Source organism: Haladaptatus sp. SPP-AMP-3 (assembly GCF_049568665.1).
GTDB lineage: Archaea > Halobacteriota > Halobacteria > Halobacteriales > Haladaptataceae > Haladaptatus > Haladaptatus paucihalophilus.
Genome location: NZ_CP145898.1, coordinates 224,427 through 279,242 on the forward strand (window position 1 = coordinate 224,427; position 54,816 = coordinate 279,242).

Here is a 54,816-nt window from a genome sequence, read left to right on the forward strand (position 1 = left end):
GGAATACGATATGGCAACCGAAGAAACCGAACAGAAAACGACGTCCGAACAACCGAGAGAGGACAGCAGACCGCTGTTCGTCGAATTCGCCGAGGAGTACGCCGAAGAGGAGTTGGCGATCATCCTGATCGCCGCCGGTGTCGTCATGTTGGTCGTTCCGCCGTTCCAACCCGTCGGAATCGCGGCGATCGTCCTCGGACTCGCCGTGTGGTTCTCCGATTGGCTGTGGGGCTAAGCGAGACGAATCGACACCGGTGAAGCGCCGGACGAACGGTCATCGAATCGATTTTTGTGCCGTCCCGCGTTCACAGCGGCGGCGTTCGCATGTCACGGCGGTATTCGCTCGTGCGTCACAGCGGCGGCGCTCGGTCGGACGTCACGACGGTTCTCGCTCGAAGGTCACGGCAGTAGTCGCTCGTCTGTGACGGCAGTCATCACTCGTAGGTCAGCGTCATGCCGCCGTCGAACAGCAGGTCGCCACCGTTCAGGTGGTTCGCGTGTTTGGAGAAGCCGAAGACGAACAGGTTCGCCACGTCCTGCGGCGTCATCATGTCCTTCGTGCGCGCTTGACCCAGCATCACGTCCTCGACCACCTCGTCCACGCTGATACCGCGCTGTTCCGCGGTGTCCGGTATCTGGTCAGTGACGAGCGGCGTCTTCACGTACCCCGTGCTGACCGAGAAGGCGCGAACGTCGCCGTCGCCCTCGGCGGCGAGGGACTGCGTGAGGCCGCGGAGGCCGAACTTCGAGACGTTGTAAGCCACCTTATCGGAGGTAGTGTAGTGGCCGTGAACCGACGCCATGTTGCCGATACAGCCCGTTCCGTCGCCGCTCTCGCGCATATGGGGAAGACAGGCCTTCGCCAGCAGGAACGGCGCGCGGACCATCACGTCGTGAAGCAGGTCGAACCGCTCGGCCGGGAACTCGTCGATGGGGTCGATGTGCTGGAGTCCGGCGACGTTGACCAGATATTTCACCGCGCCCGCGTCCGCCGCGTGGGAGACGATGCGGTCTATCTCGTCCTCGTCGGTGAGGTCGGCAACTACCGTTTCGACGTTTCCTCCGAGTTCCAACTCCTCGGCGCGGTCGGTCGTCTCGGCCAGGCCGTCCTCGTCCACGTCCGTCCCGACCACCGTGAGGTCGTTCGCGGCGAGCGCGAGCGTCGTCGCACGACCGATTCCGGAGGCCGCGCCCGTCACGATAGCCACGTTCTCGGGCGTGAAGTGGTCGTCTTCGACGTGCAGTACCTCGTCGGGGTCGAACGTCGGCGGCGTTACCGCGTCGTCTGCCATATTTCAAACTCCGAGCGATAGCGAGGAAAAATCCACGGTTGATATGTGAACCGCCCTGATTCCGTTCTGTTCACATGTTAACCCTGCAGTATTTGCCGCTCGTAACTCCCGGTATAGGTGGTATGACGAACCGGAGACTGACACGGCGCAACGTCCTCACGTCCGCGGGTGCGGTCGGGATTGCCGGATTGGCAGGGTGCACTGGAAACGATGACACAAACGATACGAAGAATGGCGATAAATCGGGGAACGACAATGGAACGGGTGGCATGACGACGACCAAGAACGTATCTGGAACGGTGAAAATCGGCGTTCTCCAACCGATTTCGGGGAGTCTCAAATACTACGGACAACAGAGCCTGTGGGGCTTCCTCTCGGGACTGGCCTACAAAGCTGACGCCGAACCGAAGACCGGCGTCAAGAGCGGGAAGACGGTGGTTTCGGTCGGAGACACCGACTTCGAACTGTACGTCCGCGACACCGGATTCTCCCAGAGCAAGGCCAAGAAACTGGCGACGAACCTCGTGACGGACCAGAAGGTCGATATGCTCTTCGGCTGTGCGTCGTCGTCCTCGGCGACGACGGTCATCAAGACGGTCGCCAAGACGAGCGGCGTGCCGTACGTGGCCGGACCGGCCGCGTCTGCATCCATCACCTCGGACGGCGAGACGTGCAACAATCTCGTCTTCCGCGCGAGCGAGAACACCGCGATGGACGCCCGGAGCGGCGGCAAGTACGTCGCCAATGAAACCGACGTGAAGAAGGTGTACCTGTTCGGGGCCGACTACAGCTTCGGCAAGGCCGTCGTGAACAACTACGAGCAGGTACTCGAGGACGAAGGCGTCGAAATCGTCGGCAAGAAGTTCGTCCCACAGGAGCACTCGGAGTGGAAGGGACTGCTCGACAAGGCACAGGGAGCGGGCGCACAGGGAATCGTCGGCGGGTTCACCGTCGCCACCCTCCCGAACTTGTTCACCGAATACCTCTCCGGAAGCTACGACTACCGCGTGTTCGGCGGCTTTGCGACCCAAATCACGAACAAGGTGGTCGGCCAGACGATGCAGAAAGTCATCGGGAAACCGCTGACGAAGGAGAAGATAGAGAAGACGAAACTCGGGCCGTTCACGACCCGCTACCACTGGAATCAGTACGACAACGATATCAACTCCTCGTTCGTCGATTCGTACACCAAGGCCTACGGCGTCGTTCCGGACCTGTTCACCTCGGGCACCTTCACCGCCGCGTCGGCCATCGTGCAGGGCGTCCACCAGAGCGGTTCCACCAAAGGGACCGACATCGCGGAGGCCATGCGCGGCATGACCGTGAAAGACACGCCGAAGGGCGAGGGCGGCTACGTCTTCCAGAAGTACAACAATCAGGCCCGCTCTTCGATGACCGTCGCCAATCCCGTCCCGACCACGGACGAGTGGGCCGACAGCTGGGACGCCGCCGTCATGCCCGGCGAGCCGCTCGCCACCATCGAGGGCAAGCAGGCGACCATCCCGAAGGACGCGGCCGGAATGTCCTGCTCGCTCTAACATGCTCCGAACCACGGGGCTGACGCGGCGATTCGGCGGCTTGGTCGCCGTCGATGACGTGGACTTTTCGCTCGACGAGGGGGAACTGTGTTCGCTCATCGGGCCGAACGGCGCGGGCAAGACGACGTTTTTCAACCTGTTGACCGGCGTGCTCGCGCCGAGCGAGGGCAGCATCGAATTCCGAACGAACGGGTCGTGGACGGACATCACGGGGACGGAACCGCACGAGACGGCGCGGTTGGGACTTCACCGGTCCTACCAGATAACCAACGTCTTCCCGACGAGCACCGTCCTCGAAAACGTCCGCGTCGCGGTGCAGGCACACGGGGACGGGTCGGCCAACCCGATTCGAAACGCGGGCGCGTTCCCGGAACACGCCGAGCAGGCACACGCGATTCTGGAGCGCGTCGAACTCGACGACTTCGCCGAGACGGCGGCGGGGAACCTGAGCCACGGCCAGACGCGCCAGTTGGAGGTCGCCATCGCGCTCGCGGGCGACCCGGACGTACTCCTGCTCGACGAACCGAACGCGGGCGTCTCTTCCGAGAGCGTGGGGACGATAATCGACCTCATCGAGGACGTGGCCGAGGACCACGCGGTCCTGCTGGTCGAACACAACATGGATATCGTGATGCGCGTCAGCGACCGCATCGTCGTGTTGAATCAGGGGTCGGTCATCGCCGACGACACTCCGGAGTCGGTGCGAGACGACCCGAACGTGCAAAAGGCGTACCTCGGCGGCTACGAGGCCGAGGAGGGTATCGCGTGAGCCTGTTGACCGTCGAGGACGCCCACGCGTACTACGGCGAGAGTCACGTCTTGGAGGGCGTCTCGATGGAAGTCGAAGCGGGCGAAGTCGTCGCCCTCGTCGGCAGAAACGGCGTCGGGAAAACGACGACGCTCCGGACCATCCTCCAACTGACCCCGCCGCGGCGGGGGAGCGTCCGGTTCCGCGGCACGGAACTGGTCGGCAAGAGCACCCACGAGGTCGCGGAGATGGGTATCGGCTGGATTCCCGAGGAGCGGCGGGTCTTCACGCAACTCTCCGTCGAGGAGAACATTCGGGTCGCGGTGCCGAAAGGAGAGGACGTGCGCGAGGCGCTCTCGCTCGCCTACGAGACGTTCCCCGACCTCGAAGACCACCGCGACCGCGAGGCCGGAAACCTCAGCGGCGGCCAACAGCAGATGTTGGCCCTCGTCCGCGGTCTCGTCGGGGAGAACGAACTCCTGCTGGTGGACGAACCGAGCGAGGGGTTGGCCCCGCTCATCGTCGAGGCCGTCGCCGAGGCGCTCGCCGAGGCGGCGACCGACACCACGCTGTTGCTGGTCGAGCAGAACCTCCCGCTGGCGCTCGACCTCGCCGACCGCTTCTACGTGCTCGACAACGGGCGCGTCGTCGAACAGGGCGACGCGAACGAGGTGTCGATGGACGACGAGCGACTCCGGAGGTATCTCTCGGCATGATGGAACTCGTTCCGCTCGCGGGGGTCGGCGGCGCGCTGGGGGATTTCCTCCGGCCATCGACGCTCGCGTCGGTGTTCGTTCAGGGACTGGCGAAGGCCGCGCTGTACGTGATGATAGCCAGCGGCCTGACGCTCATCTTCGGTCTGATGGGCGTGTTGAATTTCGCCCACGGGTCGCTGACCATGTTGGGCGCGTACCTCGGCGGGTTGGTGATGGTTGCGTTCGTCGCCGCCGGAGGCAGTTCTATCACGCGGATGGCCCTGTTTTTCGTGGCCGTCGTGGTCGTCTTCGCCCTGCTCGCGGGACTCGGGACCGCGGTCGAAGTCGGCCTCATCCGCAAACTGTACGACCGACCGCCGGTGTACCAGATTCTGCTCACCTTCGGCTTGACGCTCGTGCTGAACGAACTAGTCCGAATCGCAGTGCTGTTCTACGGCATGCAACCCCAGACCGACTGGCAGGACGCCTTCGGGACGAAACCCGGCTTCCTGACCACCCAAGTCGGCCTCGCCGGAATTTCCGTGAACGGACTCGCGCTGTTCGAAATCGCGTTCGGCGTCCTCACCGTTGCGGGAATCTGGGCCTTCCTGACCCGGACTCGCTACGGACTCGTCATCCGCGCGGGAAGCGAGGACGCGGAGATGACCGAAGCCCTCGGCATCGACGTTCGCCGCGTATTCACCGTCGTCTTCGCGCTCGGAACGGGATTGGCCGGAATCGCGGGCGTCCTGCTGATGTGGGACCCGAAGTGGGGTGCCAGCGTCCCGGTCGCATCGGACGCGCTCCTCCCGGCGTTCGTCGTCGTCATCGTCGGCGGCCTCGGGACGTTCCGAGGGACCGTGGTTGCGGCACTCATCGTCGGCATGGTCGATGCGACGATGTCGTGGTGGTTCGTCAACGCCATCGACTTCGCGGGACTGCCCGAGATGACCATCTTCCTCATCCTCGTGGTCGTCCTCATCCTCCGGCCGCAGGGGCTGTTCGGCGTCGAGGAGGTGGGGGGCCATTAGCACCGAAACCGGGACTGACGCGGGGCGGGCGATGTCGGAGACGGACGCGTCGTGGGTCGAAGAGTACGCCCGCGACCACATCGTCCACCTCGCGGTTATCACCTTCCTCGCGGCCTATCCCGGCCTGTATCACCTGCTGGTGAACTCGCCGTTCGGGACGGAGGCGGCGACGCTCCTCCCGCGCGTGGAGACGATGATACCCGTCCTCTACTTCGGCCTGTTCGCCATGTCGTTCGACTTCATCAGCGGCTACACCGGCTATCTCTCGTTCGGCCACGCCGCGTTCTACGGAACCGGCGCGTACTTCGTCATCCTCACGGCGAACGACAAGGTTCCGCTCCTCCCGGCGGGAACGCCGTTCATGGTGTCGCTCGTCGTCGGGGGACTGGTCGCCGTCGCGCTCGCGCTGGCGATTGGAGCCGTATCGTTCCGCCTGACGGGGGTCTACTTCGCCATGATAACCCTCGGCTTCGCGCAGGTGTTGTACGTCTTCGTCCGCGGCTGGGATTACGTCGGGTCGAATCCGCGCGACGGCATCTTCCTGAACGGGGCCAACGGCCTCAACATCGGCGTCCCCGGCGTCGATGCGCTGAATCTCTCCATCGGGGCGCTGACGGGCGACGAGGTATCGTTCGGATTCGTCCATCTCAGCCAGACGGAGGTGTCCTACTACATGATCGGTGTCGTGGTGCTCGTCTGCTACTTCGCCATGCAGCGAATCATCCACTCGCCGTTCGGCAAAGTGATGGTCGCAATCCGCGAGAACGAGGAACGCGCCGTCGCGGTGGGGTACGACACCTTCCGCTACAAACTCGGCGCGTTCGCCATCAGCGCCTTCTTCGCCGCCGTGGCGGGCGGCCTGCTGGCGGGCTACGAACGAACCGTTTCCCCGGACGAATCGTTCAACTTCCTCGTCGCGGGTGACGCACTGTTGGCCTCCATCATCGGCGGGTTCGGCACCCTCGCCGGACCGCTGTACGGCCAATTGTTCAACGAGACGTTCCGCGAGTTCCTATCGAAGGCGGGCGAGGGCGGTGGACTCCTGCCGTACCTCAGAACACACCTCGGGTCGGGCGTCATGGGAACGACGATTTACAACGGCCTGACGGTACAGGGAGCCATCGAGACGTTCCTGAACGGCCACGCGAGCCTCTACGTCGGCGCGCTGTTCGTGCTGTTCGTGTTGTTCGTCCCGAACGGGTTGCTCGGAACGCTCCGCGACCGCCTCGGCGGCCCCGTTGCAAAAGAGATTCCCGCGCGGCTCCGGAGGTTCAGATGATGGTCGGACTCACGGGTTACGGATTCTACGTTCCCGAAGCGACGGTGACGGGCGAGGAAATCGCTCGCCGGAGCGGAATTCCCGAGGAAGTCGTCGTCGAGAAGATGGGCGTCCGCGAAAAGCACGTCTGTCCGCCGGACGGCGACCACGCGGCGGACATGTGCGTGAAAGCGGCCGAACGGGCGCTTTCCCACGCCGGAATCGAGGCCACTGACCTCGACGCGGTGCTGTATCACGGCAGCGAGTTCAAGGATTTCGTCGTCTGGAGCGCCGCCGCAAACGTCGCCGAGCGCATCGGCGCGGAAACCGCGTTCGCCAGCGAGAGTTACGCGCTCTGTGCCGGTGCCCCTATCGCGCTCCGGCAGGCGAAAGCCACCCTCGTCGCGGACGCCCCGGAGCGAATCCTGCTCGTCTCGGCGAGTCGGGAGGAGGACCTCGTGAACTACGAGAACGAGCGCTCCTCCTTCATGTTCAACTTCGGCAGCGGCGCGTGCGCGATGGTGCTCGAAGAAGCGCCGGACGACCCCATCGCCACGGTCCGAGAGAGCGCCGCGATAACGGACGGAAGCTTCTCGGAGGACGTGGTGATGCCCGCTGGCGGGTCGCGCAACCCACCCAGCGAGGCGACCGTCGCGGCAGGCCTCCACACCTTGGACGTGCCCGACCCGGACGACATGAAGGAACGACTGGGCGAGGTCAGCCTCGACAACTTCCTCGACGTGGCCGATACCGCGCTCTCGCGGTCGAACTACGACCGGGACGACCTCGGATTCGTCGCGCTGACGCACATGAAGCGGTCGTTCCACGACTACCTCTGTTCGACGCTCGACACGGCGAACTACTATCTGGACGAGTTCGGGCACGTCCAGAGCGTGGATCAGATACTCGCGCTGGACGCGGGAATCGAGAACGGACTGGTCGAATCGGGCGACGTGGTTTGCTTCCTCGCCGCCGGGACGGGCTACACGTGGGCGGCGACCGTGTTAGACTGGCACGGCGGGTAGCGGGGCCGACTCGTCACTCCTTTGGGTAGCGAACGTAGGGACCCGGAAGGAGGGCGCGAATCGAATACGACCGGCGGGCGGCGTCCTCGTCGTCCGACTGCCCGGTTTCCGCGTCCGGTCGGCCCGTTTCTCGGTCGGACGTCTTCCGCCAGTTGATTCCGAAGGTGCTCACACCACCGAGAAAACACTTCATGCGTCTTTATTATACGCCCGATAACCGCGTGACAGGGCGGGAGTGAATTGAAATACGGAGATGACTAATCGTATAGTATGACCGTGTGGCCCTCCCGTCCGCGCCGACGCGCCGTCGGGGTTTTTCTCGCACTTTTCGTCTCCGTCGTCGCGGTCGGTCGCCGCGTCCGTTCGGCATTCCGCCGAACACGGGACGTTCCGTTGAGTCCGCTCGTCGCCAGCACCCGGGTAGGTTCGGACTATCTTCAACGGAACGACGTTACGACCGGCGTGCAACTGTCGGGCGAGATGGACGACATGGCGGCGTTCGCCCGTCCCGACTTCGACCCCGACGACGTGCACCCGGAAGTCAGGCGGTTCTACGAGCGCACCGCGGACTACGACATGGCGTATCGGGTGCGCTGGCACCGCGGCTTCCGAGTCGGCGCGGCGCTCGCCGCCCGGCTCACGAGTCGCATCGAACAGCTCAACCTCCCCGGCCCGTGGCAGTCGTCCGGCGGCCCCCTCACCAGCGAACTCGTCGCAATCGACCCGGACGAGGACCCCCGAGACGGGGCGCGGGCGTGGATTCGAACGGACGGAACGGGAACCGCCGTCTTCGTCGCCATCTACGCCAGCCACGTTCGGGACGGAATCCGCTACGTCAACATCGCCGTCCCGCTTCCGTGGTCGAATCTGAGCACCGTCCTGCACGTTCGAACGCACGACGGTCCCGCCGAAGACGACGAGAGGTCCGGCATCGAACTGACGACCCGAAGCGAGACGGGCGACGAGGGGTTGTATCTCCGCACGTCGTTCGGTTCGGTCGCGCTCCCGATGGAACAGCGGTTCCGCGTGGCTCCCGACGGCGACGGCATCCACGCCGAACACGCGATGTGGGTGTTCGGTCGACGATTCCTCACCATCGAACACGACGCGAACCGGTAAGCGACGTTCACTCAGTTACTATTCGTACTATCGCTACCATCGAAACCATCACGGTAGTCAGCACTCTCGGTACGATTCGTTCCATCGATACGGTCGGTATCCTCGAAACGATCCCGACGCTCGCAACTACCGCGATACTTCCCACCTTCACGACTACCGCGACAGTGCCACCATCTCTACCATCTCAACCATCACCACTACCACGACGGAATCACCATTTCCACCGTCTCTACCATCACCACTACCGCAACAAAACCACTATCACCACCATCCCGACCATCACAACTACCAACCAGACATCACCGCACAATCAACTTCACCATCACACATATCTAATTCGAGTGAGAGGTTTCCCGTATGAAGTTCAGCGACGCGAGCGCGTCGGTTCGAACGGTCCTCCTTAGCCGCCCGGCCTCGGTCCTCCCGCTGTTCCTCGCGGGGGCGAGCATCAACCTGATGGCACAGACGTTCCCGATAGTGGGACTCGTGCTGGCATTTTTGCTCCTCGCGGGAACCGGGCGACTCGACGCCGTATTCGCCGCGTTTCGACGGAGCGATTTGAACGGTATCGAGACGAATCCCGCCGCCGTGGAGCGACTTCGAGACGCGATTATGGGCGCGTTTACGCCCGAAGTCATCGTCATCCTCGTCGCGTCCGTTCTGTGCAGTCTCGTCGTCGTGTTCGTCGCCCGCGCCCTCGTCGGGGCGGGGCAAGTACACGCCGTGATGAGGTCCCTGCGGAACGAACGCGCGAGTACGACCGAGGGCGACGTGGCCACCGTTCCCCTCCCGACGGGACTTCGAACCGAACGAGCGATTGCAGCCGGTGTCGCCGGTGCGAACAGGGACGGAACGGCGTTTATCCTGCTGTCGCTCGCCCGTCTGTTCACGTACCTCCTCGTCTTCGTCGCGTTCGGCGTCGTGGAGGTCGCGGTGACGAGTGGCGGAACCGTCACGGCGGTCCTCGGGTCGCTCGTGCTGGCCTTCGTGCTCTTCGTCGTCCTCCTCGCGGTTTACCTGCTCTTCCTGTTCGTCCCGCAGGCCATCGTCATCGACGACGTCGGCGTTCGCGGTGGACTGCGACGGAGTGGGAGTTTCGTCCGTCACCACAAGGCCCGCGTCGCGGGCTACATCGTCGTCGTGGTCGCGTCGTTCGGCGTGTTCGGTGTCGTTGCCGCCGGATTGAGTTTTCTCGGAATCAATCGAGTGGCCGCACTCCTCCTCTTCTTCGGGGTGCTTCCGGCGCTCGGCGTGCTGAAGACGGCGCTGTACCTCGATTCGGAATCTGCGCTGTCCAACGGTCGAGGGTCGGTCCGCGGCGCATTCGGTCGTGGGGTTCACGAACTGCGAACGTTCCTCGGCCGGAAACCGCTTCTCGTTCTCGGCGCGCTCTCGCTCTTCGCGGTCGGCGGCGTCGGCGGCTGGTTCGCGGTCCAACCGTTCACGCTCGAAAGCGTTCGCCCGGACGTGACGAGCAACGTCTTCGGGTCGTTCCCGATAGACGTATTCGTCAAACTGGCCGCGAACAACTGGTTCGTCTCCATCACGGCGGCGTTCGCGGGGCTCGGGTTCAGCGTCCCGACGCTCGTCGCGCTGCTGTTCAACGGTGCGGTGGTCGGTGCCGTCATCGGCCTCCTTCCCGACCCCACGTTCGCCCTCGCGCTCATCCTTCCGCACGGAATCATCGAAATCCCCGGCCTATCCGTCGCGGGTGCACTCGGCTTGCATCTCGGCGGAGTCGCGTGGTCCTACGTTCGCAATCGGTCGTCGGCCGACGCCGTTGCGAGCGAACTCGTCCGCGCCTACTACGTCCTGCTCGGCCTGCTCCCGGTCTTCGTCGTCGCGGCGTTCATCGAGGCGTTCGTGACGTGGTGGGTCGCCTCGGCGGTCGTGTGAGCGGAAGACTCACTGCGCGATTTCGGCGAACTCGTTCGTGTCCTCGTCCGTTCCGGCGATGATGAGTTGGTCGCCGCCACGAACCACGAAATTCGGCCCGAGGTCGGTGATGACCTCGCCGTTCCGCTCGACGGCGATGACGGTACAGCCCGTCCGGGTTCTGACCGCCGCATCCCGCAACGTCTGGCCGGTGAGTCGCGGCGCGGTCGTCCTGAGGATTTCTATCTGCTTGTCGGGCGAGATTATCTCCTCGCCTTCGAGGATGGTCGAGGCGAGCATCCGGCCGCTCACGGTTTCGAGGGCGAGGACGTAATCCGCGCCCGCGCTGTACAGCTTTCCGATGTTGTCCGTCTCGTTCGCCCGAGCGACGATTTCGACGCCCGGCGCGAGTTCGCGCGCGATGAGCGTGGCGAAAATCGTCGTCGTGTCGTCCGCGAGTGCGAGAATGAGCGCGTTGGCGTACTCGATGCCCGCCTCCCGCAACACGTCCTCGTCGGTTACGTCGCCGAACACGTCCACGCCGGATTTTTCCTCCCTGTCCACGACCGTGGTTCGAACCGATTTCGACTGCATCGCCTCCTCCACCGTCGAGCCGACTTCTCCGTATCCGGCGACGAGTATCGAACTCCGAACGGGTCCGTGGCCGTCCGAGATGGTCATCTCCTTCAGCCGTTCGAGCTGCGTCTCCCGTCCGGCCGCGAGCAATATCGTGTCGCCGTCCAACTCGGTCGTCGGGGAGGGCGAACTCTGGAACTCCCCGCGCCGCCACAGGCCGATGATGTTCGCACCGGTGCACTCCCGGACGCCGCTCTCGTCGAGCCTCGTCCCGTCGATGTCCGACCCGGTTTGAATCGATAGTTCCAGGATTTCGAAATCCTCGCCGATGGTGACGGTCTCGCCGAGGTCGGTCGTCACGGACGCCGTGACCTTCTCCGCCAGACTGTGACCGAGCAGGTGGCGCGGCGAGAACACTTGGTCCGCACCGGCGTACTGGAGGTAGTTCGTCAGATCGGGATCCTCCACGAGACTGATGACGCGAACCGTCTCGGACACCTCGCGGACGGCGAGCGCGATGCTCGCGTTCTGCTCGTCGGTCGCGTCGGCGATGACGGCGTCCGCGTCCTCGACGTGGACGTTTCGGAGCGCGTCGGCCGACTCAGGGTCGCCGTGGACGACGGTGATGTCCTGTTCGTACAGGTCAAGCGCGGCGTCCCGGTCAGCGACGACCACGACATACTCGTGGTCCCACGAGTGAAACTCGTCGATGAGCGTCTCGGCGCGCGGCGAGTAGCCACAGATGACGACGTGGTTTTCCACGTCGTCGTCGATGGTCGTCGGCGGACTCACGCGAAGCGCCTCCTGTACCCACGGCGCGACGAACACCGGAAGGGCCATGAAGATGAGTATCACCCCGGACATCTGCATCAACACCATCAGCAGACGCATCTGCGGCGTCGTCCACTGGCCCGCATCCACCCCGTATCCGGTCGTCGTAAACGTCTCGACGACGATGGAAAACGCCTGTAGCACGGTCCGCGTTTCGCCTTCGTACGCCGCCATCCCCCACATGTACGCGACGGTGTACAGGACGATGACCCCGACGAACGACCCGATATAGAGAAACACCCGACGTCGCTGCCGCGTGACTGACGGGAAGACGGTAAACGGAGCGCGACGGGGTCGGTCGGCCATTATCGTATGACTGTAAGCCGGAGGACTTCATTCTGCCGTCCGACGGAGAGGTTCGGTGTTGGAATCGCCGCCGAGGGGGAGGGTAGCAGAACGTCGAACGGAGAAACGTCGAGCGCCTACGCGGACTCGTTCGAATTCCACATCGAGTTTTTGAACGACGGGACCGCGACGTTCGCCAAAACGTGGTACGCCATGATGAGCGTCCATCCGGCGACTCCGGCGAAGATTAGGAGAAATATCGCCTGTTGAAGCACGGTGGTGCCACCACGCCAGATGCTGGTCCCGAGGAGCATGTCCGAGAGCCAGAACAAGGAGCTCACAGCGGCCGCACCGCCGCCGAGCACCATCGCCGCGTTGGCACGTTTCACCCATCGGTTCAATTCGAACCGTTCGCTGGTCTCGACTTCCGCCTGCCGTTGCGTCTCGGACTTCGTTCGCAGTTCGAGTCGGTGAAGCGACTCCACGTCCACGCACGTCTCGTCGCCGGTCAGGCCCTCACTGCGGGTGCGTGCCTCGGAAACGAGTTCCTCCCGGTCGATTCCCCGAAGTTCACGAATCCGCTCGACGGTGAGGTACGTTTCCGCGAGCGCGGTGCGAACGTCCTCGTCGGAAGCGGAATCAAACGCCATCGTGAACTGTTCGTCCGGGTAGTCGGCCAGCAGTTCGAAATCGAAGAGGCCCGAGCGAATCCGCTCTCGGATTCGTTGCTGGTCCCGGCGTTTCTTTTGCTCGTCGAGGTCAGCGAACTCGTTTCGGAGGCGTCGGCGCTGCGTCTTCGTGAGCAGCGACGCCGATTTGCGTGTCATAGTTTCGTATCGTCTGTGCGATTGTTATATCCCTCGGTCGTTCGGACTCTCCCGTCGTCGTGTATCGCGATACACCCGCCTCGATACCCGACGAAACCGCCCTATCGTCGAATAGTGAAGACGCTGTATTTCGGGTGTAAAAGCCACAAGAAAGGCGTACAGCCATACATCGTCGCGAGCCGTCGATGAACGGTGTGGCCCATTTAGTACCGAATCATCACGACGTTTCGTCGAATGACTGCAATCGAGACGAGCGGGTTGTCGAAGCGCTACGGAGACGTGACCGCGGTTTCCGATCTCGACCTCGAAGTGAAGGACGGCTCCGTCTTCGGGTTCCTCGGACCCAACGGTGCGGGAAAATCGACCACCATCAACGTCCTTCTCGGGTTTCTGTGGCCGACGGACGGGAGCGTCTCCGTCCTCGGACGCGACCCGACGACCGACGCCAAAGCGGTGCGGTCCCGAATCGGTCTCCTTCCGGACGGCTTCAAACCGTATCGAAACCTCACCGGGCGACAGCACGTCATCTCGGCGATGCAAACCAAACGGGGGGACGACGACCCCGACGCGATACTCGAACGGGTCGGCCTGTCCCCGGAGCAGGCCCGCCGAGCCGCAGGTGGGTACTCCAAGGGGATGACCCAACGGCTGGCGTTGGGTATCGCCCTCGTCGGCGACCCCGACCTCCTGATACTGGACGAACCGTCCAGCGGGCTCGACCCGAACGGCGTCAAACTCCTCCGTCAAGTCATCCGCGAGGAGAACGACCGTGGTGCGACCGTGTTCGTCTCCTCGCACATTCTCGACCACGTCGAACGGGTGTGTGACCGAATCGGAATCATGCGAAGCGGGTCGCTCGTCACGACGGACACCATCGAAACCCTCCGCGAACGGTCGGGAGCGAGCGTCGTCGAAGCGACCGTAGATAGCGTCCCGGAAATGGCGGCACTCCGGAACGTCGAGGGGGTTACGGACGCGTCCGTGTCCGGGGACACCGTTCGAGTCACGTGTGCCAGACAGGCGGCCAAAACCCGTGTACTGGTGCGCCTCGACGAACTGACTACCGTCAGGAACGTCGAGACGACGGACACGTCCCTGGAGACGCTGTTCGCGGAGCTCACCGACGAGGACGGGGCGTTCGACGGGGGAGGGCGTTCCGACGAAAAACCGCCTGCAGAAATCGCATCGGAGGGGGGAGAACGACGATGAGCACCTACACCGTCGCCCGAGACGATTTCAAAAACAGCATCTCGTCGTCCGTGGTGCTCGGCGTCGTCGCGGCGTTGGCCGCCATCGTCGCGCTCACGTTCGTCGCCGAGAGCGGCCAGTACGACGACCCGTACCGAACGTTGTTCGACGTGACGCAAGCGGTGATTCTCCTCGGTCCGATTCTGGTTGCCCCACTCGCCTACCAGTGTATCGTCGGCGAACGAGTCAGCGGCCGCATCACGTTCGCGATGGGGCTACCCAACAGCCGCGCGGAGTATTTCGCGGGGAAACTCCTCTCCCGGTTCGCAATCGCATTACTCGCCGTCGGGTGCAGTGCGGTCCTCGGCTTCGCCGTCGCCGCCTTGACCTTCACGAGCGCGCCTGACCTCGGGAGATTCGCCGTCTTTACCGGCGCGACGGCGCTCTACCTGCTTTCGTTCGTGAGCATCTCCCTCGGACTCTCCGCGCTCGCGAACGACCGAACGACAGCGATGGTGGGCGCGCTCGCCACGTACTTCCTCCTGATTCCGTTCTGGGGCGGGTTCACGCCGTTCGTCAATCTCGATACGGTCATCACCGGCGTCGGCCATCTCATCGGGTCACCGCTTTCCGACGCGACGCGAGAGGCAATACGGAACCTCTCGCCGTGGAAGGCCTACGGCGGTTCGACCGCCTCGTTGTACACAGACGTCGGCGGGGGATACCAACGACTCCCATCGATTCCGCCCGAGAAAACGGACGAGATGTACCGACAAACCGCGAGAAACGTCCTCACCTTGGTCGGATGGTCCACCGTCCCCCTCGTCGTCGGGTACGTGAAATTCCGAGTGGCGGAGTTGCGCTGACACGCCGAGTCCGTCCGTCGCGGTCGCCGGTCACCGGACGACTCAACATCCCGTGGTTCGTCTACCACGCCAATGGCGACCTATCGCGGCGCGATAGTGGACGTGGATGGAACGCTCGTTCGCGGCGACAACGGCCTGTCCGGTGCGGCCGATGCCGTGAGAACGTTGCGAGAGACGGGAATCGACCCGCTCTTCTTCTCGAACAATCCGACGCAACCGCCCGAACACTACGTCGAGCGACTCGCGGCGCACGACATCGACATCGACGCCGCGGAAGTGCTCACCTCGGCGCTCGTCACCGCGGAATTCCTCGAAGACGAGCACGCCGGACGCGACGTGTTCGTCGTCGGGGAGACGTATCTCCGCGAGTTGCTCGAACGGCGCGGGTTCGCGGTCCGGGACGACCCCGACGACGCCGACGTCCTCGTCGCGTCCATCGACCGCGAGTTCGATTACGAGACGCTCACCGAGGCGTTCTGGGCGCTGGAAAACGGCGCGTCCTTCGTCGGTACCGACCCGGACGTGACGATTCCGGTCCACGAGCGACTGGTGCCCGGGTCGGGAGCCATCATCAACGCCATCGCTGGCGTGGCGGGTCGAGACCCGAACCACGTCCTCGGAAAGCCCTCCGCGGACGCGGGACGGGCCGCCTTGTCGCACCTCGACGTGTCGCCCGAAGAGTGTCTCGTCGTCGGCGACCGACTCGATACGGACGTCGCCCTCGGCGAGCGGGTCGGTGCGACGACGGTGTTGGTTCGTTCCGGGGTGACGACGCCCGGCGAACTCGCCGAATCGGACGCGACGCCGGACTACGTACTCGACTCAGTTAGGGAGATAGGGGAAGTGCTCGCGGACTGAACGGTCGGTATGAAAACCGCGCTCGTCTGGTTTCGAACCGACCTCCGCGTTCGGGATAACCGCGCCCTCTCCGTCGCGAGCGAGGCCGAGCGACTCCGCTGTGTGTACTGCTTCGACCCGCGAGAGTTCGGGTCGCGGGAGTACGGCGGAGAAGATTCGTTCCGGTACGAGAAGACGGGGAGCCACCGGACGCGATTCTTCCGGGAGAGCGTCGAATCCCTCAGAACGTCGCTCCGGGAGAGGGGAAACGAACTGGTGGTTCGACGCGGACGCCCCGAGGAGGTCGTTCCGTCGCTCGCCGCCGACATCGACGCCGACCTCGTGAGCTTTCACACCTTTCCCACCCCGGAGGAGCGCGCCGTCGAACGAGCGGTCATCGAACGACTCGCCGACCCGGAAACGGATGTCGATGCCGACGTCGAGTCGATTTGGGGGCACACGCTCTATCATCCCGACGACGTACCCGTCCCGGTCGCCGAAATCGACGACACGTTCACGACGTTTCGACAGGCGGTCGAACGTTCGGACGCGGACGTCCGTTCCACCGTCGATGCGCCGACGACGCTCCCGCCGGTGCCGGGGGACGTAGCGGAGGAGGGAAAACGGGAGAGAGAAAGAGAAGGCGGCGACGAAATCGACCCCGGAACGATTCCGTCGTTCGCCGATTTAGGGGTCGAATCACCGACCCGGGACGAACGACGCGTCCTCGATTTCGAGGGCGGCGAACCCGCCGGACTGGACCGGTTGGAGCGCTACGTCTGGACGCGCGACCGTCTCCGCGAGTACAAGGAGACGCGAAACGGGCTGTTAGGGTCGGATTACTCCTCGAAACTCTCGCCATGGCTCAACGCGGGGTGCCTCTCCCCTCGAACGGTGTTCGAAACCGTCGAGCAGTACGAGAGCAAGCGGGTCGCGAACGAATCGACCTACTGGCTCGTGTTCGAACTGTTGTGGCGGGATTTCTTCCAGTTCCAGTTCGCAAAGCACGGGAGTCAACCGTTCAAACGGCGGGGAATTCGTCAGCGGACCATCGACTGGCGGAACGGAGAGGGCGACGGAGATAGAGGAAACGATGGAGGCGACGGAGAATCCGAGTTCGAACGGTGGAAGCGCGGGGAGACCGGCATCCCGTTCGTGGACGCCAACATGCGGGAGTTGAACGAGACGGGGTACATGTCGAATCGCGGGCGGCAGAACGTCGCCAGCGTACTGGCGAACGACCTCCGCATCGACTGGCGGAAGGGTGCGGCGTACTTCGAAACCAAACTCGTGGATTACGACCCGGCGAGCAACTACGGCAACTGGGCGTACGTCGCGGGCGTCGGCAACGATTCCCGAAACCGTTCGTTCGACGTGCTGTGGCAGGCCGAGCACTACGACCCGGACGCGGCGTACGTCAAATACTGGCTCCCCGAACTCCGCGATGTCCCCGACGAGAAGGCGCACGAACCGTGGCGACTCACGCCCGAGGAACGGGACCGATACGGCGTTACGCTCGTCGAGGAGTATCCCGAACCGCTGGCTCGGTGGCTGGCGTCGAACGATTAGCGGTCGCCGTTTTCGGCCGCGCTTCTGACCGTTCTCGCGCGCACCAACTCTGGCATCCGTCGGCGGTGGCCGTGGCGGGGGGGATTCGATAGAAGTCCGGTGCCCACCCGTGGCGTCCGGACGTTTAACTGGGCGCAAAGCGTGACTCCACGCAATGACCATCACGACGGAATTTCGACTTCGTTCATCCGCACTTCCGCTCGTCAGTATCCCGGCGACGCTTCCGCCCGACAAAATCGTGTGCTCCCACGCCCTCTGTCTCGAGCCCGACGCGCGGGTATTCATCGTCGAAATCGACGCCGAGGATGACGTCTCCGAAGCGCAACTCGCAGCGCTCGACGAAGTCGTAACGGTAACGCCGCTCGGAGACCGGGGCGATACAACCGTCTACAAGCTCACCGTCGAACTCGACGACTCGATATCCCCGGCCTTCGACCCAGAACGCTTCGACGGTGCGAAGATGAAATCGACGAACATCACGTCGGAGGGGTGGCACGAAACGAAAGAATTCAAAGACTACGAGACGTTCCACGACTTCCACACCACGTTCGAGAACCACGGAATCTCGCTCGACCTCATCTCCATCACTCCCGACCAATCCTCGTCCAACGACCGCACGGGAGACGAACTCACTGACCGTCAACGCGAGGCCCTGACGCTCGCCGTCTCTCGCGGATACTACGAGAGCCCGCGCCAAGTGACGGCCGCGGAACTCGCCGAAGAGCTAGACATTTCACAACCGTCGCTGTCGAGTCTCCTCCGGCGCGGCGAGCGCCAGCTCCTCACCTCCTCGCTCGACGTACAGGAGCACATAAATACCCTTTCCAAATAGCATCGAAACCAAGTCACACGACGTTCTACTGAAGAGCGGTACAATTCATGGATATCACCAGCAACTGTTCGCAACCCTCCGTCGAGGGACCCGACGAGTACTTCACGGGAAGCACCCGAATCGACCCCTTATTCGACCCGCAAGACGAGGCCCGCGCGGCGGCGGCGAGCGTCACGTTCGAACCGAGTGCTCGCACTGCGTGGCACACCCACCCGCTCGGCCAGCGGCTGATAGTGACGAGCGGGTGCGGCCTCGTACAACGCGAAGGCGGAGAAATCGAGCAGATACGAGCGGGCGACGTGGTCTGGTTCCCGCCGGGCGAAAAACACTGGCATGGGGCGACGCCGGATAACGCGATGACTCACATCGCCATCCAGGAGGAGCAGGACGGGGAGGCCGTCACCTGGCTGGAACACGTCACCGACGAGGAGTACGACCCGGAGTCAGATAGCTAATCCAACGCCGATACCGCCGAACCGACATCCGAGTGTGCGTCCCCCACTTTCGAGGAGGTACCAATGACTGCACGGCCAGACGACGAATTGAGCGAGATTTCGGAACCCGACGACCCGCACATCGCACCGTTCCGTGAGGACGGCGAAACGTGCGGCACTCCGACGTGGATATGGTCCGTCCGGGTCGACGACGCCCTCTACGTGCGTGCCTACAACGGTCAGGACTCCAGTTGGCATCGGGCCGCGGTCCGAGAAAACGCGGGGCGAATCGAGGCCGCCGGTATGACGAGGGAGAATCGATGGTCAGCGAGCGTGCCCGCTCCGCCACCGTCGAGATACTGCCACGCGAAACCAGCGACTGATCGTTGCGCACCTCGAAGACATCGTCGAGGCGCTAGAGAGCGGCTTCGCGGGGTCGGATAGCGAGCAGCTGGAGAACCCGACGAACGGTGTCGAGTTCGTACCATCGGTACTTAAACGCGCTTTACAGATAGCATCGAATCTACCCCGTACCGTCTCCTTCTTTCAGTTGATGACAGCAGAGTTTGGTTCCGAGCTAGATGGACAGGTAGCAATCGTTACCGGGGCGTCTTCCGGGATTGGAGAAGCGACGGCCAAGTCGCTGGCGGCGCGCGGTGCGAGTGTCGTACTCGCCGCTCGACGGGAAGACGAACTCGACGAACTCGCGGCCCAAATCGAAGACGAAGACGGCGAGACACTCGTCGTTCCGACCGACATCACCGATGACGAGGACATCGACACCGTAGTCGAAACGACGACAGACGAATACGGTCGCATCGACATCCTCGTGAACAATGCTGGGGTCATGCCCCTCACGCATATCGCGGACGCGGACAGGGAAACGCTTCAGCGGACCATCGACGTCAACCTCACCGGTCTCATCACCCTGACGCACGCCGTCATCCCAACGATGTTGGAGCAAGAGAGCGGACACGTCGTCAACCTCTCTTCGGTCGTCGGACGGTTCCTGCAATCGAACAGCACGCACTACAACGCGGCGAAAGCCGGTGTGAAGATGTTCGGCGATTCGCTCCGTCTGGACGTCGCCTCCGAGGGAATCCGCGTGGCGACGATAGAACCGGGCGCGGTCAGTACGGAACTCCTCGAACACATCCCCGACGAGGAGATCAAAGAAGGGGTAGAGGGCCACGTCGGAACGATGCAGGCTCTCCAGCCCGACGACATCGCCCGGGCGATCACGTTCGTCGTGACTCAACCGGAGCACGTGGACATCAACGAGGTCTTGATCCGCCCGACGGACCAGGTGCAACCGTAGCCGCGCTCGCTGAAACCAATCACGTACCGAAATTTCAACGAGGGCGGATCGATGGGAAACGGAAAAATGCCCGGACTAACGAGATTCGCGAGCACGGAGCGTCGGCGTCGTCGTTTCCGTCGGCCGCGAGACCATGGAAAACGTCGATCGACGGAAACCGACCCGACAGTTTTCACCCTCCCTGCCGTTTCATCGTTCGATGACACTCTACGAGTCAGTCGCGGACCTGCCGCTCGAAATCGAGTCCTGTTCGTTCGAGCCGCACGAACGCGAGACGTCGAGCGATTTCACGCGCGTCACGACCGAAATTTCGCTTCGCGGCGGTGGCGAGGTCGGCAAGGGCGAGGACGTGACCTACGACGCGGAGGACCAGCACGGATTGGCGGAGTTGGAGTTCGGCCTGACCGGAACCTACACCCTCGATTCGTTCTCGGAAGCGCTCTCGGACCTCGACCTGTTTCCCGTCGGACCGTCGCGCGAGGATTTCCGGCACTACCGACAGTGGGCGTTCGAGAGCGCGGCGCTCGACCTCGCACTTCGGCAGGCGGGGACGGACCTCGCGGCCGTCCTCGACCGCACGCCAGAGCCGGTGCGGTTCGTCGTGAGCACGCGGCTGGGCGACCCGCCGAGCGCCGACCGAGTGCGCGAGTGGCTCGACATCGACCCCGAGTTGGGGTTCAAACTCGACGCCACGCCGGAGTGGGACGACGAACTCGTCTCGGAACTGGCCGAGACGGGACGGGTTCGAATCGTGGACATGAAAGCGGAGTACGGCGAGGCGGAGGTGGGCCAGTCCCCGAATCCCGAGCTGTACCGACGCGTGGCGGACGCGCTGCCCGAAGTCGTCATCGAGGACCCGGCGTACACCGACGAGACGGCGACCGTGCTCGATTCGGTGCACGAACGGGTGTCGTGGGACGCGCCGATTACGGGCGTCGAGAGCGTCGAATCGCGCCCGTTCGAACCCGAGTGGTTGAACATCAAACCCTCGCGCTTCGGAACCGTCGAGTCGCTGTTCGACGCGCTGGAATACTGTGCCGAGCACGGGATTCGGCTGTACGGCGGCGGGCAGTTCGAACTCGGGGTCGGCCGCGGACAGATTCAGCTGCTGGCGTCGCTGTTCTACCCGAACGGGCCGAACGACGTGGCTCCGCGGTCGTACAACGACCCCGAACCGACCGCCGGGTTACAGTCGAGTCCGCTGCCAGCGCCGACCGTCGAAGGGTTTCGGTGGGAGTGATAAGAATGGCGGGTGACGGCACGGAGCGTCGAAGTCGGCGCGTCTAAGTCCGTCGAATCCGAAAGCGCGCGCCGCCGTCCGACCCGTCGGACACGGAGACGGACCAGCCGTGTGCGTTTGCGATGCCCTTGACGATGGACAGTCCGAGTCCGGACCCGCTCTTTGCGGTCGTGTGGCCGTGTTCGAACACGGCTTCGCGTTCCTCAGGGGGGATTCCGGGACCGTCGTCCTCGACGTAGAAGCCGTCCGCGAGCCCCCCGACGCGAACGGTCGTCTCGTCACCGGCGTGTTCGACCGCGTTTCGAAACAGGTTCTCGAACAGTTCCTGCAGTCGTCCGGGGTCGGCATCGGCGGTCCCGAGGGTATCCACGATGAGCGTTCGGTCCCCCGTCTCGACGTTCGACCACGCCTGTCGAACGATGGTCGGAAGTTCGACCGGCTGCGTTTCGCTGACGACCTGTCCCTGTCGAGCTAGCGTCAGGAGGTCGGCGATGAGGCTCTCCATTCGGTCGAGCGCGCTCTCCGACTTCTCGAAGTGGCGGTCATCTCCGCGTTCTTTAGCGAGTTCGAGATGCCCCTGTGCGACGTTCAAGGGATTGCGAAGGTCGTGGGAGATGACGCTGGCGAACTCCTCCAACCGCTCGTTCTGCCGCTTGAGCTCCTGTTTTCGCTTCTTTCGTCCGGTCACGTCACGAGCGGAGCCGAGGTGCGCGTATTTGCCCTCGTACGTGATGATGCGCACACTGAATTCGATATGTCTGATGTCGCCGTGTTTCGTCTCGACGCGTGCCTCGTAGTGCGGCGAGTGCTCGCCGTGGCTTCGGCCGCTTGCGATGTGCTTGACCTCCTCGCGGTCGTCGGGATGTATGAGGTCCCAGATCTCCATCTCCATGAGTTCGTCGCGCGTGTACCCGGTCAAGTCACATACGCGCTGGTTGACGAACTCGAACGAATCGTCCCGGTAGATATAGATCGCGTCGTGGCTCTGTTCGACCAACGTTCGGTACTTCTCTTCGCTCTCCCGAAGGGCGGTTTGCGAACTGATTCGTCGAAGCGCCTCGGCGGCGTGTGAAACCAGCAGTTCAGCCAGTTCGGCGTCGTCACGGTCGAAGGACGCGACGTCGCGCGAGCCCGCCTGAAAGACGCCCTCGTCACCGACGGGAACGCTGAGGAGCGACCGGTATTCGGCCTGTGCCGGGACCGCATCCGATTCCTCGCGCACGTCGTCGAGAACGTACGTCTCGTTAGTTTGATGAGTTTTTCCGGCGATACCCTCGTCGGTCCGGAGTTTGGAGTACCCGTCGTTCGTCATGCCGGTGGAGATCGCCGTCGGAACGAAGTGATCGTCTTCGATAAGGTCGACGCCGCAGATGTCGAACTGGAGGATACTTTCCGCCGCGTCGACGGTAAGGTCACAGATTTCGTCCGCCGTTTGGCACGATTCCATCTCCGACGCCACTTCGTGGAGTTCCTCGATTCGTCGTTTTTCGTCACGGAGTTCCTTCTTGACGTGTTCGTGCTCCTCGATACTCCGGAACACGCCCACGGTGCCACGAAACACGTCGTTGTGCGTGAGCAACCCGATGCGGGCCTCGCACGGGACGGCTCGTCCGTCCACCGTATGAAGGGCCGCCTGTAACTGACCGACGGTTTCGTTGTCGCGGATGAGTTCTCGAATGAGTTCGTCCCCGCGCTCGACGTCCTCGTCGTCCAACAGCATCGAGATATGCTCGCCGACGAGTTCCTCGCGTCCGTAACCCGAGATATCGACGAGGGTATCGTTGACGGCGGTCATACGACCGTTCGTGTCCAGCGTGTACACACCGTCGCCCATCGCCTGCACGATGGAACGGTAGTGGTTGAATCGCCGGTCGGTGCCGCTCGTCTCCGACGGGGAGACGATTCGTTCGACGCACCTCGCCAGCATTTCCGAGTCGGTGTCCCCGGCCCGAAGGTACTCGGTCACACCGGCGGAGATGGCGCTGCTTGCGATTTTTTCGCTCCCGGATTCGGTGCAGAGGATGAACGGAAGGCTCAATCGCGTTCGCCTGACCGCGTGCAGCAACTCGATACCGTCGGAATCGGGAAGCGCGTAGGCGCTGATAACGCAGTCGATACGACGCTCTGACAGGATGTCGAGTGCATCGTCCGTGGTCCCCGCCTCCACGACGGAGAGACCGTCGATGGCATCGGCGAGACGGTCCGGAAAAACACCCGCGTCAGTGAGAGGGTCAACGAATAGCACACGGATGTCGTCCATCATCGTTTCAACTTCTCTATCAACTATCTTATTCGTTTCCTAATAATTAGTAGTATCGAAATCCGTGGGGCTCTACTCCCGATACCGTACTTCTCGGGGTGAGGCCGTCGGTTCGACCGAGGGAATCTCCGTTGCCCGTACCTTTTTCCTCGCGGGCGACGAGCGAACGCGCATGGAGTATACGACGCTCGGGGACACCGGAATGGAAGTCAGTCGCATCTGTCTCGGCTGTATGAGCTTCGGGTCGAGCGACTGGCGCGAGTGGGTGTTGGACGAGGACGAGAGCATGCCCATCATCGAACGAGCCATCGACCTCGGTATCAACTTCTTCGACACGGCGAATATGTACTCGAAGGGCGAAAGCGAGCGAATCCTCGGAAAGGCACTGGAGGGCCGACGCGACGAGATGGTCGTCGCCACGAAGGGCTACTTCCAGATGGACGAGAACGACCCCAACTCCGGGGGCCTGTCGCGGAAAGCCATCGAGCAGGAACTCGACAACTCCCGCGAGCGCCTCGGAATGGACACCATCGACCTGTATCAGATTCACCGCTGGGACCCCGATACGCCCATCGAAACCACCATGCGGGCGCTGGACGACGCGGTTCGACGCGAGAAGGTTCGCTATCTCGGCGCGAGTTCGATGTGGGCACACCAACTCGCCGAGGCGCTCTACACCAGCGAGCGAATCGGACTGGACCGGTTCGTCACGATGCAGAACCACTACAACCTCGCGTACCGGGAGGAAGAGCGCGAGATGCTCCCCCTCTGTGAAAAGGAAGGAATGGGCGTCATCCCGTGGAGTCCGCTGGCCCGCGGCTTCCTCACCCGGCCGTACGAGGCGTTCGAAGACACGACCCGCGGGAAGACGGACGACTACGCGCACGAGCACCCCTACGCCGAGGGTGGCGGCGAGGAAATCAACGAACGAGTGCAGGAGTTGGCCGCCGAGAAGGGCGTCACGATGGCGCAAATCGCACTCTCGTGGCTCTTCCACAAGGACGCCGTGGACGCCCCTATCGTCGGAACGACCAGCATCGAACACCTGGAGGAGGCCGTCGAAGCGCTCGACATCGACCTCTCCTCGGGCGACGTGGCGTACCTCGAGGAACCGTACGAACCGGTTCGCGTGTCCGGCCATCAGTGAGTTGAAATAGAGCACACGAAAGCGCCTCTGATTTTTGTCTTCCGTGCATTTCCGACGGTGATCGTTCGCCGTAATTAGCCAGAACGGTATAAAAGCGCGGTCACATACATCCGGGCCCGAACGCGGACTCCGAGGTGACCATCGCATGCAACTCACACACGTCGTCAAGCAGGTCGAACACGCGTTCGAGCCAGTGCGGGAGCTACTGAAGCCGATACTGTCGAATCCGACGTTACTCGGTGCGTGGGCGCTTCTCGTCCTCGTCTGCGTCGGCGTCCTGTGGTGGGACATCCGAGAGCGGAACGAGGTTCTCCCCTCGCTGATGAAGTTCGTCTGGACGCTCGTCGTGCTGTACTCCGGGCCGTTCGGACTGGCCATCTACTGGTACTCCGGACGAACCCAGATTTCCCACGACTCGCTGTGGCGTCGCGGCTTTCGCTCGACCGCACACTGTTACTCCGGATGCGGTGCCGGGGAAGTGGTCGGCATGGTCGCCATCGCGGGCATGCTCGCGGTCGGGAGCACGCTGGTTCAGGCCTCGGGGACGTTCGCACTCGCGTACGTCTTCGGCTACGCGCTGACGGTCGGGCCGCTGATGCAGGAGGGCGAAGGGTTCCGGATTGCGTTCGCCGACGCCTTCTACAGCGAAACGCCGTCGATAACCATCATGGAAATCACGGCCATCGGCACGGACCTCCTGCTCGCCGGGGGCGCGAAGTTCGGGAGTTCCCTGTTCTGGGGGTCGCTCGTCTTCTCGCTCTCGGTCGGGTTCCTGTTCGCCTACCCGGTGAACGCCGCGCTCGTCCGCTTCGGCGTCAAGGAGGGGATGATGAACCCGAAGAAGATGGGCGAGGGAAGCGCGCACTCCGCCGACTGAACGCGGTCAGCGCTCGCCGCGGAGTCGCTCGCGTCGATTTTCGAACTCCTCCTCCGAGATGTCGCCGCGGGCGTACGCCATCCGCAGTTCGGCGAGTGCCGGGTCAGTCCCGTCCTCGCCGGAGCGGAGGACTCGATAAGCGAGGTAGCCCAGCGCGACGAGCAGACCGAGCGGGACGAGCATGACGAGCCAGCCCCACACGGGCATCGCGCCGTATCCCGGCCCGTATTGACCGCCCATCATCCACCCTCCCATCATGGGGAACGCGAACAGCATCATCACCATCGGGAATAACAGGAGGGCGATAACGACGACGACGAGCAGTCGAAGGAACGAATTACCGTCGTTTGCTGTGGTCATATTCGGATATAGAACGGGAAGGAAAATAATCGTGGTGCCGCGCCCCAGCGGTTAACCCGCCCCGCTCCGTCGGTTCGACGCATGGCCTTGGATTTCGACCGCGTTTCGACGGTGACGTTCGACTCGTACAACACGCTGGTGGACGTGGACGCCGCCGAGAAGGCGCTCGCGGAGCGCGTCGCAGACCCGGAACCCGTCTCGAAACTCTGGCGCGCTCGGTCGCTCGAATACACTTTCGTCGCCAACCACATCGACGCGTATCAAACGTTCTACGAGATGAACCGCGACGCGCTCGAATACGCCCTGTCGGTGCACGACGCGGACGTGTCCGCGGACGAGCGCGACGAAATCCTCGCCGTCTACCACGAACTCGACGTGTTCGACGACGTTCGGAACGGCATCGAGCGGTTGCGGGACGGCGGCTACGACTGTTACGTCGTCTCGAACGGCAACCCCGAGATGCTCGATTCGATGGTCGAACACGCCGACATCGGCGACCTGCTTTCGGACACCATCAGCGCCGACGAGGTTGAAGCGTTCAAACCCGACGCGGAACTGTACCGCCACGCCGCCGACCGAATCGGCGCGCCGGTCGAGGAACTCGCCCACGTTACGGCCGGGTGGTTCGACGTGATGGGCGCGAAACACGCCGGACTGCAGGGCGTGTGGCTGAATCGAAAGGACGTGCCGTGGGAATCGTTCGACGGCGACCCCGACCTGACCGTCGAGTCGCTGTCCGAGTTCGGCGACGAACTCGGCGTCTGAAATCGAACCAACGGTGTTGGGGAGACCGGCGGTGGGGAAGAATAGCGATAGTGATTGCAGTCGCTAGGGACCACCCGCCCCACCGTACCCCACACCACCGCCCGCTCCCCTCGCAGACGCGTCGCGTCTGCTCGGTCCGCTCACGCTGTCACCACCCCCCCAATCGAACGGTCGGATTCCGATTTCCGGCGGCCGCTCGTCCGGGCGATTCGGGGTGGAAGACGAGGCGAATCGCGGGACTCACGTCCCGCGCGAAGCCGAGAATCGGTGTGGGTGGACCCTAGCGGTCGAAATCACGGCCGAAAGGAAGGGATAGTTTCGAAGGGCAGAGCGAACGCTAGAGGCGAGAAAAGGTGCGACAACGAAATACCGAAACGGGTCACAGTCGTCGAACCAGCGACGCGAGCGCGTCGGACCCGCCGCGGAGAATCGGCGTGCCGTGACCCATACAGAGGAGGTCGAGCGGCGGGACGGATCCGGCGAACGCCCGGATGCTCCGCCGGAGTTCGCCGGTGTCGTAGGAGTCCCACCACTCGGGCGGCGTCAGCGTCCCGTCGCGCTCCCACACGAGGTCGCCGAGAAGGCCGACGCCGAGTCCGTCGTGGACGTAGGCCGTGTGCCCCGGGTTGTGGCCGGGCGTGTGGTAGGCCGTGAATCCGCCGATTCGCGCGCCGTGGGCGACGGGCCGGACGTCGAACCGGGAGGGAATCGAAACGAGTCGGCGCGCGAGTCGGTGAAACGCCCCCTTGTGGTGAAAAATCGGCGGGTCGTACCGCCCGGCGAGGAGGTCGGCGTCGCGCTCGCCGACGAACACCGGCGCGTCGAGAGCGGGGAGGTCGCGGAGGCCGCCAACGTGGTCGATGTCGTAGTGCGTGAGCAACACGCGGTCGATGTCGGCGGCGTCGTAACCCGCGTCGCGGAGTTGGCGGCGCACCCCGAATCGCGGCAAGCCCGCGTCCACGAGCGTCACCTCGCCGTCGTCCACGAGGAAGGCGTTCGCGCCGACGACGGGAACCGCGAGTTCGAGCATCCACACGCCGGGAGCGAGTTGCCGGGCCATATCGGGGCGACGGGTCGCGGGCACTTAATATTCGAACCCCATCGAACGTTCGAATCAGGCCGGGGGAGGCCGAAACACCTTCCCACACGAAGCGCCCAGTGTGGAGCATGCGATTCGAAGCGGTCGGTGCGGGCGCGCTGGTCGAACTGCTCGCGGTCGCCGTCGGCGCGACGATTCCGCTCCCCCGAAGCGTCCGCGTCTCGGCGGCGCTGGCACTCCTCGGCGTCGGCCTCGCCGGTGGATACGTCGCCGGATGGTTCGCGGGCGGCAACTGGCGCGACGGACTCCGGCACGGCCTGCTGGCGGGCGCTATCGGCGGCGTCGCCCTCGCCGTCGTCCTGGGCTACACGATGGCGACGCCCGGAAGCGAAGTGGGCGCGCTCTGGGGCATGAACTACCTGATAGCGACGGGCGGCATCCCGCTTTGGCTGGCCGCGTACGACGCGCAACTCGGCATCGCCCTGCCGCTCCTCGCGGGGATAATCGTCGCGTTGGAGGGCGCAATCGCGGGCGGCGCGTCGGGAACCGTGAGCGTCGAACCGCCGTAGAAGCGGGGGTTCGACCGGCACAACGCTCATCAATCAAAACGCTCTTGTCCCGTCCATGAGCCCGATTCAACTTGACGACGTTGACCGAGGAATACTTCACGCACTTCAACAGGACGCCCGAAACAGCACGGCGGCCGAGATGGGGGAAACCGTCGGCGTGTCGGCGAGTACCGTCAGGAACCGAATCCACCGGATGGAGGAGACTGGAGTCATCAAAGGATACAACCCGGACATCGATTACGAGCAGGCCAACTATCAGTTACACGTCGCCATCGTCTGCCGCGCACCTCCGTCCGACCGGTCGGAACTCGCCGATCGAGTGATGGAGGTGACCGGCGTCGTCACCGTCCGGGAACTGTTGACCGGAACCGAAAACCTGCACGTCGAAGCGGTCGCCGCCGACTCCGATACGGTCGATTCGATAACCGAACAGGTACACGAACTCGGGATGGATATCGTAAGTACCGACATCGTGAAGACGGAACGCGTCCAGCCGTTCGATCACTTTGGCAAGGAGGCCATCGAAGAGTAACCCACAACAAGGTCTCACGAATCCCCACGGGGGGAATCGCTCCGTCCAGGCGAACGAGTTAAATGATTCCGCGCGAGCCAGACGAAATATCGGATTGTGAAAACTGGCACGAAAACGATGGAATCTGTTGAATCCGTACCAACGGAGGTGTGATTTCCGCAACGAGGTTTTCCGATACGGGGGCGTTACTAGAGGTATGATTGTGGAATCCAAAACCGACGAGCTGGCCAACTTATCGCCGGGGGAACTATCGGTCGATACGATACTGAGCCTGTTCAGGAAGCGACGACGACGACTCATCATCGGCTGTCTGAATCGGCACGATGTAGCGCTCCCGCTAGCGGACGTAGCCAAAGAAGTCGTCGCGGCGGAAAACGGGGTGCCGCTTCCCGACACCGACGACGACGAGGTATTTTCCGTCTATCTGAACCTCTACCATAACGATATTCCCCGACTGGCGAACCACGATATCGTGGAGTACGAAAGAGGGAACGACGTGGTTCGGCTATCCGAGGATTCGGACCGACTGCTGAAACTGTTCGCTCTCCTCGAAGGCGATGAGGACGGGGAATAAACACACTTCTACGGCCGGTTCGGCTGAGGGAAGGCCACATCGAGCTATCGACCGTCCTCGGGAACGCGCTATTTGAGTTCGACGGAGATAGCAGACCGAAGGTCGTTCGAACCTCGAACGTACCGGGTTTCTTCCGCCCGGATCACGTCGAACAGGCGAAACGAAACGACGAGGCGACCCACCGGTAGGGTGGCGCGAAGGACCGGGCCGCGACTGGTCACGGCCACGTACGGCGGCGCGGGAACCGGCCGCGCCTGAAGCGAGAATCCGGCGGCGGCTACCGCCTCCGAGAGCAAGTCGGGAAATCGTGTCATCAATCCCGTCTCCCGAAGTTCCCGCAAAAGGGGTTCCACGACAGCATTCCGGTCCGTTGTCGAGTCGTCGTCCCACCCCTCCGCGACCCGGTCAGCACAGCGCAAGGTGGCCAAAATAGTTTCTTCCCCTTCGAAGCGAAGGTACTCACGGGCGGCGCGTTCCGGCTCGGTCATCGCTCGAAGGAGCGATGTCGGGACACAAAACCGTGTCGAACGCTACCGACCCGCATCAACAAAGCTTATATCGGAAATGGAGCAAATGACCGGTGGAATGAAACAAATCCTTTCCCGCGTTGGTATTGGTTCCGCCCGCGTCGATACCGTCCTCCCGAAAACCACGCTCTCGGCCGGAGAGTCGGTCGATGCCGAAGTCCGCGTCGAAGGCGGCTCTTCTGAACAGGAAGTTGACGCCATCTACTTCGCGCTGTTGACCCGATACAAAACCGACGACAGCGTTCGAACCGGCATCATCGACAAGTTTCAGGTCGCCGACTCGTTCACCATCGGCCCGAACGAGGAGCGGACGTTCCCCGTCACCATCGACGTCCCACTCGATGCGCCCATCACGGCCGGGCGGACGAACGTGTGGCTCGAAACCGGCCTCGACATCGACTGGTCGGTGGACCCCGAGGACGAGGACCCGGTGCAGGTCGAACCCGGCCCGCGGCTCGGTGCGTTCATGGACGCGCTCGACTCGCTCGGATTCAGGCTCAGGTCGGCCGAGTGCGAGGAGGCACCGGGGTCCATCTTCTCCGGACGGTTCGTGCAGGAGTTGGAGTTCGTCCCGCACGCTGGTCCGTTCGCCGGAGCGCTCGACGAACTCGAAGTCGTCCCCACGGAGACCGGAACGGGACTCGACGTGAAGCTCGAAATCGACCGCCGAGGCGGTCTGCTCTCGGAGATGGCCGATATCGACGAACGGTGGTCGCAACTGTCGTTCACGAACGAGGATGCACGGGAGATGGAATCGGCACTCCGCTCGGAAATCGAACGGCACGCGTAAGCGACCCGTCGAAATCGGAACATCTCGAAACGAGGAGTTCCGAAAACGAGTTCCCCAAGTACGCCGCGCACGTACTCCGCTCGTGAACGACGTGAGCGAGGACGACACGAAGCCGCTACGGGTCGAAGACGCCGACGAACTCGACCGCTACATCGAGAAACACGACCGGCTGCTGGTCGATTGCTACACGAACGGCTGTGCCCTCTGTCAGGCCATCGAACCCGTCGTCGGAAACGTCGCCCGCGCGACGGACGTCACGGTTGCGATGGTCAACCCGGGAGAGGACCTCTCGCTGGTCGAGCGATACGACATCCGGAGCGTGCCGACCCTCCTGCTGTTCGAGGACGGCGAACTCGTCGACCGAATGGCCGACGGCTTTCGTGGAACGGAGGCGGTCGTCGAATTCGTCGAAAAATCGAGCGGTACGTAATCGAAGCGAGCGTACCGCGAAGCCGTTATCGGCGGAGGAAAACGACCGCGAAGGTGGCCACGGTCGCCAACACGATGGGATACGCGGCACCGATGGCGGCCGCCTTTTGCAGGTCCGGTTGCGCCGTCATCCCGAGGATGGGGAGCGTGAAGGTGAACGCGCCGACGATTGCCATCGCCGCGTATCCGACGGTGATGCTCGCGCCGGAGTAGACGACGGTTTCGACCGTCTCACCCAGACGGTTGCGAGCGGAGAACACGACGCTCGTCGCGAGGAGCGAGACGACCGGAATCGCGTAGTACACGATGGGTGGAACCGCCGGGTCGGACGCCTGACTGATGTAGTTGTACGATTGGCTTCCGATGGCGATGGGGACGAAGTGGGCGTTGTAGAACGCGAATCCGAACCACTTGAGTTTGACATCGTGGGGGCCCTCGACGTTCGCGGGACCGACGACGAACAGTGCCGCGACGAGGAGATAGCCGACGAGATACGAGAGGAGACCGAACGTGAACCCGCGAGTGCAGAACGACGCGAGTCGTTTCGACCGCATCGACTGCGGTTCGGCATCCGACGTTGCTGTTGACTCCATATCCAGTTTCGCCCGGGAGCAATTATATAAATGTTTTTATTTATCTGTATTCGTACCTAAATCTGGTCGGCGTCCATCGTGATCTATTCGAGAGATAAACGGGCTCTCTGGGTCGATAGACAGCAATGACAGTAAGGATTTGAAAAACGATAGGGGCACCAATTGACAACAAATCTACAATAGAGGAGGAGAGAGGGACGAGCAGAGTTGTGGTAACAGTTACCATGAGGCAAAAAGCCTATAAATAACCGAACGGTATCGTTTTACACAGATGGTAGTCGAAATGATTCCGCTGTTCGGGCCGGTTCCCGGTGGGATGGAACTCGCGGTGATTCTGCTCATCGCGGTCCTCCTGTTCGGTGCAAACAAGATTCCGAAACTCGCGCGCTCCACGGGTGAGGCGATGGGCGAGTTCAAGAAAGGTCGTGAAGAAGTCGAGACGGAGCTCCGCGAGATGCGCGACTCCGGCAGCGACACCGAGCAGAACCCGACGGTCGAAACCGAAGCGGACGCGTAACCGCGGATTGTTGGGGGGGCTCGGGAACACCCGGCCCGAACCGGATTTTTCTGACGTCAACGATAAGCGACGGCATCGTCCGTCCGCGTGTCGAACTCGTTCGACCTGTTAGGCCACGGTGACGCCGTAAACTGTCCACTCCGACGATGACAGCTACCGTGTCAGTCCCCGACCACAACGGAAAAGTCACTCACCCGCAAAGCGAACGGTATGTCCGAGAACGCGACAGACGAGGAATCGGAAACCGAACCCGAAAGCGCGGAGCGGTCCGGTTCGGGACTCAAAACGCTGGTCCTCCTCGGGATTTCCTTTATCACTGGCTATCTCGTCGGAAAGAGTCGAAGCAAATCGAGCCTCGGCGAGGAGTTGGGTGAGTTCAGCGGGTCCGAAAGCGGCCCGATGGAAATCGAGATTCACGATACCGACGTGGGTGCCACGACGGAATCGGACGAGGAGGACGAGGAAACGGAGGAATCCGCGGAAAGCGAAGAAGCGGACGAAGAGGACGAAGACGAAAAAGCGGACGACGAGACGGAGTCGGACGAGGAAGAAGAAGAGGAAGAGTAGTTCAGTACCCGGAGGCGTTGCCGTCCTTTCGCGGTTCGGTCGCACCGGAGAGGACGCCGTTGTCGTTTCTCACTATCTGTGCGCCGCCGAAGAGCACCGGCGCGAGGACGCGCACGTCGTGGCCCTTGCGCGTGAGTTTCGTGGCGAGATTGCCGTCCATTCTCCCCTCGATGGCGAGCGTGCCGTCCTCCCGATAGCGCCAGCGCGGTAGGTCGAGCGCGGCCTGTAACGGCAGGTCGTAATCCACGATATTGGAAACGACTTGGACGTGGCCTTGCGGTTGCATGTAGCCGCCCATCACGCCGAAGGCGGCCCAGTCGTCGTCGTCGAATTTTGCGAGCGCGGGGATCAGGGTGTGAAACGGGCGCTTTCCGGGTTCGAGGTGGTTCGGGTGGTCGGGGTCCAGCGAGAAGGACGCGCCGCGGTTCTGGAGCGCGATGCCCGTGTCGCCAGCGACGAGTCCGGAGCCGAACCCGGCGAAGCGGGAGTTGATGAACGAGACGACGTTGCCCTCGTCGTCGGCGACACAGAGGAGGACAGTATCCGCGTCCTCCGCGTTCGCGTCGGGCACGCCGAACGAAACGTCGTGGTTCGCGCTCTCGCCGACGTGTTCCGCACGTTTCTTCGCCCACGAGTCGGACGCCAGCGGGGGGATGTCCTCGTACTCCGGGTCCGTGATGTAGCGGTGGCCGTCGTGGAACGCGAGTTTCATCGCCTCGGCGAAGTAGTGAACGCGTTCGGGCGAGTCGATGGGGTGGTCGCTCGCGCCGAGTTCGTCGGCGATGTTGAGCGCCTCCAGCGCGATGAGGCCCTGATTGTTCGGCGGCAGTTCGTAGATTTCAGCGCCGTTGTACGTCGTCGAAACCGGGTCCGGGAACTCGGGTTCGAACGCAGCGAGGTCCTCCACGGTGAGGAAGCCACCCTGTGACTGTACCTCCTCGGCGATTTTCTCGGCGATGTCCCCCTCGTACAGCACGTCCGCGCCCTCTTCCGCGATTCGGCGGAGGCTCTCACCGAGGCGGGGAAGCGCCATCGTTTCGCCCGCTTCCGGTGCCATTCCGTCCTTCAGGTACGCCTCGCGGGCGTGGTCCGTTTTGAAGAGGGTCTCCGCGCCGACCCAGTGGGAGGCGATGACTTCCGAAACCGGATAGCCGCCGATGGCGTAGTCGATGGCGGGTTGGAGCGCGTCTTCGAGCGATAGCTTCCCGAAGCGCTCCACCGTCGCCTCCCACCCGCGAGCGGTTCCGGGGACGGTGACGGCGTGCGGACCGAGGAACGGCATGCCGAGGTCGTCCGTGTCCTCGGTGCCGTCCACGGCGTATCCGCGGTTCTCGGGGTACCACTCCGACGGGTCGTCCCGCGCTTTCAACGAGGCGCGGACGTTTTCGATGGTCGCCTCGGCGGGCGCACCGCCACAGCTTTGCATCGCGCCGACGTCGCCGTCCGCGGTGCGATACAGCGCGAACACGTCGCCGCCGAGTCCGGTGCTCGTCGGTTCGACGACGTTGAGCGCGGCGGCGGTGGCGACGGCGGCGTCGAACGCGTTCCCCCCCTGCTGCAGAATCGAGACACCCGCCTGCGAAGCGAGCGGTTGACTAGTAGCGACGACGCCGTTCGGCGCGTAAACGGTCGAACGCCGCGAAGTAAACCTATCCAAATCAGGTTGCGTCATACCATGACATACTCGGATGCAACCCTAAAGTACCCCCCAAATAGGTCCGGGGTGGCCCTTATCAGTGCGTGAGATAACCACACGCACATGACCTTCTCGATCTGCGTCCGGGAGGAAACCGACGAAGGAACCAGTTTCGGCGTCGCCGTCGCCACCGACGCGCCCGCGGTCGGCGCGCTCGCACCGTACGTCACCCACGACGGCGTTATCAGCACGCAGAGTTTCGTCAACGTCCGCCTCGGCAGGCGGGGCGTCGCGCTCCTGCCGGACCTCGGCGTGGACGACGCGCTGGCCGGACTGCTCGAACAGGACGACCACAGCCACCTCCGACAGGTGCACGGACTCGACGCGCGGGGGAACGCCTTCGCGCACTCCGGCGACGGCTGTGACGGTTGGTTCGGGCATCGAGTTCACGATGAGAGGGACCTCACCGTGGCCGGGAACATGCTCGTCGGCGAGGAGACGCTGGACGCGCTGGCCGAAACGTTCGCGGCGGGCGACGAGGAGAAGGAGGAGGACCTCGTTTCCCGACTCATCGACGCCCTCGCCGCGGGGAAGGAGGCGGGGGGCGACAAGCGCGGCCACACCTCGGCGGCGGTGATGGTTAAAGCGCCGCGAACGACGGCCTACCACGACTTGCGAGTCGATGCACACGAGGAGCCGATAGCGGAACTCCGGCGCGTCTACGAGACGACGAAAGAAGCAAGCGACGGCTTCAGCGAATCCTCGAAGGAACGGATTTTCGATTGAACCGGGCGGAAAACGGGTCGATTCGGGTCGCCGTTCGCACGGTGTCGGAGTTCTCAGCTCACCAAGACTTATCCTTCCCATCCCCCTCTGTGCCGATAACGATGGGACTGTTCAAGAACATCGGCCGGAAAGTCGAGGAGTTCAAACAGACCTCCGAGGCGGTCGCGGCCGAAGAGGCGAGTTACGAGTGTACGGACTGCGGAAAGCGCCTCTACACGAGCCACGACGCCTGCCCGGAGTGCGGCGGAACCGTGGTTCCGGTGGCAGAGGAATCCGAAACGACCGACGAGAGCGAATCGGAACCGACCGACGACGAGTAGGGACGGTCAGCAGTCAGTCCGGGAGGACCGGACGCGGCGTCAACCGTTGTACGGTTCTTCAGCGGACGCCCCTGCCATCGCAGTCGAGACGACGGTGCCGTCCCGGTTCAGCGTGAGCGAGAGGGTTTCACCGTCCAGATTCGCGTCCACTCCCAGTCGGAGCGGGTCCGTGGACAGCACCGTCTCGCGGCCGGGCGCGCAAAACTCCAGCGTCCAGAACGGGGTGGTCAGGACATCGACGCCGCGCTCGTAGTAGAAACTCGTCACGGCGGGATGGCTGGCGAGGAACATCCCGACAGGAATCCCGTGGTGGAACCCGCACCGACGACAGCGGCCGTGGTAATGGTAGTGGTCAGGGTCCTCGGGGATGGTCTCGATTCTCCCCTCGACGTATCCCTGACACTCCGAACAGATTCCACGACGGGTGAGCGACCCCCACTGGTTTTCGAGGAATGCGATTCGTTCGACGATTTCCGCCTCGCTTCCCTCCGGATGCGATTCGAGAAGACTCGGCGGTATCGAAAGCGGAACGGAATGCTCGTCGATTCCACAAGAGAGCCACAGGATGCCGCCCTCGTAGCGGAGTTGCAACGAGTCGTCACAGCGACGGCAGTGGCCGGGTGCGTCTATCGGTCCCCACGTCCACTCGGTGTCGAAGACGCCGGAAGAGATGGCCGAAACGACCGACATCCCGATACGCGAGAGTCTGTACCCCGACGAACCCTTCACGACGAGGCCCCCGAGCTGGTCGAGATGGTAGTTGAAGTTTCCGTTGTCACGGATTCCGACGGCCTCCCGAAGTTCGCTGTACGCGAGCCACGGACCGGTCGGCGAATCGCCGTGTGCGTCCGCCAGCACTCGCAGGATTTCGACCCGAGTCGAGTTGCTCACCGAGTCGAGGGCCTCGGTCGAGTTCGATTCGCCGTCGCTCATCGTTCGCAGCTTCGTCCCTCGAAAGGAAAACGTTAGTGTCAGTTATTTCAGAGGAATTTGTTGCTCCGAACGAATATTTCGTCGCCAGTCAAACTGACGGATGAAGCCGAACCACCACAACCCATGAACGAACGACAACGACAGCGGCTCCTCGACCGGATTCAGCGCCTCTCGTCGACCGTCGGAAAGCAGATGATCGACGAACTCACGATACAGGGAACGACGATAGACGTCCAAGAGTTCGTCTTCGAGTGCAAGCGCCTCGAAGCGATTCCCGAGAGCGAACGCGACGCCATCGAGGAGATGAAGACGAAACTCAAACGCGAGCGTCTCGCCCGAAAACAGCGAATCGACCGCGGAGAGATAACGGTCGAGGAGGGAGAGCGACTCGTTCGGAGCATCCACGGCATCGACCGCGCCCTCACCGCACTGGAGGGGTTGGACTCCCCGGACATCGAGGAGGAGATGCGACTGAAGAAACTCAAGGATGCGAGGGAACTCATCTCCCTCATCAGACAGCGGCCATGAGGAATCGTCACGAAGCACCTCGTCACCGAGTTTTCGTCGTCCCTGTCCTGGCGTGACGACCGGAGCCGGACGGGTGGATGACAGATGAGTCCGGCCGAGGGACGAGCGAGGAGGTGACGCCGCGAGTTCGTCAGGAGTCCTGCGAAGTAACGCGGTGGCACGCCGCGACGTGACCGTCTCCCGCCTCGGTCGGTTGTGGCGTCTCGCGTTCGCACGGCGACGGAAACGCGTTTTCGACGATTTCGTTCGCGCGTTCGTGGTCGTCGTCGGCCAACGCGTCCGCCGCCGAGCGAACGGCCTCGCCCGCGTCCGACGGCAGAGCCTCCGGGTCGCCCGGAAGCAGTTGCGCCACGAGGTACGACGCCACGCTCGAATCGTCCGTCTCGCGCCCTTCGGCTTCGAGACGCGTCCGCGCGGCGTGCGGGTCGAGTTCGCCCGCCAGCACGTGGTTTCTGAACGCGAAGGCCGCGCGAAACGCCTCGTCGGTTCCCGCCCACTCCTCGGGCGGAATCACCATCGGACAGCGCGTGTGGAACCGACATCCGGACGGCGGGTCCAGCGGCGAGGGAACCGAGCCTTCGAGGATGATGCGCTCGTCGCGGTCCGCCGGGTCGATTCTCGGCACCGCCGACAGTAGCGATTTCGTGTACGGATGCCGTGGATTCTCGTAGAGTTCCGCGACGGGTGCGGTCTCCACGATTCGACCGAGGTACATCACGGCCACCCGGTCGGCGACGTGGCGCACGACCGAGAGGTTGTGCGCGATGAAGACGAGCGACAGGCCGAGGTCGTCCTGGAGTTCGTCCAAGAGGTTGAGAATCTGGGCCTGCACGGACACGTCCAGCGCCGACACGGGTTCGTCCGCGATTATCAGTTCGGGTTCGAGCGCCAGCGCGCGGGCGATGCCGACGCGCTGCTGTTGTCCCCCCGAGAACTGGTTCGGGTAGCGTTCGATGTGTCCGGCCTTCAATCCGACGCGCCGGAGGAGGTCCTTCGTCCGCTCCAGTCGGTCCTCGTCGCTGTCGCCGATGCCGTGGACCTCCATCGGCGCGGTGATGATTTCGCCGACCGTCTGGCGCGGGTTCAGCGACGCCAAAGGGTCCTGAAATATCATCTGTAGGTCGCGCCGGTACGGTCGCATCTCCTGCTGCGAGAGGTCGGAGAGGTTCGTCCCGCGATATTCGACCGACCCGTCGGTCGCGTCGTGCAGGTTGAGAATCGTCCGGCCGAGCGTCGATTTGCCACAGCCGGATTCGCCCACGATGGCGAGCGTCTCGCCCTCGGCGACCGTCAGGTCGACGCCATCGACGGCGCGGACGCTCGCCGTGTCACCGACCAGTCTGTCGAGGACGCCCCCCGACTGGTCGAAGTGCTTTTTCAGGCCGCGAACGGCGAGCAACGGTTCGGTATCGGACGTCTCGTCGGCGCTCGTTAGCTGCATGCTCATAGTCGTTCCTCCGTGGGACCGCGGCGCAGACACGCCGCTACGTGGTCGTTCGATTCGCCGTCCGTGTCAGCATCGACCGGTCGGAAGTCTGGGTCGATTTCGTAACACTCCCGCGTGGCCTCGGGACAGCGCGGCGCGAAGTGGCACGCGAAGGGGATGTCGATGAGGTCGGGGACGTTCCCGTCTATCGGTTCGAGGCTGTCCATCGGCGCGTCGAGACGCGGCGTACTGGCGATGAGTCCCTGCGTGTAGGGGTGTTGCGGGTCGCTGAACAGCTCGGTCGCGTCGGCGCGTTCGACGATTTTCCCGGCGTACATCACGTTCACCCGGTCGCACACCTCGGACACGACCGCGAGGTCGTGCGTGATGAGCAGAATCGACGTGTCGAAGGCGTCCTTCAACTCCCTGAGTTCATCGAGGATTTGGGCCTGAATCGTCACGTCGAGCGCCGTGGTCGGCTCGTCCGCGATGAGCAGGTCCGGTTCGGCCGCCAGCGCCATGGCGATCATCGCCCGCTGGCGCATGCCGCCGGAGAACTCGTGGGGGTAGTCGCTCGCCCGCGTCTCCGGTTCGGGAATCTCGACGCTTTCGAGCATCTCGATGGCCCGCCGCCACGCCTGACCGTTCTTCGAAGACCCGACGAGTTTGCGCTTGAGTTCCGCCGGGAGTCTCACCGACTCGCCGACGGGTTGGTGGAGTCGGACCATCTCGGCGATCTGCTCGCCGACGGTCAGCGTCGGGTTGAGGCTGTTCATCGGGTCTTGGAACACCATCGAAATCGTCCCGCCGCGGATTTCACGGCGCTTCGATTCGGGCAGGTCGAGCAGCGACTCCCCGTGGAGACGGATGTCGCCCGATTCGATTTCGCCCGGTTCCTCGACGATGCCCATGATGCTCTCCGCGAGGACGCTCTTGCCCGACCCGCTTTCCCCGACGAGACCGACGATTTCGCCGGGTTCGATGCGCAAATCGACCTCGTTCACCGCGTCCACCGTCCCTCTGGGGGTCGGGAAGCGGGTGTGAAGTCCGTCGACTTCGAGGACGGTCATCGGCTCTCGACCTCCCCGTCGCTCACGTCGAAGATGTCGCGGAGACCGTCGCCGAGCATGTTGAACGCGAGGACGGTCAGCATGATGGCGAGGCCGGGCATGACGCTTATCCACCACGCCTCGCCGATGAACTGCCGCCCGTCCGAGAGCAACAGCCCCCACGTCGGCGTCGTCGGTTTGACGCCCAAGCCGAGGAACGAGAGGCCCGCCTCGGCGAGGATGGCGAGCGGAATCATGAGCGTCGCCTGCACGATGAGCGGCGCGACCGCGTTCGGCAGGATTTCCCGCGTCATGATGCGCTTGTCGGTCATGCCGATGGCGCGGGCCGCCATGACGTACTCCTCCTCGCGGAGCGACAGTACTTCGCCCCGAACGAGGCGGGCGAAGTCGTCGATGTACGCGATACCGATGGCGATGACGACGTTCGTGATGCCCAACCCGCCGGAGATGGCGATGATGCCGACCCCGAGGATGAGTTCGGGGAACGCCCACTGAAAGTCGACGTAGCGCATCAGTACGCTATCGACCCAGCCGCCGTAAAATCCGGCGAGGAGGCCGATGGACGTGCCGAGCGTGAACGCCACGGCGACCGTCGAGAGGGCCACGAGCAGCGAAACCCGCGCACCGTAAATCATGCGCGAGAGGATGTCGTGCCCGAACGAGTCCGTCCCGAGCGGATGCCACACGGATTCGGTTCCGGGCGCGCCGTCGTAGTTGCCCACGGAGTGGGAGTTCGGCGCTTTCATGAAGCCGAACGTGGCCTCGGGGTCGTGCGGCGCGACGACCGGCGCGAACACGGCGACGAGGACGAACAGCACTACGACCACGGCACCGAACAGCGCCATCTTGTCGGTCAGTAGCCCCTCGACGAGGCGCTGGCGCGTCGATTTGTGTTCCTCGTAGTGTTCTTCCTCCCGATATTCCGGCGGGACGTCGATGGGTCCCGATTCAGCAGGAGCGCCGGAGTCGGTGGTCGCATTGTGTCCGACGCTCGAATCGGTGTGTTCCGTCATTGGTTCCCTCCGTATCCGATGCGCGGATCGATGACGGTGTACACGAGGTCCACCGCGAGGTTCGTGAACACCATCACCGCGGCGACGATGAGGATGACCGCTTGCGTCACCGGGTAGTTACGGTCGAGCATCGAATCCACGAGCAGTCTGCCGAGTCCCTGAATCCCGAAGACGAGTTCGACCGTGACGCTGCCGACTAACACCAGCGCGAGTTGAATCCCGGCGACGGTGATGACGGGGATGAGCGCGTTCTGGAGCGCGTGTTTGAACAACATTACGCGACCGTCGACGCCCTTCGCTCGGGCGGTTCGCATGTACGGTTCGTTCAACACTTCCAGTAACGACGAGCGCATCATCCGCATGACGACGGCGGCGTACGGCAGGCCGACGGCGATGCCGGGGAGGAGAACGCTCTCCAGCCACGGGACGATTCCCTCGCTCGGCGGCGTGTAGCCGAAGACGGGAAGCAGATTCAGCCAGACGCCGAACACCAGCGCGAGCAGGATGCCGACGAAGAACGCGGGCATGGAGACGCCGAGGAACGCCGTCACCGTCGCCGCGTAATCCATCGGTTCGCCCTTGCGCGTGGCGCTGAGGATGCCCGTCGGGACGGCGACGCCGAGGCCGATGACGATGGCGAGAATCGCGATGGAGAGCGTCTTGGGTGCGGCTTGCGAGACTAACGTCGAAACCGGCTGGCCGGTGCTCAGGCTCTGGCCGAAGTGCAGCGTGAGCATCTCCTTCAGCCAGTCGAAATACTGGACGTACAGCGGCTGGTTCAGGCCGAGTTTCGCTCGAAGTGCCGCGACCGCTTTCGGCGTCGCTTCCTGCCCGAGCATCGTCCGAACCGGACCGCCCGGAATCAGGCGCAGGCCGAAAAACACCGTGGTCGCCACCAGCCACATGATGAACATGGCGTGTGCGACCCGCTTTGCGACGTACTGACGCATCTATTCCTCGACCCACGACGTGTGGAAGTTACGCATGAAGGGGATGTGGACGAACCCCTTCAGGTTCGAGCGTTTCGCCGCGATGTCGTTCTGGTGCATCAGGTAGGCGTGCGGGACCTGCTTGATGAGGTGGTCTTCGAGTTCCTGCAGGAGCTTCTTGCGCTCGTTCCGGTCGAGCGCTTTCCGCTGTTCGGCCAGCAGGTCGTGTGCCTTGTCGTCCTCGAAGTTCACCCAGTTCCACGCGCCCCCGTCGTCGGGCTTGCGATAGAAGTTCCAGAGCGACTGCTCCGGGTCGGGGTCGCCGACGCTGCCGCTGATGGTCGTGTCGTAGTTACCCTTCTCGTAGCGCTCCCAGTAGGTCGAACTCGTCACTTGGTCGATGCTCACGTCGAACCCGGCCTTGTTGAGCTGTTGGCGCATCGCCTTCGCGCCGCGGAGGCTGCTTTCGGTCGTCAGGATGGCGAAGGACGCGCCGTCGGCACCCGCGTCCTCGATGAGCTGTTTGCCCGCCTCGGGATCGTACTGCTGGTCAGTCGGTTTGTCGTCGCGCCAGACCCAGTTCGTCGCCTTGTTGATGGGGCCGGTGTCGGGGAGCGCGTTGCCGAAGTACGCCGCGTCCACGAACGCTTGGTTGTCGATGGATTTGGCGATACCCATGCGGGCCTTCTTCGAGTCGAACGGTGCACGGCGTTCGTTCATGGCCAGCCCGTACCAGTTGATGCCGGGCGCTTCCAGTTTCGTCACGCCGCTCGCGGATTCGACCTTCTTCACGTTCTGGAGCGGTACGAGGTTGGCGAAGTCGATGTCGCCGCTCCGGAGCGCGTTCACGAGCGTCGCGGGTTCCGGAATCGGTTTGATGTCGATGCCGTCCAAGTACGGGAGCGCGTTCCCGTCGCTGTCGGTTTCGAAGTAGTCCTCGAACGCGTCGAGCGTGATGCCCGACCCGACCTCGTGTTTCGAGACTTTGAACGGGCCGGTACCGACCGGCGTCACCTTGTACTGGTCCGCGCCCATCTTTTCGATGGCCTCCTTGTTGACGATGGTCGCGGCGCGACCCGGCCCGCGCGTGAGGTAGACGAGGGCGGGCGCCATCGGCTTCTCGAAGTTGAGTTCGACCGTGTGGTCGTCTTTGACGACGACGCCGCCGTCGTCGACGGGGGTGAGCGAATCGAGTTTCGAGGCGGCGGGTGCCTCCTCCGAAATCGTCCGGTTGATGGTGTACTTCACGTCCTCGGCGGTGAACTCCGTGCCGTTGTGGAACTTCACGCCCGTTCGCAAGTCGAAGGTGATTTTCTTCCCGCCGTTGCTGACCTCCCAGTCCTTGGCGAGGTCGCCCCGGATGGTCAGGTCCTTTTTGAGCGTGACGAGGCCGTTGAACACGTTGGCGGCCACCTGGAAGTATTGGCCGACGCTGATGTACGGCGGGTCGAGCACGTCGATGCTGCCGGTGAACCACCCGGCCGTCAACCGTCCACCGCGCTGGTCGTCCGAGGGCACGTCGGTCGTGCCGTTGCCACCGTCGTCGGTTCCACCATCGCCACCGCTGCCACCGTCACCGCCGTCGCCGTTGTCGTCGCCGCCGCCCGTACAACCGGCCAGGCTAGTGATACCTGCCGCACCGAGCAGTTTGACGGTCGTCCGACGGTCGATAACCGGGCCGCTGAGGGCTTCGTCCGAAATTTTGCCACTGTTTCCCATGGTAGTATGGTACAGATGAACAGCCCCCTTCGTTGGATACCCGTATAGATTCGGTTATCAAATAATCGAGGGTTAAACTGACAGAAACATACAATATGCGATTCGGAAGGATAACTAGAGTGGATACAAAGGTTCAACACATTCGGTTTCCTCGATTGTAGTTATGCGAGAAGTGACGCTTCGGATACGTCACCACGGCGAGCCGGAGAGCGACATCAGCGCCGATTACCCGGCCATCACGATTCGTTCCGTCTCGTCGATGACGGGCAGCGCCGCGGAGCGAAAACGCATCATCGAGATAACCGGGCCGGAAGCGTCGATTGCGGGCTTCCTCGACGAGTTCGAGGCCGCGGAACCCGTACTGGACGTGGACGCGTTGACGCCGCTCGACGTGCCGCGAGTCCTCGTCGCCGTCACCATCGACAGCTACCAGTGGGACAGCATCTCACAGCGGTTGACCGATTTGGGCGTCCACTATCGAACCGGAGCGACGATAGCCGCCGGGTGGGAGCGCTGGACGTTGTATCTGGACGACGCGGACGACCTGAACGAAATCGTCGAGTCGCTCGAACGCGCCGGGAACGAGACCGACCTCGTTCGAAACGTCGAACTCGGGACGGTCGCCGAACAGGAGCAGTTGGAGTTCTCGCGCGTCGTCCACGAACTCACGGGACGGCAGCGAGAGGTGCTCGGTACGGCCATCGACCTCGGCTACTACCGACCGAAAAAGGAGACCAGCATCGAGGACATCGCCGATACCGTCGGCATCGCGTCCACGACGGCGTGGGAACACCTCGCTCGCGCGGAGCGGAAGGTGATGGAGGAAGTCGGCAAGCACGTCAACTCAAACGGGGTCTGACTCCGCTCGAAGCGAGAGCAAGACGCCGAGCAGGGACGCGACCGTCGCGAATCCCGCGAGGACGAGAAACAGGACTGTCGGCGAGTAGTACTGAAGCACGTAACCAGCGACGGCCGCACCGAGCGCGCCGATTCCGAACACGCCGAGATAGGTGTAGCCGTAAGAGAGCCCGCGGGCGTCGGGCGGCGTGAACTCGGCGACGGTCGCCTGATACAGCGGTTGCACCGCGAACAGCCAGAATCCGAGCGCGAAACTGACGACGAGCAGGGGGACGAGTCCGGCGTCCGCGGCGGGGACGAACACGAGCGCGATGAGCGCCAACGTACCGAAGGCGACCGCGATGGCGGCGGTGTTTTCCACGCGGTCGGTGAGTTTGCCGCCCGCGAACTGCCCGACCATCCCGACGGTGAGGAGTCCGGCGTAGAGGTAGCGCGCCGGTTCGAGCGATTTTCCGGCAACGTCGATGGGCGCGAAGAGCGAAAGTCCGGAGAGGAGGTCGGGGAGGAAGGTCAACACGCCGCGGTAGTACAGTCCGGAGAGCATGACGACGCCGAAGACGGCGACGAACCAGCCCGAAAAGAGCGCCCGGGAGGCGGAAAGGAGGTCCGAAATCGAGGCGAGACCGCCGTCGGTGCGGGCGGTTCGCTCCGCGCTCGAATCCCGCACACCCGTTTCCGTCTCGACCGCCGCCGTCTCGTCGATGGACGTTCGAAACGCGACCACGGCGGCGACGAGGGCGGGAACCGCGAGGACGGCGACGACGGTCCGCCAGCCGAACGCGAGCAGGAGGAGCGTCGTCGCCAACGGGCCGAAGGCGATGCCGACGTTTCCGGCGATGCCGTGGTACGCGAAGGCGCTCCCCTGGTCGTCGGTCTCGATGCCGGTGCTCAGCAACGAGAGACCGGACGGGTGATAGACGCTCGCCGCCGTCCCCCACAGCAGGAGCGCGACCGTGACGACGGGGAGCGACGGTGCGAACGAGAGGAGGAGAAACGACCCACCCATGCCGAGCAGACAGGCGACGATGAGTCGGCGGGAGCCGTAGCTATCGGAGAGGACGCCGCCGGGCAACGCGCCGATGCCGAACAGCGCGTAGCCGAGCGAAAGGACGACCCCGAGCGTGGCCTTCGACGCGCCGAACTCGACGAGCCAGACCGGGATGAGGATGGGAAGGGAGAGTTCGTAGGTGTGAACCATCGCGTGGGCCAGCATGGTCAGCCCGAGGATGGTTCGGTCGTTTCGCTTCACTGGAGACACCCTAGCCGGTCCCGATTATAAACGGTCGCCCGAATCGAGCCGGATTTCACAGAAACGACCGTGATAATCGACAGAACAAAGAGACGAGAGCGGGAGGATTCGAATAGCATGACAGGCCTCGACGACGGTGCGGGAGAGACGACGAGCGAAGCGCTGGTTTCCGTCCTCGAATCGCTGGGCGTGGAGTACGTGTTCGGCTATCCGGGCGGGCGCGTCATCGAATTGCTCGACGACCTCCCCGATTCGAGCGTGGACGTGGTTCGCCCGCGCGACGAACGCGAGGGAAGCGTGATGGCCGAGATGTACGGCCGCCTCCACGGGAAACCCGCCGTGTTGGCCGGACAGGGACCGTGGATAGGGAGTCTCGGCGTCATCGGACAGATGGAGGCCCGGCTCGCCTCCTCGCCGATGGTGGTCCTGACCGAAGCGAGCGAGCGAGGCGACTACTCGACGCTCGCGCCCTATCAGCAGTCACGCGGCGACTACGGCGGGCTCTCGCTCCCGAAAATTCTGGACGGCGTGACCAAAGAACACTGGTCCCCGCGCACGCCGACCGAAACCCTTCGAAGCGTCCAACTCGCGTTCAAGCACTCGACGGCGGGCCGGTCGGGACCGACGGCCGTCATCCTCGACGGCAACGCCATCACGGCGGACGTCCCCGAGAACCCGATACCGCCGGTCTGGGACAGCGAGGAGCAGGTTCGAAACTGGGAGTCCAAGCCGACCGACCGCGACGTGAGCGCGGCGGTCGAGGCCCTCGAATCCGCGGAGCGCCCCGTCATCGTCGCCGGGAACGGCGTGCACTCGGCGGGAGCCTACGACGAACTCCGGGACGTTGCGGACGCGTACGATGCAATCGTGGCGACCTCCTATCTCGGCAAATCGACGATTCCCGAAACGCACGACCTCGCGGCGGGCGTCATCGGCTCGTTCGGCCACGAAGGCGCGAATCGAGTCGTCAGCGAGGCCGACACCCTGCTCGTCGTCGGCTGCCGGATGAACCCGATGGACACCAACTGGCAGGCACCCTCGTTCATCCGCCCGGACGAACAGACCATCATCCACGCCGACATCGACACGCGAAACGCGGGCTGGGTGTACCCCGCCGACGTGGGACTCATCGGCGACGCGAAGGAGAGCCTTCGGGCGCTATCGGACGCCGGAAGCGCCGACAACGACTGGGCGCGCGACCGGGCGGAAACCGCGCGGGAGTCGTTCTTCGCCGAGAAATGCGAGAGCGACGCCTCGCCCATCAAACCCCAGCGCGCCGTGAAGGAAATCGAAGCGACGGTGGACGAGGACACCATCGTCACGGCCGACTCGGGCAACAACCGGTTCTGGCTGTTGAACTACCTCCAGACGCCCGCCGTTCGGACGTACTTCGGGTCCGGCGGCGTCGGCGGGATGGGGTGGTCCGCGCCCGCAGCGGTCAGCGCCGCCATCACCACCGATAAGGACGTCATCGGCGTCGCGGGCGACGGCGGCTTCACCATGACCATGACCAGCGTCGAAATCGCCGTCGAGAACGGCGTCGCGCCGACCTTCGTCGTGTTGAACGACACCAGTCTCGGCATGGTTCGCCAGATGCAGGAGGAGGACGGCGACATCGCGGGCGTCGAATTCCACGATACGAATTTCGTCACGGTCGCCGAGGGCTTCGGCGCGGACGGGACGCGGGCGGTGACCCCCGAAGAACTCGCGGACGCGCTTCGAACGGGGAAGGAAAGCGACGTTCCGTTCGTCATCGACGCGCGAATCGACCGCGAGGAAGACATGGCCGAACAGTTGGAGTCGTCGTTCTACGCCGAAACGGGCGGACTACACGAGTAAAATCAGTCGGCATTTTTCCGGGCGATTTCGTCCCGCTTTCGGACGAACTCGGCGGGGTCGGTTTCACCCTTCGCGGCGAGTTCCCTCGCGGACTGGAGTTGCGAATCGACGACCGTCTTCTGCTGGCGCGACCACTCTTCGTCGTCGTGGGTGCGAACGTACTCGGCCCATTGTTTGATGAACGTTCGTCGTTCTTCCGCGTCACGCGCTTTGGAGTTCGTCATAGTATCGTTCCACTTCGAGTTCGTTGACGTGACGTTCGAGTTCGTCCGTATTAAGTTGCTCCCCGAATGTCACGTACAGGTGCAGGGCGTCCTCGAAGTCCTTACCAGTGACGCTGTCAGCACCCTGTGCGAGTTGTAATTTGTACGCGATCTGCAACTCGATTGGGCTGACGTTGAGGGTGCTCTGACCGAAGTCGGCGACAAGCGGGGTTCGGAGGACGGTTCGTTCGAGAGAAGAGCCCGCAAACCACACTTCGAAGTTGGGAATCATCGTTCCCTCCTCGGCGACGCGAATTCGGTCGCCGTCGCTCAGCATCTCGTACATGCTATCGAGCGGCATCGCCATTCCCCAGTAGCCACGGTCTTTCAATGTCGACACCAGATCTTCGGTCTTCGACTCGGAAAGGGGTTCGAGGATGATGTCAATGTCCTCGGTCGAACGGGAGCGTCCGGTGAGGATGGCGAGGTAGCCACTGACGATAACGTATGATACGTTTACGTCTTCGAGGACACCGGCGAATTCGATTATCTCCTCATCGAGTTCTGTGAGTTGCTTCGAGATAACGAGCCGGTCCTCGCGTAGGTTCATCACGCAGAAATTCCGCGTCATCACGTAAGAATGTACGCCAGTTTTCGAATCGCGGTCAGAAACGAAGCGCAAGGTGACACGAGTACCCCGATTCGCACCGCGTCACGAAAAAACAGGAAGGAAACCTTTTCTTGCCAGACGGAGAGTAAAAAACCATGGCGCAAAGCGAGACGGTGCTCGTTACAGGCGGGACAGGCTTCATCGGGTCGTACACGGCGAAGGAACTGCTTGACCACGGCCACGACGTGGTCGCGTACGACCTTTCGACGGACACGCGTATCTTGGAGAAACTCGACATCGACGACGACGTGGAGATTCGACGCGGCGACATCACCGACTCGACGGACGTGTTCCGCGCGGTGCGCGAGACGGGTGCGACGCGAATCGTTCACCTCGCGGCGCTGCTCACGACGACGGCGCGCGAGAACCCGCGCCTCGCCATCGACGTGAACGTTCGCGGCACGAACACCATCTTCGAGGCGGCGCGCACGTTCTCCGACCAAGTGGAGCGCGTGGCGTGGGCGTCCAGCGCCGCCGTGTTCGCGCCGCCCGCGAACTACGACGACAACTGGGTGACCGAGGACGACCTCGTGTACCCCGATACGCTCTACGGTGCGAGCAAGGAGTTCAACGAACATCAAGCGAGGGTGTACTTCGAGGACCACGACCTCTCGCACGTCGCGCTCCGACCGACCGTCGCCTACGGTCCGTACCGCGAAACGGGTGGGTCCGCGTTCCTCGCAAATATCATCGAAAAGCCCGCGCTCGGCGAACCGTTCAGCGTCGAGTACGGCGACCAAGTCATCGACTGGCAGCACGTCGAAGACATCGCACAGGCGTTCCACCGCGCGGCGTTCACGCCGGACGAGGACCTGAACCAGCGCGTCTACAACGTGCGGGGCACCGTGGCGACGATTCGTGAGGCCGCCGAGACGGTCGAGGAAATCGTGCCCGACGCCGACTTGGAGGTGTCCGACGAGGGCGAACTCCCGTGGACCCAAAAGCTCGACATGACCGCGATTCAGGAGGACTTGGGCTACGAACCGCGCTACGACCTGGAGAGCGGGTTCCGGTCGTACATCAACGTGCTCCGGGAGGAGAACGGGTTGGAGACGGTCTGAGAGGACAATCGGGCGATGGAACCGCTTTTTGCGACCGCTTCCAAGTACTTTCCAATGCTCGGCGTCGAGATGGGATGGCGACGACTGCTGTTCGCCAACTGGCCGGTCGAACCGAAAACCGTGGAGCGAGGGCTTCCCGAAGGATTGGAGGTGGACACGTACGACGGCAAAGCGTGGCTCAGCGTCGTTCCCTTCACGAACGTCGCGGTTCGTCCGCGGGGGCTTCCCGCCGCCGTCGGCGTGTCCTTGCCCGAACTCAACCTCCGAACCTACGTCACCGTTCCGGGGGGGGGGGGACCGACCCGCCGTCTTCTTCTACAGCCTCGACGCGGACGGTCTGCTGTCCGTGCTCGGTGCCCGTCTCGCCTTCGGACTGCCGTACTACAACGCGACCATCGAGATGGCGGAACGGGACGGGACGGTTCGCTTCCGAAGTCGTCGCGCCCATCCCGGCGACCAACCGCTGCGGTTCGACGCGCGCTACGAACCGACCGGGGAGAGACTCGACGCGGACCCCGACTCGCTGGCGACGTTCCTCACCGAGCGGTATCGGTTCTACGTCGGCGGGCGGGACGGGAAAATAGGGTACGCAAACGTGGACCACGACGTGTGGTCACTCCGCCCGGCGACGGTCGAGTTCGGCGTGAACGAGATTTTCCGGGCGAACAACTTCGCCCGCCTGGACGGGGACCCCGTCTGTTACTACAGCCCCGGCGTTGACATCGTGTCGTCCAGTCGGAAGTGGCTCTGAGTCCGAAAGCATTCGGACGTCACTGCGTTTGGCTGTACTTCTCGACCCACTCTTGGAGCGTGATGCCCATCGCGGACTGGGTGATGGCGTTCGAACTCGCCGAGTTCGCGCTCTTGACCAACTCGGCTTCCAGCGTGCGCGTCGGAATCTCGCCGAGGAAGTGCGGAATCGCGCGCTGGACCGAAATCGGACAGCCGACCTCGTGGGCCAGCGCGTACCCCGACAGGGAGTGGGGAATCTCCTCCGTGGCGTAGGTCGGATCGGGGTCAAGCAGTTGGTCCTCGTCCGCGAAATCCACGTACTCGTAGCACTTGCCGACGTCGTGGAGCAGACACGCCGCGATGATGACGTCCTCGTCCGGATCGGCCCCGTGGAACTCGCGCTGTTCCTCCGCAGAGCGCACGGCGATGCGCGTCACGCCGCGGACGTGCTCCACGTTCGTCTTCTCGTGGATGTTCCACGCGTAGGGAATGTCCTCGATGTCCCTCCACCCGCCGCGTTCGAGGCCGAGCACCCACGCCTCGATGACCTTCTCGCGCAATTCGTCGTCCTCGATGGACTGGAGTTCCGGATAGGCGTTTTCCACTTGTGTCCGGTAGTCGGGAGTGTCGTCGCTCATGGAGAATTGGTTTGATTCGTGAGAACGTAATGGTTCGTGAACGAGAGTCGTACCGCGAGCGGGTGAGTCGCTCAACCGCGGTTTCGGTTGTGAACGGGTTTACTTCGAAGTCCGAAATCACTCGAATCGCCACGAACCCGGCTCCGAAAAAGGCGATTGTCGCCGTCAGTTCAGCGAGAGGTTGATGGTCTTCGTCTGGGTGTAGTGTTCGACCGCTTCGAACGCCGTCTCGCGTCCGATTCCGGACTGTTTGTAGCCGCCGAACGGCTGTCCGGCGGGGAAGTCGTTGTACTGGTTGACCCAAACGTTGCCCGCTTCGATGTCCTTCGCGGTTTCGTAGGCCTTCGTCACGTCGTTCGTGATGACGCCCGCCGCGAGACCGTACTCCACGTCGTTCGCCCGCTCTATCATCTCGTCGTAGTCCGTCCACTCGAACACTTCCTGAACGGGACCGAAGATTTCCTCCTGCACCGCTTTATTGTCGTGGTCGATGTCGTCGATGAGCGTCGGGGCAACGAAACAACCGTTCTCCAACGCCTCGTCGTCCGGTGCCTCGCCGCCGGTAACAAACGTGGCACCGGAGTCGCGGGCGGTCTCGATGTACTCCATTGTTCGGTCGACCTGCTCCTGTGTCACCTTCGGACCGAGGTCGGTGCTGTCGAGGAGCGGGTCGCCGACGGTGAGGTCTTCCGCGGCCGCGGCCAACTTCTCCACGAACTCGTCTTTGATGTCGCTGTGGAGGAACAAGCGCGACCCCGCACAGCAACACTCGCCCGTGTTGAAGAAGATGGAGATGATCGTGGTCTGAACCGCCCTGTCCAAATCGGCATCGGGGAAGACAACGAGCGGACTCTTGCCGCCGAGTTCGAGCGTCAGGTCGGCGACGTTGTCCGCCGCGTTCTTCATCACGGATTTGCCGACTTCCGTCGACCCGGTGAACGCGAGTTTCCGCACGTCGGAGTGCTGGGTGAGCGGTTCACCGGCCTCCCGACCGTACCCGGTGACGACGTTGACGACGCCCTCCGGAAGCACGTCGTCTATCTCCTCCATCAGTTTGAGGACGGTCAACGGCGTCTGTTCGGCCGGTTTCAGGACGACGGCGTTTCCGGCGGAGAGGGCCGGACCCAGTTTCCACGCCGCCATCAGAAGCGGGAAATTCCACGGGATAATCTGCCCGACGACGCCGTAGGGTTCACGGATGGTCTGCACGTGTCGGCTGTCGTCCGTCGGGACGGTCGTTCCCTCGTTCGTCCGCGCCGCTCCGGCGAAGTACCGGAAGTGGTCGGCGACGAGTCCCATGTCGATTCGCGCCTCGGTAATCGGCTTGCCGTTGTCGAGCGATTCGAGCGTGGCGAACTCCTCTTTTTTCGCCTCCACCCTGTCGGCGATGGTTTCGAGGACTTCCTGTCGGTCCGCGGTGGAGTAGTCCGACCACGTTTCGTCGTAAGCCTCCCACGCGGCCTCGACTGCGCGGTCGATATCGTCCGCATTTCCGGCTTGTACGTCGGCCAGTACCTCGCCCGTCGTCGGGTCCCTCGTCCGAAACGTCTCGCCGGAGGCGCTTTCGACCCACTCCCCGCCGATGTACAGCTTCAGTTCGCTCGGGACGACTTCGGCGGCGGCGGTTTCGTGGCGTTGTTGAATCTCGGTTTTGCGTTCACTGGCTGATTTTGTCGACATCCCGCGTTAAGAACCGTGACGATTCCCAATAAGTGTATGTATCGAATTCCGACATATGTAACTGAATACGGTTTCCTTTTCGGCCGAACTCGATTATTTGGGACCTGTTTCAGTTACGTCGCCGTCTCGTTTCGAGAGTGCTGAGATTCCCGTGTGGCGCGCGCCGGGACGGGCGGGAGGGCACACCACCCGGCGGCTTTCGAGGCCACCAGAGAGACGAGAAGGACATCGAAAGCTAATTCTATTCGTTCCGATCGTTATTAGAATTTTTAAATAGAAAACCAATGTGATTGCAACACTCCCAAAATAAATTCCGATTCGCCTCATCGTTTCGTATCGAAATCCATCTAAGTACCAACGACAAGATGCCGATAATGGCTAGCCGTCGTGACATCGCTCTCTATCTCTCGCTCGCCGCCGTGTGGGGGACCGCGTTCCCCGCGACGAAGGCGGCGCTCGACGGGTTTCAACCGGTCGCCCTCGCCGCCGTCCGCTTCAGTTTGGCCGCGTTCGTCCTCTTCGCCGTCGCCGCCGCGACCGGGCGCTCGCTCCGACCGCGTGGACGGGGTGACTGGACGCCCATCCTCGTCGGCGGCGTGTTCAACATCGGCCTGCATCACGCGCTCCTCTTCGCCGGGCAGGTGTACGTCACGAGCGCAGTCGCATCGACCCTCCTCGGCCTCGTCCCGGTTCTCACACCCGTCGTCACCTCGGCGTTTCGCCCGGAGGAGTCCATCTCCGCGCGGGGTGCCGTCGGCGTCCTCCTCGGATTCGTCGGCGTCGTCCTCATCGCAAACCCGAGCGCGGGGGGTTTCCTCAGCGACGTGGGCGTCTGGTTCGTCCTCGGGGCCGCCGTCGCGTGGGTCGTCGGGGCCGTCTTCACCGACGAGGACGACGCCGGACTCTCCGGGCTTTCCCTCCAAGCGTGGATGCTCGCCGTCGGCGCGCTGGCGCTCGACGCCGCGGCGCTCGTCGTTCCGGGACAAGGCTTCGCCGCCGCCGCGCCGACGACGAGTTCGTTCGTCTGGGTGCTCTACCTCGCCGTCGTTCCCGGCGCGCTGGGATTCCTCGTCTACTTCCGCCTGCTCCACCGCCTCGGCCCGATAGAGATGGGACTCATCGAGTACGTCATCCCGCCCTTCGCCGCCGTCTTCGGTTGGCTCGTCCTCGGGGAGGGTCTCACCCCGACGACCGGCGGCGGCTTCCTCGCCATCCTCTGTGGCTTCCTCCTCGTGAAGTGGCCGCGAGTCGTCGGTGGGATTCGGGGTTACGTCGATGGACGTGGCGGTGAGAACGTCGAGTCGTCGAACGCCGACTGACTGGGGCGTTTCGGAGCAGGTCAAAAAAGGAACGTAGAACGAGTGTGAGGCGTTATCTACGTGAATCTATGCACACGGTGTGGGACAGGCGTCGAGAGCGTAATGCTGCGGGCAGTCGGTACCGTCCGAGTAACAACGACATTCACCGTTTCGCTGATTACAGACGACATAGGCACGCTTTGCATAACAATCGGGCGGATCGCCGTCAATAATCCGACACCTAGTGTCCGTGCAGTACGAACTGTCCGAACAACTACTCGCCTGCACGTCCCCGTCGGTCGTCAGCGGGAATTTCGTCCTGTCGAGTGAGGGGTCGATGGCGAACTCCTCATCGGACGCTTTGGATTCGACCAGCGCGTACTCCTTCTCGGCCTGCGGTTGGATGTGAAGGGTGAGGTCGTACTCGTCGGTCGTCTTCGAGAACATGAGATGGGCCGTCCGAACGTCCTCCCGATTCGTGTACTCCGTGACGGACCATCCGTCGGTGGCCCACGAGGCTTCGACCCGCGTGCTGTCGAGTTTCGTGTCCAAATCGAACACCTCGGGCGACGGTCGTGCGATGATGTCGTGTGCGGCCAGCTCCGCGAGGACGTCGTGTCCGCGGGAGGCGAGCGCACTCCGAAGTGCTCCCTCATTCAGATACTGCTTTTCGAGTTCCCGGTCGCGCTCCGGTTCCTCTGCCATGACGCCACTACTACCGAGGGCGACAGCGCCGATCGCCGACGCACCAGCTTTTTTGAGAATGCTCCTCCGTTTGAATTTTTCCTCGGACATGCACCTAGTTTCCATTTCCATGAGTAATTAAATCTTATTCTAGAAATTATTATAGTAAAATAATTCTAGATAGATGTTACATGGAGCGAACACAAAACGAGGAAAACGAACAGCGTCGAACGCAGTTACTGTGACTCAGTACTCTATCTGTGTGATTTCCTCGACGGGCCACTGGCTGAGAATCTCGACGCCGTTCTCGCGGACCACGACCATCTCCTCGACGCGGACGCCCTGTCGGTCCGCCGGTTCCATCGTCTCGACGGCCATGGTCATGCCCTCCTCGATTTCGATGGGGTGGTCCGGCGAGATGCCGCGCCAGATGAGCGGCACTTCGTACAGTTGGAGGCCGAGGCCGTGCGCCCAGTGGTTAGTCGTCATCTGCCAGTGGTCGGTGGCGTCGTACCAGTCGGCGTGTTCGCCCTCCATGTCGGGGAAGCCCATGCAAATCTCGTCCGTCGTCGCGCCGGGTTCGATGCGCTCCAGCACGTCGTAGAGGTTGTCGC

The 54,816-nt window shown here is 63.2% G+C and carries 58 protein-coding genes and 1 pseudogene (1 of these 59 cut by a window edge); 36 read left to right on the forward strand and 23 right to left on the reverse strand.

Going from position 1 to position 54,816, the window contains the following annotated elements; genetic code table 11:
- Window positions 1–10 precede the first annotated feature (10 nt).
- Complete coding sequence (locus tag V5735_RS17750) at window positions 11–235, forward strand: hypothetical protein (RefSeq protein WP_423746093.1); 225 nt, start codon at window positions 11–13, stop codon at window positions 233–235.
- 199 nt (window positions 236–434) lie between these two features.
- Here V5735_RS17750 and V5735_RS17755 read toward each other — a convergent pair whose 3' ends face one another.
- Window positions 435–1,292, reverse strand: a complete 858-nt coding sequence (locus V5735_RS17755) for an SDR family oxidoreductase (RefSeq protein WP_423746094.1) — start codon at window positions 1,290–1,292, stop codon at window positions 435–437.
- A 122-nt stretch (window positions 1,293–1,414) separates the two neighbouring features.
- Here V5735_RS17755 and V5735_RS17760 point away from each other — a divergent pair, with 122 nt between their 5' ends.
- From V5735_RS17760 to V5735_RS17785, 6 genes are read left to right on the forward strand one after another with little or no spacing between them, the layout of a single operon-like run.
- The gene (locus tag V5735_RS17760; RefSeq protein WP_423746095.1) at window positions 1,415–2,830 is read left to right on the forward strand and encodes an ABC transporter substrate-binding protein; all 1,416 of its coding nucleotides are present in this window, start codon (window positions 1,415–1,417) and stop codon (window positions 2,828–2,830) included.
- 1 nt (window position 2,831) lies between these two features.
- Window positions 2,832–3,599: an ABC transporter ATP-binding protein gene (locus V5735_RS17765; protein WP_423746096.1), complete on the forward strand. Its 768-nt coding sequence runs from the start codon at window positions 2,832–2,834 to the stop codon at window positions 3,597–3,599.
- On the forward strand, window positions 3,596–4,294 hold the full coding sequence (locus V5735_RS17770) for an ABC transporter ATP-binding protein (protein WP_423746097.1): 699 nt from the start codon (window positions 3,596–3,598) through the stop codon (window positions 4,292–4,294). Before V5735_RS17765 ends, V5735_RS17770 begins: the two co-directional genes overlap by 4 nt.
- Window positions 4,291–5,304 (forward strand): branched-chain amino acid ABC transporter permease, encoded by a 1,014-nt coding sequence (locus tag V5735_RS17775; protein ID WP_423746098.1) that lies wholly within the window; start codon window positions 4,291–4,293, stop codon window positions 5,302–5,304. Before V5735_RS17770 ends, V5735_RS17775 begins: the two co-directional genes overlap by 4 nt.
- Window positions 5,305–5,335: 31 nt before the next feature.
- Window positions 5,336–6,583 (forward strand): branched-chain amino acid ABC transporter permease, encoded by a 1,248-nt coding sequence (locus V5735_RS17780; RefSeq protein WP_423746099.1) that lies wholly within the window; start codon window positions 5,336–5,338, stop codon window positions 6,581–6,583.
- Window positions 6,580–7,587 carry a 3-oxoacyl-ACP synthase gene (locus V5735_RS17785; RefSeq protein ID WP_423746100.1) on the forward strand — a complete coding sequence of 336 codons (1,008 nt, stop codon included), beginning with the start codon at window positions 6,580–6,582 and terminating at the stop codon, window positions 7,585–7,587. Before V5735_RS17780 ends, V5735_RS17785 begins: the two co-directional genes overlap by 4 nt.
- Window positions 7,588–7,600: 13 nt before the next feature.
- Here the strand turns inward: V5735_RS17785 and V5735_RS17790 are convergent, their stop codons facing one another.
- Window positions 7,601–7,759: a hypothetical protein gene (locus tag V5735_RS17790; protein ID WP_423746101.1), complete on the reverse strand. Its 159-nt coding sequence runs from the start codon at window positions 7,757–7,759 to the stop codon at window positions 7,601–7,603.
- Window positions 7,760–7,857: 98 nt separating this feature from the next.
- On the opposite strand from V5735_RS17790, the gene V5735_RS17795 reads away from it, so the two are divergent.
- Together V5735_RS17795 and V5735_RS17800 are read left to right on the forward strand one after the other, a co-directional pair.
- Entirely contained in the window at window positions 7,858–8,706 is an 849-nt protein-coding gene (locus V5735_RS17795; RefSeq protein ID WP_423746102.1) for a hypothetical protein, read from the forward strand.
- Between the two features lie 357 nt (window positions 8,707–9,063).
- Window positions 9,064–10,602, forward strand: coding sequence for a stage II sporulation protein M (locus V5735_RS17800; RefSeq protein WP_423746103.1), 1,539 nt, complete (start codon window positions 9,064–9,066; stop codon window positions 10,600–10,602).
- Window positions 10,603–10,611: 9 nt separating this feature from the next.
- Here the strand turns inward: V5735_RS17800 and V5735_RS17805 are convergent, their stop codons facing one another.
- Together V5735_RS17805 and V5735_RS17810 are read right to left on the reverse strand one after the other, a co-directional pair.
- On the reverse strand, window positions 10,612–12,294 hold the full coding sequence (locus tag V5735_RS17805) for a potassium channel family protein (RefSeq protein WP_423746104.1): 1,683 nt from the start codon (window positions 12,292–12,294) through the stop codon (window positions 10,612–10,614).
- Window positions 12,295–12,410: 116 nt separating this feature from the next.
- Complete coding sequence (locus tag V5735_RS17810; RefSeq protein ID WP_423746105.1) at window positions 12,411–13,100, reverse strand: hypothetical protein; 690 nt, start codon at window positions 13,098–13,100, stop codon at window positions 12,411–12,413.
- A gap of 234 nt (window positions 13,101–13,334) precedes the next feature.
- Between V5735_RS17810 and V5735_RS17815 the strand changes: the two genes are divergently transcribed.
- The 9 genes from V5735_RS17815 (at window position 13,335) to V5735_RS17855 (ending at window position 21,384) form a co-directional block, all read left to right on the forward strand.
- Window positions 13,335–14,309: an ABC transporter ATP-binding protein gene (locus V5735_RS17815; RefSeq protein WP_423746106.1), complete on the forward strand. Its 975-nt coding sequence runs from the start codon at window positions 13,335–13,337 to the stop codon at window positions 14,307–14,309.
- Complete coding sequence (locus V5735_RS17820) at window positions 14,306–15,154, forward strand: ABC transporter permease (protein WP_423746107.1); 849 nt, start codon at window positions 14,306–14,308, stop codon at window positions 15,152–15,154. The genes V5735_RS17815 and V5735_RS17820 overlap by 4 nt, the downstream gene beginning before the upstream one ends.
- Before the next feature lie 72 nt (window positions 15,155–15,226).
- A complete protein-coding gene (locus V5735_RS17825; protein WP_423746108.1) occupies window positions 15,227–16,012 on the forward strand; it encodes an HAD-IIA family hydrolase in 786 nt (261 codons plus the stop codon).
- Between the two features lie 9 nt (window positions 16,013–16,021).
- On the forward strand, window positions 16,022–17,560 hold the full coding sequence (locus V5735_RS17830; RefSeq protein ID WP_423746109.1) for a DASH family cryptochrome: 1,539 nt from the start codon (window positions 16,022–16,024) through the stop codon (window positions 17,558–17,560).
- Window positions 17,561–17,714: 154 nt separating this feature from the next.
- Window positions 17,715–18,392, forward strand: a complete 678-nt coding sequence (locus tag V5735_RS17835) for a helix-turn-helix domain-containing protein (protein ID WP_423746110.1) — start codon at window positions 17,715–17,717, stop codon at window positions 18,390–18,392.
- A gap of 47 nt (window positions 18,393–18,439) precedes the next feature.
- Window positions 18,440–18,847, forward strand: coding sequence for a (R)-mandelonitrile lyase (locus tag V5735_RS17840; RefSeq protein WP_423746111.1), 408 nt, complete (start codon window positions 18,440–18,442; stop codon window positions 18,845–18,847).
- 63 nt (window positions 18,848–18,910) lie between these two features.
- Complete coding sequence (locus V5735_RS17845) at window positions 18,911–19,270, forward strand: DUF2255 family protein (RefSeq protein ID WP_423746112.1); 360 nt, start codon at window positions 18,911–18,913, stop codon at window positions 19,268–19,270.
- A 109-nt stretch (window positions 19,271–19,379) separates the two neighbouring features.
- Window positions 19,380–20,144, forward strand: coding sequence for an SDR family oxidoreductase (locus V5735_RS17850; protein ID WP_423746113.1), 765 nt, complete (start codon window positions 19,380–19,382; stop codon window positions 20,142–20,144).
- Window positions 20,145–20,343: 199 nt separating this feature from the next.
- Window positions 20,344–21,384, forward strand: a complete 1,041-nt coding sequence (locus V5735_RS17855; RefSeq protein ID WP_423746114.1) for a hypothetical protein — start codon at window positions 20,344–20,346, stop codon at window positions 21,382–21,384.
- Window positions 21,385–21,427: 43 nt separating this feature from the next.
- Here V5735_RS17855 and V5735_RS17860 read toward each other — a convergent pair whose 3' ends face one another.
- On the reverse strand, window positions 21,428–23,647 hold the full coding sequence (locus V5735_RS17860; protein ID WP_423746115.1) for a PAS domain S-box protein: 2,220 nt from the start codon (window positions 23,645–23,647) through the stop codon (window positions 21,428–21,430).
- 169 nt (window positions 23,648–23,816) lie between these two features.
- Here V5735_RS17860 and V5735_RS17865 point away from each other — a divergent pair, with 169 nt between their 5' ends.
- Window positions 23,817–24,791 (forward strand): aldo/keto reductase, encoded by a 975-nt coding sequence (locus V5735_RS17865; RefSeq protein ID WP_423746116.1) that lies wholly within the window; start codon window positions 23,817–23,819, stop codon window positions 24,789–24,791.
- A gap of 145 nt (window positions 24,792–24,936) precedes the next feature.
- A complete protein-coding gene (locus tag V5735_RS17870; protein ID WP_423746117.1) occupies window positions 24,937–25,668 on the forward strand; it encodes a DUF4396 domain-containing protein in 732 nt (243 codons plus the stop codon).
- 6 nt (window positions 25,669–25,674) lie between these two features.
- On the opposite strand, the gene V5735_RS17875 is transcribed toward V5735_RS17870, so the two are convergent.
- The gene (locus tag V5735_RS17875; protein ID WP_423746118.1) at window positions 25,675–26,028 is read right to left on the reverse strand and encodes an SHOCT domain-containing protein; all 354 of its coding nucleotides are present in this window, start codon (window positions 26,026–26,028) and stop codon (window positions 25,675–25,677) included.
- An 81-nt stretch (window positions 26,029–26,109) separates the two neighbouring features.
- On the opposite strand from V5735_RS17875, the gene V5735_RS17880 reads away from it, so the two are divergent.
- Window positions 26,110–26,793, forward strand: coding sequence for a haloacid dehalogenase type II (locus V5735_RS17880; protein WP_423746119.1), 684 nt, complete (start codon window positions 26,110–26,112; stop codon window positions 26,791–26,793).
- A gap of 379 nt (window positions 26,794–27,172) precedes the next feature.
- Here V5735_RS17880 and V5735_RS17885 read toward each other — a convergent pair whose 3' ends face one another.
- Complete coding sequence (locus V5735_RS17885; RefSeq protein WP_423746120.1) at window positions 27,173–27,853, reverse strand: MBL fold metallo-hydrolase; 681 nt, start codon at window positions 27,851–27,853, stop codon at window positions 27,173–27,175.
- A gap of 107 nt (window positions 27,854–27,960) precedes the next feature.
- Between V5735_RS17885 and V5735_RS17890 the strand changes: the two genes are divergently transcribed.
- The 3 genes from V5735_RS17890 (at window position 27,961) to V5735_RS17900 (ending at window position 29,507) form a co-directional block, all read left to right on the forward strand.
- Complete coding sequence (locus tag V5735_RS17890; RefSeq protein WP_423746121.1) at window positions 27,961–28,401, forward strand: hypothetical protein; 441 nt, start codon at window positions 27,961–27,963, stop codon at window positions 28,399–28,401.
- 55 nt (window positions 28,402–28,456) lie between these two features.
- Complete coding sequence (locus V5735_RS17895; RefSeq protein ID WP_423746122.1) at window positions 28,457–28,933, forward strand: Lrp/AsnC family transcriptional regulator; 477 nt, start codon at window positions 28,457–28,459, stop codon at window positions 28,931–28,933.
- Between the two features lie 196 nt (window positions 28,934–29,129).
- Window positions 29,130–29,507 carry a DUF7344 domain-containing protein gene (locus V5735_RS17900; protein WP_423746123.1) on the forward strand — a complete coding sequence of 126 codons (378 nt, stop codon included), beginning with the start codon at window positions 29,130–29,132 and terminating at the stop codon, window positions 29,505–29,507.
- Between the two features lie 68 nt (window positions 29,508–29,575).
- Here V5735_RS17900 and V5735_RS17905 read toward each other — a convergent pair whose 3' ends face one another.
- The gene (locus tag V5735_RS17905) at window positions 29,576–29,995 is read right to left on the reverse strand and encodes a hypothetical protein (RefSeq protein ID WP_423746124.1); all 420 of its coding nucleotides are present in this window, start codon (window positions 29,993–29,995) and stop codon (window positions 29,576–29,578) included.
- Window positions 29,996–30,092: 97 nt separating this feature from the next.
- Between V5735_RS17905 and V5735_RS17910 the strand changes: the two genes are divergently transcribed.
- Entirely contained in the window at window positions 30,093–30,824 is a 732-nt protein-coding gene (locus V5735_RS17910) for a sporulation protein (protein ID WP_423746125.1), read from the forward strand.
- Window positions 30,825–30,906: 82 nt separating this feature from the next.
- On the forward strand, window positions 30,907–31,254 hold the full coding sequence (locus V5735_RS17915) for a thioredoxin family protein (RefSeq protein WP_423746126.1): 348 nt from the start codon (window positions 30,907–30,909) through the stop codon (window positions 31,252–31,254).
- Window positions 31,255–31,279: 25 nt separating this feature from the next.
- Here V5735_RS17915 and V5735_RS17920 read toward each other — a convergent pair whose 3' ends face one another.
- On the reverse strand, window positions 31,280–31,846 hold the full coding sequence (locus V5735_RS17920) for a hypothetical protein (RefSeq protein ID WP_423746127.1): 567 nt from the start codon (window positions 31,844–31,846) through the stop codon (window positions 31,280–31,282).
- Window positions 31,847–32,117: 271 nt separating this feature from the next.
- Here V5735_RS17920 and V5735_RS17925 point away from each other — a divergent pair, with 271 nt between their 5' ends.
- Both V5735_RS17925 and V5735_RS17930 read left to right on the forward strand, forming a co-directional pair.
- Window positions 32,118–32,363: a Sec-independent protein translocase subunit TatA/TatB gene (locus V5735_RS17925; protein ID WP_007977186.1), complete on the forward strand. Its 246-nt coding sequence runs from the start codon at window positions 32,118–32,120 to the stop codon at window positions 32,361–32,363.
- Between the two features lie 210 nt (window positions 32,364–32,573).
- Window positions 32,574–32,930, forward strand: coding sequence for a hypothetical protein (locus V5735_RS17930; RefSeq protein ID WP_423746128.1), 357 nt, complete (start codon window positions 32,574–32,576; stop codon window positions 32,928–32,930).
- A gap of 1 nt (window position 32,931) precedes the next feature.
- On the opposite strand, the gene ggt is transcribed toward V5735_RS17930, so the two are convergent.
- On the reverse strand, window positions 32,932–34,602 hold the full coding sequence (ggt, locus tag V5735_RS17935; RefSeq protein ID WP_423746129.1) for a gamma-glutamyltransferase: 1,671 nt from the start codon (window positions 34,600–34,602) through the stop codon (window positions 32,932–32,934).
- 87 nt (window positions 34,603–34,689) lie between these two features.
- Here ggt and V5735_RS17940 point away from each other — a divergent pair, with 87 nt between their 5' ends.
- Both V5735_RS17940 and V5735_RS17945 read left to right on the forward strand, forming a co-directional pair.
- Window positions 34,690–35,352: a DUF1028 domain-containing protein gene (locus V5735_RS17940; RefSeq protein WP_423746130.1), complete on the forward strand. Its 663-nt coding sequence runs from the start codon at window positions 34,690–34,692 to the stop codon at window positions 35,350–35,352.
- 101 nt (window positions 35,353–35,453) lie between these two features.
- Entirely contained in the window at window positions 35,454–35,672 is a 219-nt protein-coding gene (locus V5735_RS17945) for a DUF7129 domain-containing putative zinc-binding protein (RefSeq protein WP_423746131.1), read from the forward strand.
- Between the two features lie 39 nt (window positions 35,673–35,711).
- Here the strand turns inward: V5735_RS17945 and V5735_RS17950 are convergent, their stop codons facing one another.
- The gene (locus V5735_RS17950) at window positions 35,712–36,605 is read right to left on the reverse strand and encodes a DUF7351 domain-containing protein (RefSeq protein WP_423746132.1); all 894 of its coding nucleotides are present in this window, start codon (window positions 36,603–36,605) and stop codon (window positions 35,712–35,714) included.
- Between the two features lie 123 nt (window positions 36,606–36,728).
- Here V5735_RS17950 and V5735_RS17955 point away from each other — a divergent pair, with 123 nt between their 5' ends.
- Window positions 36,729–37,133 (forward strand): DUF5788 family protein, encoded by a 405-nt coding sequence (locus V5735_RS17955; RefSeq protein ID WP_423746133.1) that lies wholly within the window; start codon window positions 36,729–36,731, stop codon window positions 37,131–37,133.
- Between the two features lie 130 nt (window positions 37,134–37,263).
- Here V5735_RS17955 and V5735_RS17960 read toward each other — a convergent pair whose 3' ends face one another.
- Genes V5735_RS17960 through V5735_RS17980 form a run of 5 tightly spaced genes read right to left on the reverse strand, consistent with a single transcriptional unit; the run spans window position 37,264 to window position 43,290 of the window.
- A complete protein-coding gene (locus V5735_RS17960) occupies window positions 37,264–38,580 on the reverse strand; it encodes an ABC transporter ATP-binding protein (RefSeq protein ID WP_423746134.1) in 1,317 nt (438 codons plus the stop codon).
- A complete protein-coding gene (locus V5735_RS17965) occupies window positions 38,577–39,629 on the reverse strand; it encodes an ABC transporter ATP-binding protein (RefSeq protein WP_423746135.1) in 1,053 nt (350 codons plus the stop codon). The genes V5735_RS17960 and V5735_RS17965 overlap by 4 nt, the downstream gene beginning before the upstream one ends.
- Window positions 39,626–40,642 (reverse strand): ABC transporter permease, encoded by a 1,017-nt coding sequence (locus V5735_RS17970; RefSeq protein ID WP_423746136.1) that lies wholly within the window; start codon window positions 40,640–40,642, stop codon window positions 39,626–39,628. Before V5735_RS17970 ends, V5735_RS17965 begins: the two co-directional genes overlap by 4 nt.
- Window positions 40,639–41,592: an ABC transporter permease gene (locus tag V5735_RS17975; RefSeq protein ID WP_423746137.1), complete on the reverse strand. Its 954-nt coding sequence runs from the start codon at window positions 41,590–41,592 to the stop codon at window positions 40,639–40,641. Before V5735_RS17975 ends, V5735_RS17970 begins: the two co-directional genes overlap by 4 nt.
- Window positions 41,593–43,290, reverse strand: coding sequence for an ABC transporter substrate-binding protein (locus V5735_RS17980; protein ID WP_423746138.1), 1,698 nt, complete (start codon window positions 43,288–43,290; stop codon window positions 41,593–41,595).
- Between the two features lie 163 nt (window positions 43,291–43,453).
- On the opposite strand from V5735_RS17980, the gene V5735_RS17985 reads away from it, so the two are divergent.
- Window positions 43,454–44,149: a helix-turn-helix domain-containing protein gene (locus tag V5735_RS17985; protein WP_423746139.1), complete on the forward strand. Its 696-nt coding sequence runs from the start codon at window positions 43,454–43,456 to the stop codon at window positions 44,147–44,149.
- Here V5735_RS17985 and V5735_RS17990 read toward each other — a convergent pair.
- Entirely contained in the window at window positions 44,135–45,397 is a 1,263-nt protein-coding gene (locus V5735_RS17990; RefSeq protein ID WP_423746140.1) for an MFS transporter, read from the reverse strand. The two genes, V5735_RS17985 and V5735_RS17990, sit on opposite strands and share 15 nt — an antisense overlap.
- Window positions 45,398–45,514: 117 nt before the next feature.
- Here V5735_RS17990 and V5735_RS17995 point away from each other — a divergent pair, with 117 nt between their 5' ends.
- Entirely contained in the window at window positions 45,515–47,236 is a 1,722-nt protein-coding gene (locus V5735_RS17995; RefSeq protein WP_423746141.1) for a thiamine pyrophosphate-binding protein, read from the forward strand.
- Between the two features lie 2 nt (window positions 47,237–47,238).
- Here the strand turns inward: V5735_RS17995 and V5735_RS18000 are convergent, their stop codons facing one another.
- Window positions 47,239–47,460 (reverse strand): hypothetical protein, encoded by a 222-nt coding sequence (locus V5735_RS18000; protein WP_423746142.1) that lies wholly within the window; start codon window positions 47,458–47,460, stop codon window positions 47,239–47,241.
- The gene (locus V5735_RS18005) at window positions 47,438–48,049 is read right to left on the reverse strand and encodes a hypothetical protein (RefSeq protein ID WP_423746143.1); all 612 of its coding nucleotides are present in this window, start codon (window positions 48,047–48,049) and stop codon (window positions 47,438–47,440) included. The genes V5735_RS18000 and V5735_RS18005 overlap by 23 nt, the downstream gene beginning before the upstream one ends.
- A gap of 155 nt (window positions 48,050–48,204) precedes the next feature.
- Here V5735_RS18005 and V5735_RS18010 point away from each other — a divergent pair, with 155 nt between their 5' ends.
- Together V5735_RS18010 and V5735_RS18015 are read left to right on the forward strand one after the other, a co-directional pair.
- Complete coding sequence (locus V5735_RS18010) at window positions 48,205–49,170, forward strand: NAD-dependent epimerase/dehydratase family protein (RefSeq protein WP_423746144.1); 966 nt, start codon at window positions 48,205–48,207, stop codon at window positions 49,168–49,170.
- Between the two features lie 54 nt (window positions 49,171–49,224).
- Window positions 49,225–49,921 (forward strand): annotated as a pseudogene (locus V5735_RS18015) (YqjF family protein).
- A 19-nt stretch (window positions 49,922–49,940) separates the two neighbouring features.
- On the opposite strand, the gene V5735_RS18020 reads toward V5735_RS18015, so the two are convergent.
- Together V5735_RS18020 and V5735_RS18025 are read right to left on the reverse strand one after the other, a co-directional pair.
- Window positions 49,941–50,540, reverse strand: coding sequence for an HD domain-containing protein (locus V5735_RS18020; RefSeq protein WP_423746145.1), 600 nt, complete (start codon window positions 50,538–50,540; stop codon window positions 49,941–49,943).
- Between the two features lie 165 nt (window positions 50,541–50,705).
- Window positions 50,706–52,220, reverse strand: coding sequence for an aldehyde dehydrogenase family protein (locus tag V5735_RS18025; protein WP_423746146.1), 1,515 nt, complete (start codon window positions 52,218–52,220; stop codon window positions 50,706–50,708).
- A 374-nt stretch (window positions 52,221–52,594) separates the two neighbouring features.
- On the opposite strand from V5735_RS18025, the gene V5735_RS18030 reads away from it, so the two are divergent.
- The gene (locus tag V5735_RS18030) at window positions 52,595–53,539 is read left to right on the forward strand and encodes a DMT family transporter (protein WP_423746147.1); all 945 of its coding nucleotides are present in this window, start codon (window positions 52,595–52,597) and stop codon (window positions 53,537–53,539) included.
- 66 nt (window positions 53,540–53,605) lie between these two features.
- Here the strand turns inward: V5735_RS18030 and V5735_RS18035 are convergent, their stop codons facing one another.
- Window positions 53,606–54,313, reverse strand: a complete 708-nt coding sequence (locus tag V5735_RS18035; RefSeq protein WP_423746148.1) for a hypothetical protein — start codon at window positions 54,311–54,313, stop codon at window positions 53,606–53,608.
- Window positions 54,314–54,448: 135 nt separating this feature from the next.
- On the reverse strand, window positions 54,449–54,816 hold the final stretch of the coding sequence (locus V5735_RS18040) for a M24 family metallopeptidase (RefSeq protein ID WP_423746149.1). 907 nt of this gene lie beyond the right edge of the window; the window shows 368 of its 1,275 coding nt (coding positions 908–1,275); its start codon lies beyond the right edge, outside the window; the stop codon is at window positions 54,449–54,451.

What these genes read in the sequence shown, in the direction of transcription:
- V5735_RS17820 (WP_423746107.1), top strand. Translation starts at nt 14,306, where the DNA reads ATGAGCACCTACACCGTCGCCCGAGACGATTTCAAAAACAGCATCTCG.
- V5735_RS18035 (WP_423746148.1), bottom strand. Translation starts at nt 54,313, where the DNA reads ATGTCCGAGGAAAAATTCAAACGGAGGAGCATTCTCAAAAAAGCTGGT.
- V5735_RS17795 (WP_423746102.1), top strand. Translation starts at nt 7,858, where the DNA reads ATGACCGTGTGGCCCTCCCGTCCGCGCCGACGCGCCGTCGGGGTTTTT.
- V5735_RS17780 (WP_423746099.1), top strand. Translation starts at nt 5,336, where the DNA reads ATGTCGGAGACGGACGCGTCGTGGGTCGAAGAGTACGCCCGCGACCAC.
- V5735_RS17895 (WP_423746122.1), top strand. Translation starts at nt 28,457, where the DNA reads ATGAGCCCGATTCAACTTGACGACGTTGACCGAGGAATACTTCACGCA.
- V5735_RS17785 (WP_423746100.1), top strand. Translation starts at nt 6,580, where the DNA reads ATGATGGTCGGACTCACGGGTTACGGATTCTACGTTCCCGAAGCGACG.
- V5735_RS17960 (WP_423746134.1), bottom strand. Translation starts at nt 38,580, where the DNA reads ATGAGCATGCAGCTAACGAGCGCCGACGAGACGTCCGATACCGAACCG.
- V5735_RS17950 (WP_423746132.1), bottom strand. Translation starts at nt 36,605, where the DNA reads ATGAGCGACGGCGAATCGAACTCGACCGAGGCCCTCGACTCGGTGAGC.
- V5735_RS17980 (WP_423746138.1), bottom strand. Translation starts at nt 43,290, where the DNA reads ATGGGAAACAGTGGCAAAATTTCGGACGAAGCCCTCAGCGGCCCGGTT.
- V5735_RS17955 (WP_423746133.1), top strand. Translation starts at nt 36,729, where the DNA reads ATGAACGAACGACAACGACAGCGGCTCCTCGACCGGATTCAGCGCCTC.
- V5735_RS17765 (WP_423746096.1), top strand. Translation starts at nt 2,832, where the DNA reads ATGCTCCGAACCACGGGGCTGACGCGGCGATTCGGCGGCTTGGTCGCC.
- V5735_RS17875 (WP_423746118.1), bottom strand. Translation starts at nt 26,028, where the DNA reads ATGACCACAGCAAACGACGGTAATTCGTTCCTTCGACTGCTCGTCGTC.
- V5735_RS17860 (WP_423746115.1), bottom strand. Translation starts at nt 23,647, where the DNA reads ATGATGGACGACATCCGTGTGCTATTCGTTGACCCTCTCACTGACGCG.
- V5735_RS17975 (WP_423746137.1), bottom strand. Translation starts at nt 41,592, where the DNA reads ATGCGTCAGTACGTCGCAAAGCGGGTCGCACACGCCATGTTCATCATG.
- V5735_RS17850 (WP_423746113.1), top strand. Translation starts at nt 19,380, where the DNA reads ATGACAGCAGAGTTTGGTTCCGAGCTAGATGGACAGGTAGCAATCGTT.
- V5735_RS17865 (WP_423746116.1), top strand. Translation starts at nt 23,817, where the DNA reads ATGGAGTATACGACGCTCGGGGACACCGGAATGGAAGTCAGTCGCATC.
- V5735_RS18025 (WP_423746146.1), bottom strand. Translation starts at nt 52,220, where the DNA reads ATGTCGACAAAATCAGCCAGTGAACGCAAAACCGAGATTCAACAACGC.
- V5735_RS17910 (WP_423746125.1), top strand. Translation starts at nt 30,093, where the DNA reads ATGAAACAAATCCTTTCCCGCGTTGGTATTGGTTCCGCCCGCGTCGAT.
- V5735_RS17930 (WP_423746128.1), top strand. Translation starts at nt 32,574, where the DNA reads ATGTCCGAGAACGCGACAGACGAGGAATCGGAAACCGAACCCGAAAGC.
- V5735_RS17825 (WP_423746108.1), top strand. Translation starts at nt 15,227, where the DNA reads ATGGCGACCTATCGCGGCGCGATAGTGGACGTGGATGGAACGCTCGTT.
- V5735_RS17815 (WP_423746106.1), top strand. Translation starts at nt 13,335, where the DNA reads ATGACTGCAATCGAGACGAGCGGGTTGTCGAAGCGCTACGGAGACGTG.
- V5735_RS17940 (WP_423746130.1), top strand. Translation starts at nt 34,690, where the DNA reads ATGACCTTCTCGATCTGCGTCCGGGAGGAAACCGACGAAGGAACCAGT.
- V5735_RS17800 (WP_423746103.1), top strand. Translation starts at nt 9,064, where the DNA reads ATGAAGTTCAGCGACGCGAGCGCGTCGGTTCGAACGGTCCTCCTTAGC.
- V5735_RS17775 (WP_423746098.1), top strand. Translation starts at nt 4,291, where the DNA reads ATGATGGAACTCGTTCCGCTCGCGGGGGTCGGCGGCGCGCTGGGGGAT.
- V5735_RS17855 (WP_423746114.1), top strand. Translation starts at nt 20,344, where the DNA reads ATGACACTCTACGAGTCAGTCGCGGACCTGCCGCTCGAAATCGAGTCC.
- V5735_RS17920 (WP_423746127.1), bottom strand. Translation starts at nt 31,846, where the DNA reads ATGGAGTCAACAGCAACGTCGGATGCCGAACCGCAGTCGATGCGGTCG.
- V5735_RS17995 (WP_423746141.1), top strand. Translation starts at nt 45,515, where the DNA reads ATGACAGGCCTCGACGACGGTGCGGGAGAGACGACGAGCGAAGCGCTG.
- V5735_RS17885 (WP_423746120.1), bottom strand. Translation starts at nt 27,853, where the DNA reads ATGGCCCGGCAACTCGCTCCCGGCGTGTGGATGCTCGAACTCGCGGTT.
- V5735_RS18020 (WP_423746145.1), bottom strand. Translation starts at nt 50,540, where the DNA reads ATGAGCGACGACACTCCCGACTACCGGACACAAGTGGAAAACGCCTAT.
- V5735_RS17835 (WP_423746110.1), top strand. Translation starts at nt 17,715, where the DNA reads ATGACCATCACGACGGAATTTCGACTTCGTTCATCCGCACTTCCGCTC.
- V5735_RS18010 (WP_423746144.1), top strand. Translation starts at nt 48,205, where the DNA reads ATGGCGCAAAGCGAGACGGTGCTCGTTACAGGCGGGACAGGCTTCATC.
- V5735_RS17755 (WP_423746094.1), bottom strand. Translation starts at nt 1,292, where the DNA reads ATGGCAGACGACGCGGTAACGCCGCCGACGTTCGACCCCGACGAGGTA.
- V5735_RS17900 (WP_423746123.1), top strand. Translation starts at nt 29,130, where the DNA reads ATGATTGTGGAATCCAAAACCGACGAGCTGGCCAACTTATCGCCGGGG.
- V5735_RS17830 (WP_423746109.1), top strand. Translation starts at nt 16,022, where the DNA reads ATGAAAACCGCGCTCGTCTGGTTTCGAACCGACCTCCGCGTTCGGGAT.
- V5735_RS17880 (WP_423746119.1), top strand. Translation starts at nt 26,110, where the DNA reads ATGGCCTTGGATTTCGACCGCGTTTCGACGGTGACGTTCGACTCGTAC.
- V5735_RS17760 (WP_423746095.1), top strand. Translation starts at nt 1,415, where the DNA reads ATGACGAACCGGAGACTGACACGGCGCAACGTCCTCACGTCCGCGGGT.
- V5735_RS17970 (WP_423746136.1), bottom strand. Translation starts at nt 40,642, where the DNA reads ATGACGGAACACACCGATTCGAGCGTCGGACACAATGCGACCACCGAC.
- V5735_RS18030 (WP_423746147.1), top strand. Translation starts at nt 52,595, where the DNA reads ATGGCTAGCCGTCGTGACATCGCTCTCTATCTCTCGCTCGCCGCCGTG.
- V5735_RS17805 (WP_423746104.1), bottom strand. Translation starts at nt 12,294, where the DNA reads ATGGCCGACCGACCCCGTCGCGCTCCGTTTACCGTCTTCCCGTCAGTC.
- V5735_RS17965 (WP_423746135.1), bottom strand. Translation starts at nt 39,629, where the DNA reads ATGACCGTCCTCGAAGTCGACGGACTTCACACCCGCTTCCCGACCCCC.
- V5735_RS17840 (WP_423746111.1), top strand. Translation starts at nt 18,440, where the DNA reads ATGGATATCACCAGCAACTGTTCGCAACCCTCCGTCGAGGGACCCGAC.
- V5735_RS17750 (WP_423746093.1), top strand. Translation starts at nt 11, where the DNA reads ATGGCAACCGAAGAAACCGAACAGAAAACGACGTCCGAACAACCGAGA.
- V5735_RS17810 (WP_423746105.1), bottom strand. Translation starts at nt 13,100, where the DNA reads ATGACACGCAAATCGGCGTCGCTGCTCACGAAGACGCAGCGCCGACGC.
- V5735_RS17845 (WP_423746112.1), top strand. Translation starts at nt 18,911, where the DNA reads ATGACTGCACGGCCAGACGACGAATTGAGCGAGATTTCGGAACCCGAC.
- V5735_RS17945 (WP_423746131.1), top strand. Translation starts at nt 35,454, where the DNA reads ATGGGACTGTTCAAGAACATCGGCCGGAAAGTCGAGGAGTTCAAACAG.
- V5735_RS17905 (WP_423746124.1), bottom strand. Translation starts at nt 29,995, where the DNA reads ATGACCGAGCCGGAACGCGCCGCCCGTGAGTACCTTCGCTTCGAAGGG.
- V5735_RS17925 (WP_007977186.1), top strand. Translation starts at nt 32,118, where the DNA reads ATGGTAGTCGAAATGATTCCGCTGTTCGGGCCGGTTCCCGGTGGGATG.
- V5735_RS17985 (WP_423746139.1), top strand. Translation starts at nt 43,454, where the DNA reads ATGCGAGAAGTGACGCTTCGGATACGTCACCACGGCGAGCCGGAGAGC.
- V5735_RS17870 (WP_423746117.1), top strand. Translation starts at nt 24,937, where the DNA reads ATGCAACTCACACACGTCGTCAAGCAGGTCGAACACGCGTTCGAGCCA.
- V5735_RS18000 (WP_423746142.1), bottom strand. Translation starts at nt 47,460, where the DNA reads ATGACGAACTCCAAAGCGCGTGACGCGGAAGAACGACGAACGTTCATC.
- V5735_RS18005 (WP_423746143.1), bottom strand. Translation starts at nt 48,049, where the DNA reads ATGAACCTACGCGAGGACCGGCTCGTTATCTCGAAGCAACTCACAGAA.
- V5735_RS17890 (WP_423746121.1), top strand. Translation starts at nt 27,961, where the DNA reads ATGCGATTCGAAGCGGTCGGTGCGGGCGCGCTGGTCGAACTGCTCGCG.
- ggt (WP_423746129.1), bottom strand. Translation starts at nt 34,602, where the DNA reads ATGACGCAACCTGATTTGGATAGGTTTACTTCGCGGCGTTCGACCGTT.